The 57,671-nt window shown below is 36.5% G+C and carries 46 protein-coding genes and 3 riboswitches (1 of these 49 only partly in view); of the genes, 12 read left to right on the forward strand and 34 right to left on the reverse strand.

Annotated elements, in window-relative coordinates; all coding sequences use genetic code 11:
• Positions 1 to 9 precede the first annotated feature (9 nt).
• The 5 genes from C1N55_RS17955 to C1N55_RS17975 form a co-directional block, all read right to left on the reverse strand.
• On the reverse strand, positions 10 to 1,311 hold the full coding sequence (locus C1N55_RS17955) for an NCS2 family permease (protein ID WP_137730068.1): 1,302 nt from the start codon (positions 1,309 to 1,311) through the stop codon (positions 10 to 12).
• Positions 1,312 to 1,415: 104 nt separating this feature from the next.
• Positions 1,416 to 1,517, reverse strand: a riboswitch (purine riboswitch).
• A gap of 230 nt (positions 1,518 to 1,747) precedes the next feature.
• Entirely contained in the window at positions 1,748 to 1,945 is a 198-nt protein-coding gene (locus C1N55_RS17960; protein ID WP_137730069.1) for a hypothetical protein, read from the reverse strand.
• On the reverse strand, positions 1,946 to 2,350 hold the full coding sequence (locus tag C1N55_RS17965) for a YflT domain-containing protein (RefSeq protein ID WP_137730070.1): 405 nt from the start codon (positions 2,348 to 2,350) through the stop codon (positions 1,946 to 1,948). It lies immediately after the preceding gene.
• A gap of 301 nt (positions 2,351 to 2,651) precedes the next feature.
• Positions 2,652 to 3,581, reverse strand: a complete 930-nt coding sequence (locus tag C1N55_RS17970; protein ID WP_137730071.1) for a TIGR03943 family putative permease subunit — start codon at positions 3,579 to 3,581, stop codon at positions 2,652 to 2,654.
• Between the two features lie 10 nt (positions 3,582 to 3,591).
• Complete coding sequence (locus C1N55_RS17975) at positions 3,592 to 4,587, reverse strand: permease (RefSeq protein ID WP_137730072.1); 996 nt, start codon at positions 4,585 to 4,587, stop codon at positions 3,592 to 3,594.
• 384 nt (positions 4,588 to 4,971) lie between these two features.
• On the opposite strand from C1N55_RS17975, the gene C1N55_RS17980 reads away from it, so the two are divergent.
• Positions 4,972 to 6,423 carry an MBOAT family O-acyltransferase gene (locus C1N55_RS17980; RefSeq protein WP_137730073.1) on the forward strand — a complete coding sequence of 484 codons (1,452 nt, stop codon included), beginning with the start codon at positions 4,972 to 4,974 and terminating at the stop codon, positions 6,421 to 6,423.
• A 13-nt stretch (positions 6,424 to 6,436) separates the two neighbouring features.
• Positions 6,437 to 7,483, forward strand: a complete 1,047-nt coding sequence (locus tag C1N55_RS17985) for a hypothetical protein (protein WP_137730074.1) — start codon at positions 6,437 to 6,439, stop codon at positions 7,481 to 7,483.
• Positions 7,484 to 7,697: 214 nt separating this feature from the next.
• Here the strand turns inward: C1N55_RS17985 and C1N55_RS20645 are convergent, their stop codons facing one another.
• From C1N55_RS20645 to C1N55_RS18020, 8 genes are all read right to left on the reverse strand, one after another.
• The gene (locus C1N55_RS20645) at positions 7,698 to 7,847 is read right to left on the reverse strand and encodes a hypothetical protein (protein WP_168193896.1); all 150 of its coding nucleotides are present in this window, start codon (positions 7,845 to 7,847) and stop codon (positions 7,698 to 7,700) included.
• A 402-nt stretch (positions 7,848 to 8,249) separates the two neighbouring features.
• On the reverse strand, positions 8,250 to 9,800 hold the full coding sequence (gene guaA, locus C1N55_RS17990; RefSeq protein ID WP_305036257.1) for a glutamine-hydrolyzing GMP synthase: 1,551 nt from the start codon (positions 9,798 to 9,800) through the stop codon (positions 8,250 to 8,252).
• 126 nt (positions 9,801 to 9,926) lie between these two features.
• Positions 9,927 to 10,028: riboswitch (purine riboswitch) on the reverse strand.
• 31 nt (positions 10,029 to 10,059) lie between these two features.
• Positions 10,060 to 12,261: a transglutaminase-like domain-containing protein gene (locus tag C1N55_RS17995; protein ID WP_137730075.1), complete on the reverse strand. Its 2,202-nt coding sequence runs from the start codon at positions 12,259 to 12,261 to the stop codon at positions 10,060 to 10,062.
• A complete protein-coding gene (locus C1N55_RS18000; RefSeq protein ID WP_137730076.1) occupies positions 12,258 to 13,442 on the reverse strand; it encodes a DUF58 domain-containing protein in 1,185 nt (394 codons plus the stop codon). The genes C1N55_RS17995 and C1N55_RS18000 overlap by 4 nt, the downstream gene beginning before the upstream one ends.
• A complete protein-coding gene (locus tag C1N55_RS18005) occupies positions 13,439 to 14,383 on the reverse strand; it encodes an AAA family ATPase (RefSeq protein WP_137730077.1) in 945 nt (314 codons plus the stop codon). Before C1N55_RS18005 ends, C1N55_RS18000 begins: the two co-directional genes overlap by 4 nt.
• Before the next feature lie 202 nt (positions 14,384 to 14,585).
• Complete coding sequence (locus C1N55_RS18010) at positions 14,586 to 14,927, reverse strand: hypothetical protein (protein WP_137730078.1); 342 nt, start codon at positions 14,925 to 14,927, stop codon at positions 14,586 to 14,588.
• A 51-nt stretch (positions 14,928 to 14,978) separates the two neighbouring features.
• Positions 14,979 to 15,806 carry an NAD(+) synthase gene (nadE, locus tag C1N55_RS18015; RefSeq protein ID WP_137730079.1) on the reverse strand — a complete coding sequence of 276 codons (828 nt, stop codon included), beginning with the start codon at positions 15,804 to 15,806 and terminating at the stop codon, positions 14,979 to 14,981.
• A gap of 14 nt (positions 15,807 to 15,820) precedes the next feature.
• Entirely contained in the window at positions 15,821 to 17,290 is a 1,470-nt protein-coding gene (locus C1N55_RS18020; protein ID WP_137730080.1) for a nicotinate phosphoribosyltransferase, read from the reverse strand.
• Between the two features lie 588 nt (positions 17,291 to 17,878).
• Here C1N55_RS18020 and C1N55_RS18025 point away from each other — a divergent pair.
• The 3 genes from C1N55_RS18025 to C1N55_RS18035 all read left to right on the forward strand — a co-directional run bounded on the left by C1N55_RS18025 (position 17,879) and on the right by C1N55_RS18035 (position 20,433).
• Positions 17,879 to 18,613 carry an ABC transporter ATP-binding protein gene (locus tag C1N55_RS18025; RefSeq protein ID WP_137730081.1) on the forward strand — a complete coding sequence of 245 codons (735 nt, stop codon included), beginning with the start codon at positions 17,879 to 17,881 and terminating at the stop codon, positions 18,611 to 18,613.
• On the forward strand, positions 18,610 to 19,368 hold the full coding sequence (gene fetB / locus C1N55_RS18030) for an ABC transporter permease (RefSeq protein ID WP_137730082.1): 759 nt from the start codon (positions 18,610 to 18,612) through the stop codon (positions 19,366 to 19,368). The genes C1N55_RS18025 and fetB overlap by 4 nt, the downstream gene beginning before the upstream one ends.
• A gap of 87 nt (positions 19,369 to 19,455) precedes the next feature.
• On the forward strand, positions 19,456 to 20,433 hold the full coding sequence (locus C1N55_RS18035) for a proline dehydrogenase family protein (protein WP_137730083.1): 978 nt from the start codon (positions 19,456 to 19,458) through the stop codon (positions 20,431 to 20,433).
• Between the two features lie 97 nt (positions 20,434 to 20,530).
• Here the strand turns inward: C1N55_RS18035 and C1N55_RS18040 are convergent, their stop codons facing one another.
• The 8 genes from C1N55_RS18040 to C1N55_RS18075 form a co-directional block, all read right to left on the reverse strand.
• Positions 20,531 to 21,139, reverse strand: coding sequence for a response regulator transcription factor (locus tag C1N55_RS18040; RefSeq protein ID WP_137730084.1), 609 nt, complete (start codon positions 21,137 to 21,139; stop codon positions 20,531 to 20,533).
• Position 21,140: 1 nt separating this feature from the next.
• Entirely contained in the window at positions 21,141 to 22,268 is a 1,128-nt protein-coding gene (locus tag C1N55_RS18045) for a sensor histidine kinase (protein ID WP_205758488.1), read from the reverse strand.
• Between the two features lie 158 nt (positions 22,269 to 22,426).
• Positions 22,427 to 23,452 (reverse strand): Delta(5) desaturase DesA, encoded by a 1,026-nt coding sequence (locus C1N55_RS18050; RefSeq protein ID WP_205758558.1) that lies wholly within the window; start codon positions 23,450 to 23,452, stop codon positions 22,427 to 22,429.
• Between the two features lie 277 nt (positions 23,453 to 23,729).
• Positions 23,730 to 27,161, reverse strand: a complete 3,432-nt coding sequence (metH, locus tag C1N55_RS18055) for a methionine synthase (RefSeq protein WP_137730086.1) — start codon at positions 27,159 to 27,161, stop codon at positions 23,730 to 23,732.
• Positions 27,154 to 29,001: a bifunctional homocysteine S-methyltransferase/methylenetetrahydrofolate reductase gene (locus C1N55_RS18060; protein ID WP_137730087.1), complete on the reverse strand. Its 1,848-nt coding sequence runs from the start codon at positions 28,999 to 29,001 to the stop codon at positions 27,154 to 27,156. The genes metH and C1N55_RS18060 overlap by 8 nt, the downstream gene beginning before the upstream one ends.
• Before the next feature lie 122 nt (positions 29,002 to 29,123).
• A riboswitch (SAM riboswitch) is annotated at positions 29,124 to 29,223 on the reverse strand.
• 87 nt (positions 29,224 to 29,310) lie between these two features.
• The gene (gene hemG, locus C1N55_RS18065) at positions 29,311 to 30,708 is read right to left on the reverse strand and encodes a protoporphyrinogen oxidase (RefSeq protein WP_137730088.1); all 1,398 of its coding nucleotides are present in this window, start codon (positions 30,706 to 30,708) and stop codon (positions 29,311 to 29,313) included.
• 159 nt (positions 30,709 to 30,867) lie between these two features.
• Positions 30,868 to 31,740: a tetratricopeptide repeat protein gene (locus C1N55_RS18070; protein WP_137730089.1), complete on the reverse strand. Its 873-nt coding sequence runs from the start codon at positions 31,738 to 31,740 to the stop codon at positions 30,868 to 30,870.
• Positions 31,741 to 31,785: 45 nt separating this feature from the next.
• On the reverse strand, positions 31,786 to 32,670 hold the full coding sequence (locus C1N55_RS18075; RefSeq protein WP_137730090.1) for a LysR family transcriptional regulator: 885 nt from the start codon (positions 32,668 to 32,670) through the stop codon (positions 31,786 to 31,788).
• A gap of 191 nt (positions 32,671 to 32,861) precedes the next feature.
• Here C1N55_RS18075 and C1N55_RS18080 point away from each other — a divergent pair, with 191 nt between their 5' ends.
• On the forward strand, positions 32,862 to 33,635 hold the full coding sequence (locus C1N55_RS18080; protein WP_137730091.1) for an alpha/beta hydrolase: 774 nt from the start codon (positions 32,862 to 32,864) through the stop codon (positions 33,633 to 33,635).
• 241 nt (positions 33,636 to 33,876) lie between these two features.
• Here C1N55_RS18080 and C1N55_RS18085 read toward each other — a convergent pair whose 3' ends face one another.
• Positions 33,877 to 35,055: an endonuclease Q family protein gene (locus C1N55_RS18085; protein ID WP_240758329.1), complete on the reverse strand. Its 1,179-nt coding sequence runs from the start codon at positions 35,053 to 35,055 to the stop codon at positions 33,877 to 33,879.
• Between the two features lie 256 nt (positions 35,056 to 35,311).
• Here C1N55_RS18085 and C1N55_RS18090 point away from each other — a divergent pair, with 256 nt between their 5' ends.
• The gene (locus tag C1N55_RS18090; RefSeq protein WP_168193897.1) at positions 35,312 to 37,273 is read left to right on the forward strand and encodes a methyl-accepting chemotaxis protein; all 1,962 of its coding nucleotides are present in this window, start codon (positions 35,312 to 35,314) and stop codon (positions 37,271 to 37,273) included.
• Between the two features lie 149 nt (positions 37,274 to 37,422).
• The gene (gene guaD / locus C1N55_RS18095; RefSeq protein WP_137730093.1) at positions 37,423 to 38,781 is read left to right on the forward strand and encodes a guanine deaminase; all 1,359 of its coding nucleotides are present in this window, start codon (positions 37,423 to 37,425) and stop codon (positions 38,779 to 38,781) included.
• A 57-nt stretch (positions 38,782 to 38,838) separates the two neighbouring features.
• On the opposite strand, the gene C1N55_RS18100 is transcribed toward guaD, so the two are convergent.
• Positions 38,839 to 39,210, reverse strand: a complete 372-nt coding sequence (locus C1N55_RS18100; protein ID WP_137730094.1) for a DUF423 domain-containing protein — start codon at positions 39,208 to 39,210, stop codon at positions 38,839 to 38,841.
• Positions 39,211 to 39,324: 114 nt separating this feature from the next.
• Positions 39,325 to 39,819, reverse strand: coding sequence for a YusW family protein (locus C1N55_RS18105; RefSeq protein ID WP_137730095.1), 495 nt, complete (start codon positions 39,817 to 39,819; stop codon positions 39,325 to 39,327).
• Between the two features lie 250 nt (positions 39,820 to 40,069).
• Here C1N55_RS18105 and C1N55_RS18110 point away from each other — a divergent pair, with 250 nt between their 5' ends.
• On the forward strand, positions 40,070 to 41,107 hold the full coding sequence (locus C1N55_RS18110; RefSeq protein WP_137730096.1) for a PTS sugar transporter subunit IIC: 1,038 nt from the start codon (positions 40,070 to 40,072) through the stop codon (positions 41,105 to 41,107).
• Between the two features lie 121 nt (positions 41,108 to 41,228).
• Here C1N55_RS18110 and C1N55_RS18115 read toward each other — a convergent pair whose 3' ends face one another.
• Positions 41,229 to 42,068: a non-homologous end joining protein Ku gene (locus tag C1N55_RS18115; protein WP_137730097.1), complete on the reverse strand. Its 840-nt coding sequence runs from the start codon at positions 42,066 to 42,068 to the stop codon at positions 41,229 to 41,231.
• Positions 42,069 to 42,169: 101 nt separating this feature from the next.
• On the opposite strand from C1N55_RS18115, the gene C1N55_RS18120 reads away from it, so the two are divergent.
• Positions 42,170 to 44,020 (forward strand): DNA ligase D, encoded by a 1,851-nt coding sequence (locus C1N55_RS18120; protein ID WP_137730098.1) that lies wholly within the window; start codon positions 42,170 to 42,172, stop codon positions 44,018 to 44,020.
• 100 nt (positions 44,021 to 44,120) lie between these two features.
• On the opposite strand, the gene C1N55_RS18125 is transcribed toward C1N55_RS18120, so the two are convergent.
• From C1N55_RS18125 to C1N55_RS18160, 8 genes are all read right to left on the reverse strand, one after another.
• Positions 44,121 to 44,918: a cytochrome c oxidase assembly protein gene (locus C1N55_RS18125; RefSeq protein WP_370452547.1), complete on the reverse strand. Its 798-nt coding sequence runs from the start codon at positions 44,916 to 44,918 to the stop codon at positions 44,121 to 44,123.
• Positions 44,911 to 45,393 carry a DUF2243 domain-containing protein gene (locus tag C1N55_RS18130; RefSeq protein ID WP_137730100.1) on the reverse strand — a complete coding sequence of 161 codons (483 nt, stop codon included), beginning with the start codon at positions 45,391 to 45,393 and terminating at the stop codon, positions 44,911 to 44,913. Before C1N55_RS18130 ends, C1N55_RS18125 begins: the two co-directional genes overlap by 8 nt.
• A 350-nt stretch (positions 45,394 to 45,743) precedes the next feature.
• A complete protein-coding gene (locus tag C1N55_RS18135) occupies positions 45,744 to 46,700 on the reverse strand; it encodes a cation diffusion facilitator family transporter (protein WP_137730101.1) in 957 nt (318 codons plus the stop codon).
• Positions 46,701 to 46,774: 74 nt separating this feature from the next.
• Positions 46,775 to 47,092, reverse strand: a complete 318-nt coding sequence (locus C1N55_RS18140; RefSeq protein WP_305036258.1) for an ArsR/SmtB family transcription factor — start codon at positions 47,090 to 47,092, stop codon at positions 46,775 to 46,777.
• Between the two features lie 171 nt (positions 47,093 to 47,263).
• On the reverse strand, positions 47,264 to 49,495 hold the full coding sequence (locus tag C1N55_RS18145; protein ID WP_168193898.1) for a YcdB/YcdC domain-containing protein: 2,232 nt from the start codon (positions 49,493 to 49,495) through the stop codon (positions 47,264 to 47,266).
• A 187-nt stretch (positions 49,496 to 49,682) separates the two neighbouring features.
• Positions 49,683 to 50,972, reverse strand: coding sequence for a glycoside hydrolase family 18 protein (locus tag C1N55_RS18150; RefSeq protein ID WP_137730103.1), 1,290 nt, complete (start codon positions 50,970 to 50,972; stop codon positions 49,683 to 49,685).
• Between the two features lie 127 nt (positions 50,973 to 51,099).
• Positions 51,100 to 52,311: an EAL-associated domain-containing protein gene (locus C1N55_RS18155; protein WP_137730104.1), complete on the reverse strand. Its 1,212-nt coding sequence runs from the start codon at positions 52,309 to 52,311 to the stop codon at positions 51,100 to 51,102.
• A gap of 274 nt (positions 52,312 to 52,585) precedes the next feature.
• Positions 52,586 to 54,124 carry a DHA2 family efflux MFS transporter permease subunit gene (locus C1N55_RS18160; protein WP_137730105.1) on the reverse strand — a complete coding sequence of 513 codons (1,539 nt, stop codon included), beginning with the start codon at positions 54,122 to 54,124 and terminating at the stop codon, positions 52,586 to 52,588.
• A gap of 174 nt (positions 54,125 to 54,298) precedes the next feature.
• Here C1N55_RS18160 and C1N55_RS18165 point away from each other — a divergent pair, with 174 nt between their 5' ends.
• Complete coding sequence (locus tag C1N55_RS18165; RefSeq protein WP_137730106.1) at positions 54,299 to 55,204, forward strand: TetR/AcrR family transcriptional regulator; 906 nt, start codon at positions 54,299 to 54,301, stop codon at positions 55,202 to 55,204.
• Positions 55,205 to 55,545: 341 nt separating this feature from the next.
• Entirely contained in the window at positions 55,546 to 56,184 is a 639-nt protein-coding gene (locus C1N55_RS18170) for a glycosyltransferase (protein WP_137730107.1), read from the forward strand.
• Between the two features lie 91 nt (positions 56,185 to 56,275).
• On the opposite strand, the gene C1N55_RS18175 is transcribed toward C1N55_RS18170, so the two are convergent.
• Positions 56,276 to 57,671, reverse strand: the 3' portion of a protein-coding gene (locus tag C1N55_RS18175) for a pyridoxal phosphate-dependent decarboxylase family protein (protein WP_137730108.1). Its footprint extends 254 nt past the window's final position; only the last 1,396 of its 1,650 coding nucleotides appear in the window; the start codon falls outside the window, past its right edge; its stop codon occupies positions 56,276 to 56,278.

Consider the following 57,671-nt stretch of genomic DNA (forward strand, 5'->3'; position numbering starts at 1 on the left):
ATAATATTTTTACAAGAAGATAAAGTAGCATAAGAAAATTACAAACAGTCCATACATGATTGGATGTACTTCTTTAGAGCGACCCGCAACAAGCATTGTAATTGGATAGAAGATGAACCCAATCGCGATACCTGTAGCAATTGAATATCCTAGTGGCATACAAATCATTACTAGGAATGCTGGAATAGCAATCTCGATTTTATCCCATTCAATAAGCTTTAACGATGATACCATTAATGCACCCACGATAATTAATGCTGGTGCTGTTACTGCACTTGTTACTACAGCTAAAACTGGTGAGAAGAATAAAGAAATTAAGAATAAAATTCCCGTTACAACTGCAGCAAGACCTGTACGTGCACCTGCAGCGACACCAGCCGTTGACTCAACATATGAAGTCGTTGTTGAAGTACCGAAAATTGCACCAGTTACTGTTGCTAAAGAGTCAGCAAGTAAAGCTTTACCTGCCCGAGGCAATTTATTGTCTTTTACAAGACCAGCTTGCCCCGCTACTGCCATCAGAGTACCTGCAGTATCAAAGAAATCTACAAATAAGAATGTTAGGACTACAATTAAAAAATCTAGATTTAAGATTAAATCTAAGTTTCCAAATGCTTGAAAAGCAGCACCAAAAGTAGGCTCTAAACTAGGAATAGTAGAGACAACCTTTTCAGGAAGTTTAACTAATCCAAAGATCATACCAGCAACTGCAGTAATCACCATTCCATAAAAAATTCCGCCGCTAATTTTTTTAGCCATAAAGATAGCTGTTACGAAAATACCAAATACAGCAAGTAATGTATTACCAGATGTTACATCACCTAATACTGTTAGAGTTGAATCATCATTTACGATAATTCCAGCACCTTGGAACCCTACAAAAGTAATAAATAAACCAATCCCTGCACCAACTGCATATTTTAATTGAGCTGGAATAGCATTAATAATCGTTTCACGAATACCAGAAAGCGATAAAACAATGAATACTACCCCAGAGAACATTACTCCTGTCAAAGCCGTTTCCCAAGCCATACCCATTCCCATTACTACAGAGAAGGTAAAGAATGCATTAAGCCCCATACCTGGAGCTAGTGCTATTGGGTATTTAGCAATTAACCCCATAAATAAACAACCAACCGCAGCAGCTAATGCTGTCGCTACAAATACTGCATTATAATCCATTCCAGCAGCTTCTAGCATTCCTGGATTTACCGCAAGAATATAAGCCATTGAAAGAAATGTAGTTAAACCACCAAGAATCTCTCGACGATAGTTCGTCCCTAACTCTTCAAATTGGAAATACTTTTTCATTTTTTCCTCCGAATTGTTCGTCCACAATGTCAATAAAAAAAGACACACACCTAACAAGAGTTGCATGTCTACGATTATTAGAATAACTATATAAAAATAGCATTTACTAATAGATTCTAAATCGTAGTCAAGCTATTTAAGGTAGCTTGGTAGAAACTCACGAGCCATATTCTCGACATTATACGACGAAATATTTAATTTACTTCTGTAATATATCATCTCACATTCTGAATTTCAACCACTTTTACGAACATTTTTTAAAATTTTAAAATTAAAGTTCGTGAATTGGGCATTTTTTTCACATAATGTTTTAATAATTAAATCACAATAATGCTGACACCGGATATATATACTACAATAGAAGTTGATTCGTACATAAGTTGGTTCCACAAAATGAAAAGAGCAAATCCCCGTCTATGGATTTGCTCTTTAATACTTAATTTTCGTCTACTCTTTCTTCCTCACTAGAAGAGGTGTCTTTTGTCTTTTCTTTATTTTTCTCATCTTTTACTTTTTCGTTTAATTCTTCGTTCGGCACATCATCAAACGTCGCGCTATCTTCCAGTCGGTCAATTTTTTCTTTTCCTTTATGAGCCATGTTTTTTTCACTCCTTTTCTTAACTCCGATTTTCACTTAAATACCGCCTTGCCGGTGATTGGTTGTATCCTCATTAATGTCAGTGGCAAGAGTAGTCCCGTTGTAATAAATGTCATAGTCTGAATCGACATACAATAGATATTTGCCATTGCGCATTTCCTTGTAATATAGTTCTCTTTCCGCATCGTCAATCCCCAGGCGACGGAAATTATCTTTCACTAAATCTTCACCTGTCAAGAAGGCTTTAAATTTATCCCACCAACTCGCTCCATCCATTTCTTCAGCGGATCCGGCATATCCACGGTGCAGTGTATATTGGTCATCTCGGTTTGATACGATAAACATATCTTCCTCTTTATATCCTTGCAATCGTAACCGATCCATCTCCGCTTCCAATTGTGCTTCGGTATCATAAATTCCATATAACTCGCGTTTTTCCATGGTATGTCTCCTCCTAAAATTGAAGCTAATTTGTATAGTTGTATCTATTCTTTCTATTACCAAATATCCTCCCTATGAAACTTACATATTTTTAGTGTTTATTTTTTAGAAACATTTAAATAAATGAGCATTAACCAACAAAAAGACCCCCTTCATACAGGGAAACCCTGTAACCGAAGAGAGTTTTTCATCTAGTGTATTTCTATTCTCGTTCAACGTATGGCAGTCTAAAAGCAAAACCGCACTATATTATCCCACTATTCAAAAGAGCCTCAAATCGAGACTCTCATAAAGTACAACATCAATTACCCAACAACTTTAAAACTGGATAAATATATGGTTCACTAGGTTCATCAACTACATTTAAACTCGTTACCTTTACAACAGGCATTTCATAACCTCCATAGGAACCCACTTCTAATACACCATCAATTTCAACCCAAGTATCTTCCTTAATGGTGGCAGCTCCATCAAATTCCGTTAGAAAACCAATGATACTCGCATCAGCAATACAATGTGTAATGAGAAATCTTGAAATGACCAGCTGATTACTTTCAAAGCCCTCTTCCTTAAAGACAAAGCCGCTCATTTTAATCTTTTTCCCCGCATAGACATTTGGATTATCATTAATTTCTCCATAATAGGTACTGAACATATCTTCTGTCATTTGGATTGTTTCTGACTCTTGCAGCAATCGGAACTTTTCATCATATTCTTCTTCCGACACATAGTTATTATTAGGTAGTGCCACATCATCGATTGCCTCACTTGAATAGATATCAATATTCTCCTTCTCCACCAAAGACTCGGCACCTTCCATCAAAGACTCCCGGGCAGAACCATCATTACTTTCTTTATTCCCTTGAGATATTAGAAAGCCCTTATTTGCTGCAATCGAGGAATCCAATGTAGCAGGCGGTATCATAAATCCAGTTATGATTGGAAAAGCAACCATACTATAACCGACGATTCGCTTTAAACTCCAATGATTATTTCCATGATCATGATCACAATTATGGGAACAAGCATGATGCGAATGTTTTTCCTGCCATATACGTGTAAGTTGGATAAGTAATAGAACAAAAAAGAGGATTGCAGCCATTTTACTCATATAATCATATTTCGGGTTAATGTACTTAGTGATATCACCAGTAAGATGAAGATTTGCAAAAAATAAAGTAAATAATCCGAGTAAGAGAGCTTTTAAAAAATGTTGAAAATGGAACTTCATGTCGCACCTCCTAAAGTAAGCTTGATAGGGTTACAAACAAGAAAACGATACTTGTAATCAGAATGAATAAAACAACTACAAACTTCGCCTTAAATACACTTAATAACATGATTGTATTTTTGAAATCAATCATTGGTCCGTAAACTAAAAAGGCTAATATTGAGGTAGTTGGAAATACATTTCTAAAGGAAGCACCAATAAATGCATCCGCTTCCGAGCATAGAGATAGTACAAAAGCTAACGCCATCATGACGATGGTTGATTGAAATTGAGTTTCCCCCAGCTGCAAGAGCGATTGTGTCGAAACATAGGTTTGAAGAAATGCAGCAACAAAAGCACCAGCAATTAAGTGCTTGCTCATATCAAAAAACTCATCGATAGAATGTTTAAACATCTCACTGATCTTCGGCACAAGCGGTTGTTTTTTCTTAACACGTGTATGTGAGTGACTGTGCTCCTTCGCATTTTTTAATTGGTTGGTTCTAAATAAAAAACTAACTACCAGAGCAATGGCCAATGCGGCAACAAACCCTACCCCCATTCGGAGTAATGCCATCTCCATATCATTACCAAATGCCATATAAGTCGATAAAATAACAATAGGATTAATAAGCGGTCCCGTTAATAGGAATCCTACTCCTGCATATAAAGGCACACCTTTTCCTATCAATCTGCGAACAATGGGAACAATCCCACATTCACAGGCAGGAAATGCCGCCCCTACTATACAGCTCATTAAAACAGCCAAGAATTTATTTTTCGGTATCCACGCACGTATATGATCCTCCGTTATGAAAATTTGAATAAAACCTGCTATCAGCACCCCAATTAAGACAAATGGAATTGCCTCAATTAAGATACTGAGAAAAATCGTATTTAATTGGAGAAAAGAGTTTGATAGATTAAATGAATCCATTTTAAGAAATAGTGGAACTAAAGAAAATACTAAAATTCCTAATACAAATACTGTTGAAATATTTACTGACTTCTTCTGCCTAGCTTGCATCGAATCTCCTCTTTCTTCTTTGCTGGATTTTTTTGCGACTAATCATAGCGTTCTAGCGTTCTACCCAACACCACGATGGTTGAATGCTTGTCCAAAATTCAAAACTAAATATCAACACCTCATAACATAGTATTTATTTTAAATCGTAATAATTCCTATTTATTGCATTTTGTTCATAAAAAAATCTCTCTTCCATTTGCCAACAAGCACAAATAAAAGAAAGCTACCCCCAAGACCATCTCTTAATGGTTATCTAAGTTCTCACATGAATAACAAATGATTTATTAATCAAGACTTATGCATCCTTAATACATACTCTTATTTCAATTAAACCCAATATCTAGTAAGATTATAAATAAAAATCAAAAAGGAAATGTAAATTATATGTTATTCAACTCATTTGAATTTATCTTTATCTTTTTCCCCATTGTTTTTATCGTTTACTTTATCTTAAATAAGTATCGATTGATAAAGCTCGGGAAGCTCTGGATTGTTTTAAGTTCATTGTTTTTCTATAGCTGGTGGAATATAGCTTATTTACCTTTATTATTAGCCTCGCTATTCTTCAACTTCTATTTAGGAAAATTGCTTGCAAGAAAAGAGAATACAAAATCAAAGGCTTTATTAACTTTTGGAATCATCGCCAATGTGGGATTGCTTGGGTATTTTAAATACACAGATTTCTTTCTCACAAACGTTAATTTCTTATTCAAAACAACCTTTGACTTATTCAACCTGGCATTGCCATTAGCAATTAGCTTCTTTACTTTCCAGCAAATCGCTTATCTAGTCGATGCCTATCGAAAAGAAACAAAAGATTATTCATTTTTTGATTATGCATTGTTTGTTACCTTCTTCCCTCAACTGATTGCAGGGCCAATCGTTTATCACGCTGAATTGATCCCTCAGTTAGAGGGTTTAAAGGGAAAAATACTTAATTATAAAAATGTCGCAATCGGCTTTTTCATTTTTATCGTTGGATTATTTAAGAAAGTAGCAATTGCCGATACTTTTGCAGCATGGGCAAATAAGGGATTCGCCAACTCGGCTTCTCTTTCAGTTGCGGAAGGATGGATTACTTCTTTATCCTATACAATGCAGCTGTATTTTGATTTTAGCGGTTATTCTGATATGGCCATCGGATTAGCATTAATGTTTAACATTAGATTGCCCTTGAACTTCAATTCACCATATAAATCGCTAAGTATTCAAGAATTTTGGCGCAGATGGCATATGACATTAAATACTTTTTTAACGAAGTATCTGTATATCCCACTCGGAGGCAGTCGCAAGGGTGTATTACGCACTTACATCAATATCATGATTATCTTCACAGTTAGTGGAATATGGCACGGTGCTGGATGGACATTCATTATTTGGGGAGTGATGCATGGAATTGCTTCTTGCATTAACCGTTTATGGAGCCGAAAGCAATTGAAATTACCGCCATTACTAGCCTGGTTTATTACTTTTAACTTCGTAAATATTGCATGGGTATTTTTCCGTGCGACATCGGTAAATCAAGCATTAGAAGTGTTAAGCAGTATGTTTAACATCCGAAATTTACGATTAGAACCAACACTTGATGCTCAAACCGCTTTATTTAATACACCTGTAGAATTCTCAATAAACTTTTCGGTAATTCAAATAATTTATGTCCTTATGATCGCTGGACTATTAATTGCTTTTTTTGCAAAAAACACATACGAATTGAGCAAAACTCGACTTACCAATTCAATTGTTGGCTCTGTTTATATAACTGCATTAATAGCGGTGGTCGTCTATCTTGCATTTTCAAGTTTTAGCAACAGTGAATTTATTTATTTCAACTTTTAGGAGTGCATATTGAATGAAATATAAACATTGGTTTTGGTTAACTATCCTTTTAACCTGTCTATTCATGATTCCATTCATTCGGATTGCCGCATTTAACTTTTACGTGGATCCACTATGGAATTTCAGTCATCAAAATGAACATAACGAACATCAAATAGGTTTTGATGAACGACAATTAAAAGTAAACTATCTATCACAAAAACAACATCATTACGATACTTTAGTGGTCGGAACAAGTAGAACAACGTATATTAATCAAAACCATTTTACTGATATGAACGCTTATAATTTTTCTGCCAGTTCTCTTGATATTAGCGAATATGAAGGTTATATCACATATGCTTCAGAGAAGAATAACGGTTTTGAAACAATCATTTTAGAAGTCTATCCACGGCAATTTCCAGGTTTGATGGAATTCCCTGAACCGTCAGTATATATAGCCAATAACGAAGAAAAGTTATACAGCATAAAGTCCTTATTTTCTTTTGATACATATGAAAAGGCAAAAAGGAACTATACGCAAGAAGGGCACCCTACACCTGCCGGTTACCGTATATACAATCGAGAAAACGTCGTTTCAACAGAGTTTGTTTCGCCGGGAGTACGCGATGCAAATATCGAAAAGGGTATAAATAAACTCAATACACTGAAAACCTTTAAAGATGAAAAAGGCTATGTAGAACTACTTTCTCAAATAAAGAAAAACAATCCTGACTCGACATTCCTTGTCTATTCACCGCCCTATTATATTGATCGAACAAAGAAAGTTTTTAATAGCGAGGCCGGAATTGCTTATTACCGTGATTGGTTAGAAGATCTAATCGAAGTGTTTGGCGGGGTCATAAACTTTACAACGTTTAATGACATTACGGTAGATCGTGATTATTACATAGATACCCATCACTTTTATCCTTCAACAGGCAAATTAGTTGCTAATGATATCGCTGCCTTCCATAAAGGTGATGACTTACGGTATGCAACTTATATAACCGAAGAAAATCTTAGTCAGTTTATGGAACAATTTGAAGAACAGATTTTTGATGGGGCTGTTCAGCCATAACTTGCAGGAAATCCAATGCTTGTTCTATAATTTCATTTCAAAAGCTCTCCTTCATTTGCTAGATAGTGCAAATAAAAGAGAGCTTTTTAATTATGGCTATAAGCTGATGGCTTAGATGTAATAACATACATCAAGTTCACCAACCATTGATATAAGAACTTCGAATAAGAAAAAAACATAGGGAAAGTTTAAACTTCCTATGTTTTCATTCATATTATTTATCTGTTTGTTTTTTTCTTTTTTCCAAATACTCCTCACGTATTTTTTCAAGTTGTTGCTTTTTATCAAATTGGGCAGGCTTGCGTTTTTCATGATACTTCGCCACAGCTACCTGACCTTTGGTATCCAATTGATATTTCCCCACTTAATTCACCTACTTGTCTCTAAAGAGAATCTATTCAACAAATATAATATACCTTATTTTACTGAAGTAAACCTTTTTACTTTATTAGTGTACCGCTTAACCTTGCATATATCAGTAAAACATTAAAAACTTAGTAATAATTCATCATCAAATGATTTTCACTATCTTTATCTTTGCGACCTTGACTTTACTGAATCATTTTAAAGTCATCCATCAACTCGCTAAATTTGTCCAAAATAAAAAACCCCCTTCCAGTTATTTGTTATAAATAACTAAAAGAGGGTTTAAGTTTTGAATAGAAATCGTTGCACTTAACTCACGATGAAGTTCTTAACAAACTAAACTAGACACATTTATATAACTACGTTTATAACCTATTCAGATTAATATTACTGAACAGCCCTATTCCCACTCAATCGTCGCTGGTGGCTTAGATGTAATATCATACAGCACGCGGTTGATGCCGTTTACTTCGTTGACGATACGTACAGAGATTTTTTCTAGTACATCCCAAGGGATACGTGCCCAGTCGGAAGTCATGCCGTCGATGGATGTTACAGCACGGATACCTACTGCATAATCGTAAGTACGCGCATCACCCATTACACCTACAGAACGGATGTCTGGAAGTACACAGAAGTATTGCCAGATATCACGGTCAAGACCAGCATTCTTGATTTCTTCGCGTAAGATATAGTCCGCTTCACGAAGGATATCTAGTTTTGCTTCAGTGATTTCACCAAGAACACGGATACCTAAACCTGGCCCCGGGAATGGTTGACGCCAAACGATTTCTTCAGGTAAGCCAAGTTCTAAACCTAAAGCACGTACTTCATCTTTGAATAAAGTATTTAATGGCTCGATTAACTCAAATTTCATATCTTCTGGAAGACCACCAACATTATGGTGTGATTTGATTGTTTGAGCTGTTGCTGTACCTGATTCAATAATATCTGTATAAAGAGTTCCTTGTGCAAGGAAATCCATATCTTTTAATTTTGCTGATTCTTCATCAAACACGTAAATAAATTCGTTTCCGATAATTTTACGTTTTTGTTCCGGATCTGAAACGCCTTCTAATTTGCTCATGAAACGTTCGCGAGCGTCGATTTTAATCACTTTCATATCAAAATCTTCCGTGAAGGTTTTCATTACCTGTTCAACTTCACCTTTACGGTTTAAGTTGTGGTCCACGAACATACAAGTTAATTGATCCCCGATCGCTTTATGTATTAACACAGCTACGACAGAAGAGTCTACCCCACCGGATAATGCACAAAGAACTTGTTTGTCACCGACTTGTTCACGGATTTTATTCATTTCAATCTCGATGAAGTTTGCCATTGACCAGTCGCCTTTTGCCTGGCAAATATCAAATACGAATTGGCGTAAAATTTCATTACCATATACAGAGTGACGTACTTCCGGATGGAATTGAACAGCATAGAAGCCGCGTTCTACATTTTGCATTGCTGAAATTGGACAAGATGCGCTTGTTGCAATAACCTCAAATCCAGCTGGCACTTCTGTTACAAGGTCACCATGACTCATCCATACTACCTGTTCTTTTGGAAGGTCACCAAACAATCGATTCTCAGTCGTAATATTGATTTCTGCTTTACCGTACTCACGGTGATCAGCACCCTCAACTTTACCACCTAAAGCATAAGACATTAATTGCATCCCGTAGCAAATCCCTAAGATCGGTAAGCCTAAATCAAAAATGGCCTCATCTACTTTGAATGCTTTCTCATCGTATACAGAATTCGGACCACCAGAGAAAATAATTCCTGTAGCGTTCATTTCTTTAATTTCTTCAGCCGTAATTGTGTGTGGATGTAATTCTGAGAAAACACCGAATTCACGAATTCGACGTGTAATTAATTGATTAAATTGGCTACCAAAATCGAGTACAACGATTTTTTCTTGTTCTTTTAACAATGGAGTCGTCACGCTATTTACACCTCTTCTGAATTTTAAAGGCACCTCGCTTCATTTGTAAAAAAACGCGTTCAAAAAGATATCTTTCTGACGCGTTCATTGGTTGAAGACAAGGCGGATATAGCTCATGGCCTAAGACATAGCAATACCCGCCTTCATAGATAAGTTATTTAAGGTAACTTAGTAGATACATCCGAACCCTATTATCGGACTTATATGAAGGCAGCCTAATTATATTTTTTCTAAATTCTACCCTTAGTAGAAGCTAAAATCAACTAGTTACCCGATTGATTAAATATTCCCAACTTTCTTTCATTTGATGCATATTCACTCCAGCAGCATCTTTTGAATAGATAGTTTGCTCATACGCATTAGTTAACATTGACATGTGACCCGTTCCAAAGTAAGAGTCAATTTCTTTTGCAAAAATCTGCAATGTTTGTCCTTCTTTTCGCTTAAACCCTTTCATCTCTAATAACTTTAACAATTTCAAGAATGAAGATTCAAACGTAGATTCATTTAATTCTTTTTTCCTGTATAGCTGTCTGTATACTTTCGGCAGCCACTTTCTGCGTATTTTATATAGAACAAACGCGCCTACAAGTACTAACAACAAAGTGATTATTAGAATCAACTTATTTTGTTCAAAGAAATTTGAGATATTCTTGAAGAACTGACCTTCTTGAGCAGTTGTTTGTTGAGGCTCGTTGTCCTTTTCTATTTTCTCATCAGGTTCCGTTTCCTCTTCTACACTTAAGACTTCTTCTTCCTCATCCTCTGTAGTTAAGTCATATTCGATATTTCGTGAATTGTTAAACCCAATGGTAGGTTCAAAATTCATCCATCCCACATTTGGAATATAGGCTTCAACCCAAGAGTGAGCATCATTATTTGTAATTTGATAGGTACTTGATGAGCCATGGTTATCAATCACATCCCCACCAGCAAATCCTTTCACCCATCTTGCCGGAATTCCTATCGATCGCAATAATACGACCATTGACGTTGAGAAATTATCACAATAGCCAATTTTCGTATCAAATAAAAATTGATCTACATAGTCTTGTTCTTCCGAAGGGACAGCCACTTTATCCGTGTCGTATCGGAACCCATTTTGTTTAAAAAACATTTCAATCGCTCTTGCCTGATCGTAAGGAGTATCTCTGCCTTCCACAATATCCGCAGCTAACTCTCTAACTCTAGCAGGCAAGGTTTCCGGTAATTGTAAATACCGCTCAGCTAACGTCGGATCAATTTCTTCTGTCGGGTTCTTCAGAGTGCTGTATAGATAAACCGGCTTACTGTATTCCACTGTATAGCCCGGTAAAGCTGTAGGAGCACGGTCTACAAAAGACATAATCTTTTCCGTATCCAATGACATCATGAATTCAAGATTTGGAAGTACAGAAATCATCGCAGAGGTAACAGACTTCAATCCATAAGGCTGTATAACAAATTCATAAGGATTCATCACTTCAATCGTGGCCGTTTTTGTATCCTCTTCAGGACCTACCGGCAAGGAATACTGCACCTGTTCCCCATGTGCGAAAGCTCTCAATTCTCCTTGGAAGTAACTTGAGTCCTCCCATCCCTTCGATGTATAAACATCCTTTGTTTCCACACGCCAATACTGCTTCGTTTCCGCTTCCGCTAAGAATACTACAGTATCATCTGCCACAAAGGAGCCACCTAATCTACTATCATTTTCACCATACCCTACCTTCCTAATACCTCCCCCATTTACTTCAGCTCCACCTTTACCAGCTGCTGCTTTAATAAACGGTACTGGATCTGGCCATTGAGGAGAAAATTTTGGCAGGAAAATGGCAATACTACTCACAACCATCACCAGCAAAACAACCGGTACGGATAATTTTATATATCTCATTAAATCCACTTTTATATCCGCTTGTTTTAATAAACGCTTTAATAATAAGAAGACGGTCATAGCTAAACCAAGCACCATTATTCTGACGATTGCAAAATCCCCATCGTACTTGGTGAAAGTATCAAGTGTCCCTATGAAAAACACTGTTAACAACAAGAAATAAAAAACACTCATCCTTACCACTATCCAATGATGAATCAGATAAATTAACATCCAAATTAAGATAAAGAACAAGAACGTTCGGAAAGGATCGGTAATATGGAGCCAATCTGCACTTAGTATGGCTGTAAGATTTGTTTGAAAATCATTAAACAGAAAATCTATCCCTTCAGCAGAAAGGACAAAAACTTGTCCATACACAAAGACAATAAACCATATGATATAACTAAATTTAATGAGCGCTGAAATAACAAAGTGAATTTGAAATAAGCTGATTACAAGCGCCAGGGCTATAAATAACATGATCAATTGCAAAAAGCCGGTGTTCGTCAGCTCCATTACCGGCACAAGCCATTCTCGCAAAAGAAAGAATATCACAATATAGTAAATTGCCAATTCTATCAAACTAAACGTATTTTTCTTCACGGCTTCATCACCTCCGTGAATGCATTTTCAAATTGATCATCTGTAATATGAATTACTTTTACATTCCCCACACTCAATCGTTTTTCTATAACTTTTTCTTTCTGATCAGAAACAACAAAACAAACAATACCCCTTGCAAATTTGGAACTATTCACAAAAAAGTCCTTCAATTCTTTGGAAAGCTCTCCGGTGACAAGTACTAAAGTAGCAGAATTGATTAACCCCATTTCATTCCCAAGAATGGAATCAATCGACTGTTTTGAATCTGGTTCGATGACAGCTAAATGTTGCATTACTTTTTCTAGCCGACTTTGGGACTTTAGTTTTGGAAATATCTCCTTTTTTTCACCTGTTGATAAAAAAGAAATGTCACCATGATTTTTGATGACACTTTGCAGGATAGAAGCCGTTAAATCCACAGCATGTTCAAAATTCTTAGTTGAAGACTGTTCAATTGCAAGAAAGATATCCTGGGTTTGACGATCTTCAAATTCCTTCGTACGCAAGGTTTCATTTTTGGCAAAGGATTTCCAGTGTATCCATGAATACTTATCCCCAGATTGGTAATCTCTTATTCCCGTTACTAGTGATGTATCTTTTACCATCGAAAAAGGTGCGGCTACTCCACCATGTTCAAATTGCATTTGTAATGGTTTATATTTAATTGTTGATATTTTGGGCAAGATAACTAGCGATTTATTTTCTTCAACAACTTTTGTACGGATAGTCCATCCAAAAAAGTCTGTAAAGATAAATCGAATACCTTCGAATTGCATTTTACCTCGCTTCAAGTCGTCCAATTCATAGGACCATTCAAATTTGCGTTTCCATCCAACAAAGTAGATTTGATTGAAGCTTCCTTTAAATTTACTATCAATCCCAATTTCTTGAACAGTCATAAATATAAGCGGAATCCAAGTTGTATTCCGAAAGCTAACCGTTACTTTTGCAGAATCACCGCGATGAAGCTTAGAAGGCGTTATTTCTCGATGCACCTCTTCAATCTTAATGGGCGCAAAGGAAAAGAGAAGCGAGTAAAGTAAAAATGGTGTTAAAGAATAGAAAACAAACCAACTGACAAAACCGCCTTGAAACATCGCATAACTAAATGTGATAACTGCCAGCAAAAGAGTGGCTGTAAACCTTCCTCCACTGCGCAGGTAAGTTTTCAGCTTTTTCATTGCTCAGCATACCTTTTAATCGGAATAACAGATTTCTCTATGATTCGATTGACTATTCCTTCTGCAGTGATACCTTCATATCTCGCTTCAGGCTTTAAGATAATACGATGTCCAAATACAAATGGCGCTAAATACTGGACGTCATCCGGATTCACATAATCACGGTCCTGCATTTTTGCATAGGCTTTAGCCGCTCTCATTAAGGCAATAGAGGCACGTGGACTTACACCTAGATACACTTCACTTACATTCCTTGTTGCTCTTGCAAGTTGCACAATATAGCTCTTAACCGAATCTTCAATATATACATTCCTCACTTCCTCTTGAAGTTCTAAAAGCTCGTCTATAGAGATGACCGGCGATAAATGAACAATTGGTTCAGAATTGGAAGCACGACGTAATACTTCAACCTCTTCTTGTGCGGAAGGATAGCCCATTTTAATTTTTAGCAAAAAACGATCTAATTGTGCTTCAGGCAATGGATATGTACCTTCATATTCAATTGGATTTTGTGTTGCCATTACAAAAAACGGCTTTTTAATTTGCAATGTCTCTCCCTCTATCGTTACAGAAGCTTCTTCCATACTTTCTAGAAGAGCAGATTGTGTTTTAGGAGAGGTACGGTTAATTTCATCTGCCAAAATAATATTTCCGATAATCGGCCCTGGACGAAACTCAAACTGGAGCGTTTTCGGATTATATATGGAAACACCGATTACATCAGATGGAAGTAAATCCGGTGTAAATTGTATACGTTTAAATTCTGCGCTTACTGATTTTGCTAAAGCTTTTACCATCATTGTCTTTCCGACCCCTGGCACATCCTCAAGCAGAACATGTCCTCCTGATAGAAGTGCAACAACACTTAATTCTGCTACTTCACGCTTTCCTATCATTACTTTTTCTATATTTTTTATGATCGCTTCAACTTGTCTATGCATTATTAACATTCCTCCAAAATCTCCAACAATAGTCAGAATTTACACACATTATATATTAAGCATAAACGAAAAGTAGGTACGAATCCAATAATAGAACCGAATTATTTACCTAAATTTTTACAGGTTATCCATTATCTATTACCCACATCATTACATGCACAAAAAAAATGCCTCAATTATAAATTGAAGCATTTTTTTGCTATTAGATTGACGAACGGTAAGCATGAATACCGGTTACTTGTTTTCGTGCCGTTTCTATTTTCTCAGAATGCTTCAACAAGTGATTTTGCAACGATGCAATCGACATTGCATCAAACCGCAAACCATTAATGGCCATTCTTTTCAAATTTGTTTTCAGCACAACCTTTTTTGAAGAAGGACTCTTTTCTTTTTGTTTTTTTCTTTTCTGATTTCCATCTCCACCAGTATACTGATTCTGCTCCCCCTCTTGCATAACACGAAAAACCTGTTCATTCGAATGTAAATATTGCCTTGAATTTCGAAATATACTGCTTTGACTTGGTATCACTCGAGTAGTTCGCATTTGCTCTTACCTCTTTTCTCAAAGATTACAGCATTTAATAAACGTTAATTATTATTTCCAAAAATCATCGAAAATTGTAATCGGCAAGTGACGTTTATGTTGAGTTTTTAAATAGTGACCCTCGATAATTGCTCTAACTTCCTCTGTCACTTCTTTACCTTCCAAATAATCATCAACCGCTTCATATGTCACACCCAATGCCGTTTCATCAGGCAACGCTGGTCGATCTTCTTCTAAATCGGCTGTTGGTGTTTTCAAGTATAAGTGATCTGGACAGCCCAAGTGGACTAGAATTTGTTTGCCTTGTCTTTTATTCAAACGGAAAATAGGAGTTAAATCTACACCACCATCACCGTATTTCGTATAAAATCCCGATATTGCTTCTGCAGCATGGTCAGTCCCAACTACTACCCCATTTTTCATGGCCGCAATGGAATACTGAACCTTCATGCGTTCACGAGCTTTTTCATTCCCTTTTGCAAAATCACTTAAGCGAATGCCAGCTTCCTCTAAAGCAGCAACACTTGCATCTACCGCTTTTTTAATATTTACCTCAATTACTTCCGTTGGTTGAATAAAGGCAAGAGCATCTTGGCAATCCGCCTCATCCGCCTGCACTCCATAAGGTAAGCGAACGGCAATGGTTGAGTATTTTTCTTCTCCAAGCTCTTCGTTCAACTCATTTACAGCAATTTGAATCAGCTTTCCGGTTAAAGTAGAGTCTTGCCCACCACTTACTGCAATAACAAAACTTTTCATAAAGGAATGCTTGCTTGCGTATTCCTTTAAAAAGTTGACGGATTTGCGAACTTCTTCTTCGGGATTAATTTCAGGCAGAACCTTTAACTCTTCGATAATTTGTTTTTGCAAATCTTGCATGAACAGTCACTCCTTTACTGATTTTCAATATCATGAATCATATTGCGAACCTCTTCAATATTTCGCATTTTGTTATCCCAGCATTTTTTGCTTAGGTCAACCGGATACTCTTCAGGATTAAGTGAACGCTTATATTCATCCCATAATAGCTCTAAATTTTCAAATGCATATCGTTTCATTTCTTCAACCGAAGGACTTTCATAAATAACCTTTCCTCCATCTACTACTTTGACATGCAATTCCTTTGCATCAAAATTCGTTACAAATTTCGAGATAAAGGTATGCACAGGGTGGAACATTTTTATCCGTTCTTCATTTTGCGGATTCTCATCAGCCATCGCAATATAATCGCCTTCCGCTTTTCCATTTTCCCTATTAATAATCCGATATACCTTCTTTAACCCTGGTGTAGATACCTTCTCTGCATTCGCAGTAATTTTAATCGTATCTTCCATTTCACCGGATTCATTTTCAATGGAGACTAATTTATATACAGCACCTAACGCCGGTTGATCGTATGCAGTAATTAATTTTGTTCCAATTCCCCAAGAATCGACCTTTGCATCCTGAGCTTTTAAATTTAATATTGTGTACTCATCTAAATCATTCGATACAATGATTTTTGCATCTGTAAAACCTGCTTCATCTAGCATTCGTCTTGCTTCCTTAGATAGAAAAGAAATGTCTCCGCTATCCAATCGAATGCCGACAAAATTAATTTTATCTCCCAATTCTTTTGCTACACGAATCGCATTGGGTACACCAGATTTTAATGTATTATAAGTATCTACTAAAAATACGCAATCTTTATGTCGCTTTGCATAAGAATGGAATGCCTCATACTCATTTCGATACGCTTGCACCATAGCATGTGCATGTGTACCAGAAACAGGAATATTAAACAGCTTACCAGCACGAACATTTGAAGTAGAATCAAAACCGCCAATTATAGCAGCTCTCGATCCCCATATTGCCGCATCCATTTCCTGAGCTCTACGGGAACCAAATTCGGCTGCTACTTCATTTTTGATAATTTGTTTAATACGACTTGCTTTTGTAGCAATTAAAGTTTGGTAATTTACAATATTTAAAAGGGCCGTTTCTATTAACTGTGCTTCCACCAGAGGTGCTTCGATTCTTAAAAGCGGCTCATTTGCAAATACAAGTTCCCCTTCTTTCACAGAATAAACCGATCCGGTGAAATTAAGATCTTTTAAGTAATGAATAAAATCCTCTTTGTAACCCAGTTCTTTTGATAAGAATGCAATGTCACTTTCCGAAAAACGAAAATCTTTCAAGTATTGTAGAATTCTTTCCAATCCCGCAAATACAGCATATCCGTTCCCAAAAGGTAGCTTTCTAAAATATAATTCAAAAACAGCTTTTCGATTGTGGACGCCATCCGCCCAGTAGCTCTCCGCCATATTGATTTGATATAAATCCGTGTGTAAAGTTAAGCTATCGTCAGCAAAATTTGATTTCATATGATGCCCCTTCTTCCAGTTTCATAATTAGTCATAGTATACACTATTTAACAATAAACTAGATATTGATTTAACCCCCTTTCCTTAGCACCATATTAATTAATGTTAAATTTCATAACATTCCCATCTTAAAAGTTACCATTCTAGTATGCTATGCTACTCGAAAATTTTAGAATGTAACGCTTTTATATATTAATCCTCCTCCTTTTTGAAATCAAACCATTATAAATGTTACATTTCCTTACGTAAAATTTTAAAAAACTATTGAATTTTTGAAAAAATCATATTATTATGTTAGATATAGTGACACGAGGTAATTGAACTAAGAAGCCAATCAAGTAATTTTTTTAAAATTTCCATAGGATTCTTTTTTAACAATTACCTTTAAGGAAAGTCTTTCTTTTCTCCTATTGTCGATTCCTAGACTTGTTCCCCTTAGCAAGCTAGTGATCAATACCTTTTTGCTAACTCGTGCCCCCAAATCTTACGAGTTAGCTTTTTTTGTTTTTCGTTCTGGATAAACCCTATTTCATTCCAGCTCAATCCAGCGTTATAATATACTTAATTTTTACATATTAGGAGAAAAACATGAAAGAAACTTTCACTTCTGCTATTCACTTTGAAAATGTCAGTTATCAAGTGAATCAAATGTCCATTTTGGATAATATTAGCGGCACTTTTTATAAAGGGAAAATTACTACTCTTGTTGGACCATCCGGAGCCGGAAAAACAACACTTTTAAAAATGTGCAACGCCCTTATTTCTCCTACTTCTGGAGAGATTTTTATTGATTCAACTTCAATTCTTTCGATGGAACCTACAGCTCTTCGAAAAAATATCGGTATTGTTCTACAAAATGCACCGATTATTCGAGGTACAGTATTTGAAAACATTGCATTACCTTTTACATTACAGCAGAAAAAATTAACTGAAAATGAAGCAATTTTATTTTTAGAAGTTGCAGGAATTGACCATACTTTTTTATATCGTCAGGCAGAAGATTTATCGGGAGGCCAAAAGCAAAAACTATCAATCGCTCGGTCACTTGTAAATAAACCTAAAATTCTCCTTCTCGATGAAATTACGTCAGCTCTGGACCCTACTTCTGCAAGCGAAATCGAACAGCTCATTTTTAGAATCAACAAAGAATCACAAGTAACGATTATTTGGATTACACATAATATCGAACAAGCAAAAAGAATTGGCGACTTTACGTGGATTATGATGGAAGGTCAATTGTTAGAAAGTGGTAAAAGCAATATACTAAGTACTTCAAGGAACGAACAGGTTCAGCATTTTTTGAATGGAGTACATGCAAAATGACCTATACATCACTCTCCCTAACATTAATTTTCGTCCTGGTTCCATTCGCCTTATCAAAAGCATTAAAGCTCGAACTCGAAAAAGATACAATCATCGCCACTCTACGTTCCATTATTCAATTATTGGCTGTCGGTTATGTATTAAAGTTCGTTTTTGATGCCGAAAGCTTTGTCTATATGTTGTTAATGATTTCATTAATGATACTAGCTGCTACGTTAAATGCCCGAAAAAAAGGGAAAGCTATTAAGGGGATCACATGGAAAATTTCGATAACTCTTATTATCGTGGAGGCTATCACACAAGGGATTCTTTTAGGATTTGAAATTGTACCAGCTACAGCACAATACATCATTCCAATAAGCGGTATGTTAATCGGAAACTCAATGGTATTATCCATCCTTTTCTTAAACCGCTTTTCTGCAGAGATTGAATCTAGCCGCGATCAGATTGAACTAATTTTATCCCTTGGAGGAACACCAAAACAAGCCATCCACGGCCAACTAAAAAACGCAATTCGCGCGAGTATGATTCCTACAATAGAAAGCCAAAAAACAATCGGACTGGTACAATTGCCCGGAATGATGAGCGGTCAAATAATCGGTGGAGCAGATCCTGTACAAGCCGTACAATTCCAATTGCTAATTATTTTCGCATTACTGACTACTGCCGCTTTATCCAGTATTTTAATCGGATTATTAAGCTACCCAAGTTTATTTAATGAACGTATGCAATTGATAAAAAACACAACTTCTTAAATTAGAAAATTTGTACTTTTCCCAATTCAATATTATTATTTTTTTCTGTGATATAATAATTGCAAAAATAGAAATGAGGTACCAATTATGCCAGTATTACGTGATTTTTTTATTACTTTATCTGAGAACCAATTCTTAAATAGTGCCGCTCAAAAATATGGTTTAAAAATGGGTGCACAAAATGTAGTAGCAGGAACTAATATCCCAGAAGTAATCCAAAGCATGAAAGAATTGAATGCTCAAGGTATTTCTTGTACTGTTGATAACCTGGGTGAATTCGTTTACGAAAAATCAGAAGCGACAAAAGCAAAGGATAGAATCCTTGAAGTCATTGAAGCTATCCATGAAAACGATGTGGATGCTCACATCTCTCTTAAACCATCTCAACTTGGTTTAGATATCGACTACGATTTTTGTTACGATAATTTAATGGAAATCGTAGGAAAAGCGCACGAATATAAAATCCATGTCAACTTTGATATGGAAAATTATGATCGTCTTCAGCCGTCATTCGATTTGTTAGACCAAATTTCACAAGTGTACGACAATGTCGGTACAGTAATTCAAGCTTATTTCTTCAATGCTCAGGAAAATACTGAGAAGTATAAAAACTATCGTTTACGTATTGTAAAAGGTGCTTATAAAGAGCCGGCAGAAGTTGCTTACCAAGATAAAAACGATATCGATCTAAACTTCATCGAGTTAATTGAATATCATTTATTACATGGAAAATTCACATCAATCGCAACACATGACCACAATGTCATTAACCATGTAAAACAATTTGTAAAAGATAACAATATTCCTAATGATAAATTTGAATTCCAAATGCTTTACGGCTTCCGTAAAGAAATGCAATTAGATCTGGCTAAAGAAGGCTATAACTTCTGTACGTATGTCCCATTTGGGAATGACTGGTACGGCTACTTTATGCGCCGTTTAGCAGAACGCCCGCAAAACATTAACCTTGTAACAAAACAAGTTTTCACTAAGAAAACAAATACTGTTCTTGGGGTAGCTGCTGCTGCATTCGTTCTAGGTCGCCTTACAAAAAAATCAAAATAAAATTGCAACGAGGATGAGCCATTTTTGCAGCCATCCTAAAAGCACATAAAAAAGAGGCTGTTACGACAGCCTCTTTTTTTAATACACGAAATTCTCTTTATTTATTCCATCCTTTTTCTTTAAATCTTGATATGGCTTCAATTCGATTGCCCACACCCAGCTTATCTAAAATAGTGGATATATAATTCCGCACAGTACCTGCGGACAAAAAGAGCTCCGCTGCTATTTCTTTAGTCGTTTTTCCTTCAGCAACCAGCTCTAATACTTGGCTTTCTCTCTCTGTTAATGGGTTTTCACTATCGTCCTCATAAACAAAGTCCACAAGCTCCGGTGCATAAATCCGTCGCCCATCTTTGATCACTCTGATGGAATTCACCAATTCTTCAATCGGGCTATCCTTTAACAAGTAACCACGCACACCTGCTTTTCTTGCTCTTTCAAAGTAGCCAGGTCTAGCAAAAGTAGTCAAAATAATGATTTTACAAGATGAATTTTCCTGCAAGCTTTCCGCTGCATCAAGTCCTGTTTTCACAGGCATTTCTATATCCATAATACATATATCCGGCTTTAGTTCATTAACCAGTTCGACTGCCTCTTCACCGTTTTTAGCAATGCCGACTACTTCCATATCATCTTCCATATTAAGTAGTGATTTCATCGCACCAAGTAACATTCCTTGATCTTCAGCTATCACAATTCGAATCATGTCACACACTTCCTTTCTGATGTGTAATGGCAAGCGGAACACTGATTAACAGTTCAGTACCATTTTTACTTTCAATCTGAACAGAGCCGTTAATAAATTCTAAACGTTCTCTCATTCCTTTCAAACCGTTCCCAGCGATATTTAACTTTTCGTTAAACCCTCTACCATCATCGCAAACTGTAAGAAATACTTCATTTTCATTTTTTTCTATTCGTATGGCACATTTTTTTGCTTCGCTATGCTTTACGACATTTGTGATTGCTTCTTTTAAGCTCATACTTAATACACTTTCCACTAATACTGGCAGTTGTAAATCTACCTTTTCTCCTTGAATTTCAAATTCAATCTCAGCAGCTTGCAGTATTTGTTTTACTCTAGCTAACTCTTCTTGAATCTTCACCGCACGCATATCCGAAACCAGTTCTCGTACTTCCTTTAACGCGATACTCGCAGTATGACGAATATCCTTGATTTCTTGAATGGCTGCTTCTGGATTTTTTGTAACAAGTCGACTAGCTAAATCACTTTTCAAACCAATCATTGAAAGCTTTTGTCCTAATGTATCGTGTAAATCTCGGGCAATTCTTTGACGCTCTTCGTGAATGATTAATTCCGCGATACGTTCATTCGCCGTTTCAAGCTGTCCTTGCAACTTCTCTCTTTTATTTTTACTATATAATGTGAATGGTAAAAGTACGACACCTACAACCGTAACAATAATAAACGGCGTTTGGGAGAGAAATAATTCTAGATCAAGGAAATACCCTGCAACGAGTGAAATGATTGTAAAACCAATATGTAAGCCATACATTATGAAGAATCCTACTGTGTTTCTGAAATTCCCTATAAAGAAAGCCGTAAATAGAGATAAATAAACATAACCATACATCAAGGTCATCGCTATATTTAATACCATTTCAAAGCTAATCCACATGTACAACAAAGCACTTTTTGAATTAAAAGAAAAATAATGAGATAAAAAGAAAAGTAAAATTAATACAACACCTATCGTAATTTCAAGTAAAGATAATGAGCGGATAATGAAATAGAACGGCATAATACAAAAAATTACCCATACATAAATACTTATCCACGGATTTTTCGGTAAAATTGTATACCAGCTTTGCATAACCTTCCTCACACTTCTTGTATTTTCCGTTTTCATTAGACTGATTTTACATTAATGAAAACCACTTATTTATTAGTATAACAAAATCACGGTGTACCACTAAAGGCAACACCGTGATTTCTATTAAAAACATCCCAATGTACTTCTCGAAAAATCCCTTAAGCTTGAACAGATTTATTTTTAACTCGTAAAGATTGCTCTACATCTTTAAAAGAAATAAATTTTTTATTCTTCGCATCATAAAGCTTATAACGAATAGACTCGACACTAGTTTTTAATGTAATCGTTGTTGCTTGTTGCAGAGGAGGAATGGATTCATGTGCCGCTTCTAAGTTATAATTCGGTACACGTGGCGCTAAATGATGCACATGGTGGAAGCCTATGTTTCCTGTCACCCATTGCAGGATTTTCGGCAGCTTATAATAAGAGCTTCCTTCAACAGCCGCTTTTACATAATCCCATTCTGTTTCATATTCAAAATACGAATCTTCGTAAGTATGTTGAATATAAAATAACCAAATCCCTAATGCCCCAGACATAAACATCGTGATTCCATGTACAAGTAAAAAGGTTTGCCAGCCGGTTACAACAATTAAAGTGATACAAATTATCAGTAATGCTGCATTTGTAAAATACGTATTCATTCGTTCTTTATTTTTTGCATCACTACGATTCAGGCGATTTGCTACCAACACCAAATATAAAGGACCTAATCCAAACATCACAATTGGATTACGATATAAACGATAGCCAAATCGACCAAGTTTAGACTTTTTCAAATACTCATCAACCGTTAACATATCGATATCACCAATACCGCGTTTATCTAAATTAGAGCTAGAGGCATGGTGAATCATATGCTCTCTTTTCCATTTTTCATAAGGAAATGAAGTCAAGATTCCCGTAATATTCCCTATAATGGCATTTGCTTTTTTATTTTTAAAAAACGAGCCATGCGTACAATCATGGAAGATAATAAATGTCCGTACTACAAAACCCGAAGCAAGAATACTGCAGGCTACCGTATACCACGGAGAAAACTGTAATAGGTAATATCCAGCTCCCCAAATCACAAGAAGCGGAACGATCGTATTTATTATTTGTAAGATACTAATTTTCAACTGTGATTTTGCGAAAGGTGCTACGTCTTTCCGTAATTGTTTCGTCTTTTCAGCATCAGTCATAGCCAATTCCTATACCCTCTTTCTTCGTTTTGTTTCTAACTACATTATAAAAAAAGAAGGTTTGGCTTAGTAGGAGCAAACATCATGTTTATTTTATTACAAATGTCATATGACCAGCTACCAAATTTGGGCAACACTCTTAAAATTATTCTAAAATAATATCAAGCAGTTATGAAATACACCTTTTTACATAATTATTCTTCAAACTCTTCGGCTACTATTATTATTCATAAAAAAATGTGGAGAAAAAACATACCGTTTTTTCTCCACACTAATTCTACACATTAAAATATCTTGCATCTGGATGGGCAAAAACGATGGCTGATACACTTGCTTCTGGTTCCATCATAAAGCCTTCTGTTAGTTGAACACCGATTTGTTCTGGTTTAAGGAGTTTAAATAATTTTTCTTGATCCTCTAAGTTCGGACAAGCTGGGTAGCCGAATGAGAATCGTTGACCTTGGTACTTAGCTGCAAAACGCTCTCTCATGGAAAAGTCTGTAGCATCGGGGAAGCCCCACACATCACGAATCTCTTGATGAAGCCTTTCCGCAAAGCCTTCTGCAAGCTCCAAGGCAGTTGCTAATAAGGCATGGCTCTCCAAAAACTTACCATCATTTTTTAGTTGATCGGCAACACTTTTCACACCATGCCCTGCCGTAACAACCATTAGTGCAACATAATCCATTTCACCGCTTTCTACTGTTTTTAAGAAATCAGATAAGCATAGAAATGGTGCCTCTTTCTGCCTTGGGAAATGGAACCTTTCAATCTCTTGCTTAGTATCCAACGGGCTATAAATTACTACATCATCCCCATCAGCTTGTGCTGGGAAGAATTGATACATTCCAGAAGGTGACAATAAATCAGATCTCAAATATTCATTTACTAATTCATGTAACTCCGTAGCTCTTTTATCCTTTTCAGCCAAGAGCTTTTCGACGTTTCCTTTTAGTCCTAGATGGTGTCCAATGAGCGTTCTCATATTTACATAAGGATGCAAGTGGGCAACTGAATAATTTCGTTTAATATGCTGAACTAAATCTTTCGGAACAAGAACTGGAGCATCATTTACTGTTCTTACCGGTTTTTCAACAACTGGTTTTTGTGGTCGTGCAGCACGCTTTTCATCTGCTAAGAGCCTTTTTTCCTGAGAATCACGCAGCTCTTGGATTAGCACATCGCGCTCCGTTGGGTTCATTAAACGATTCGCATGATCCAGTCCTTGCATTGCATCCTTCGAATAAATAACAGGACCATCATATTGTGCAGCGATTTTCGTTTCAGTAAAACGTTTAGATAATGCAGCCCCACCAACTAGAATTGGTACGTCAATTCCCACTTCTTTAAAATCCTGTGCTGTAATGACCATCTGCTGTGCGGATTTCACAAGCAGTCCTGATAAACCTACAAAATCTGGTTGTTCCTTTCGAATCGCTTCAATTAAGTCTGCAGGCGTTACTTTGATACCCAGGTCCACTACTTTAAATCCGTTGTTACTCAAGATAATGTCCACAAGGTTTTTCCCAATATCATGAACATCCCCTTTAACGGTAGCTAGAACCACTTTCCCTTTCCCTGAACTTTCTTCATTTTTTTCCATATATTGTTCAAGATGGGCAACAGCTGCTTTCATAACCCCCGCACTTTGCAATACTTCTGCCACGATTAATTGATTGTCGTTAAACAAGCGTCCTACCTCAGCCATCCCAGCCATTAACGGTCCATTAATAATATCCAAAGGTGAATCAAAGATTTTTCTCGCTTCTTCTAAATCAGGGATTAAACCCTCTTTAGTACCTTCAATGATATAATAAGCTAGTCTTTCTTCTACTGTGTCCGGAATATTCTCGACAGACTTTTCTTTCTTTTTATCTCTATAAAAATCAGTAAACACAGCTAGTGTTTCATCATTCGTTTTAAATATTAAATCATTTGCCAATTTAATTTCCTCTTCAGGAATGGATGCATAACGCTCTAGCTTTTCTGTATTCACAATCGCATAGTCCAGTCCAGCCTGTGTACAATGATATAAATACACGGCATTTAACACTTCACGCCCGACTGGAGGTAAACCGAAGGAAACATTACTTACACCTAGTACAGTTAATGTATCGGGGTATTTTTCTTTAATCAAACGGATTCCTTCAATTGTTTCCTCCGCCGCACCAATATATTGTTCGTCACCAGTACCAACCGGGAAAACTAGCGGATCAAAAATAATATCTTCGGGAGCAAGTCCCCATTTCTCTGTTAACAACTGATATGACCTACTTGCAACCTCTAACTTTCTCTTACGGTCTACAGCCATCCCTTTTTCATCAATTGTACCGACCACAACAGATGCCCCAAATTTTTTCACGATTGGCATTACTGCATCAAATCGCTCTTCTCCATCTTCAAGGTTAATGGAATTAATAATCGCTTTACCTTGCGAATATTTTAGCGCTTCTTCAATTACTTTTTCATCGGTTGAATCGATAACTAGAGGCACTTTTACCTTCTTCACAACCTCTTGCATAAAATTCGTCATATCTTCTAATTCATCGCGATCCGGATTGGCTAAGCAAATATCAATTACATGTGCCCCATTTTTTACTTGAGCCCGTGCAATTTCTGCTGCTTCTTCAAATTTACCGTCAATGATTAGCTGCTTAAACTTACGAGAACCTATTACATTCGTGCGTTCTCCTATAAATAATGGACGCATGGAATCATCATATTGCAATGGTTCAATTCCAGACACGACATGCCCATGAGTGTTTGTCGGAATCGGTCTCGGTTCATAGCCTTCTACCGCCTCACGTATCGCCTTGATATGGGCTGGTGTTGTACCACAGCATCCGCCTACAATATTTAACCAGCCTTTTTCTGCAAAACCACGCAATTTGATGGACAAGGAATCAGGCGTTTCATGGTAATGTCCTTCTTCGTCAGGCAGACCAGCATTTGGGTAACAGCTTATGTAACTTGTAGATAATTCCGACAGAGACCGAATATGATCCGTCATAAATTCTGGCCCAGTTGCACAGTTTAAACCAATTGATATCGGTTTAATATGTTCAATCGAAATATAGAACGCATCAATTGTTTGACCTGCTAGAGTTGTTCCCATTGGCTCAATCGTGGCAGAAAGCATGATTGGAAGTTGCTTTCCCGTTTCTTGGAAGGCACGATTTACAGCTAGGGACGCAGCTTTTACATTCAACATATCCTGACTCGTCTCAAGTAAAAGAAGATGTGCCCCCGCTTCTATTAATGCTTTTGCTTGCACATAGAAGTTTTCAGAAAGCTCATCAAATGTTATGCCTCCCGTAACAGATAAGGTTTTTGTCGTAGGCCCAATTGCTCCTGCAACGAACCTTGGCCACTCATCCGTGGAGTATTCTTGTACTGCAGCTAACGCTAGCTCCACTGCACGTTTATTAATTTCTTCGGCTTTTGACCCTAGTCCATATTCATTTAATACTAACGGCGTTGCCCCGAATGTATTGGTACAAATAATATCTGCTCCAGCTTCCAGATAGGCACGATGAATTTTGGATAAAACATCTGGACGGGTTAATAATAAATTTTCATTGCACCCCTCTAACTCTTCTCCACCAAAATCCTCAGCCGTTAGATTTTCCTGCTGCAGCATCGTCCCCATTGCACCATCGATAATTAATATCCTCTTTTGTAATTGTTCTTCTATCCGATGGTTATACATTCGCTTTGACCCCTTTGTTTTGCTCATCAAGTTGATTGATATATTGCATTAATTGTATTGTCATTTCGTATCTAATAAATGGTGTGATTAAATAAATTCCGTTAAAATACTTTGCCGCTGTATCAAGTAGCTCTTTTGCAATTGCAATCCCTTCAGCTGCCTCTTTTACTTTGTCTCCATCACAAGCCTTCATTCTTTCTAATACTTCCTCAGAAAGTTTAATACCCGGCACTTCATGATGTAAGAACTCCGCACTACGGTAGCTCGTTAAAGGCATAATCCCTATATAGATCGGTGCTGAAAGGTGTTTCGTCGCTTCATAAATTTCTTCGATTTTTTCTATTGTATAAACCGGTTGAGAAATAAAATAATCTGCTCCATGCTCAATTTTCTTTTCTAGTCGTGCAACTGCTCGATCAAGTACCCGAACATTTGGATTGAAGGCAGCAGCGACAGAGAAGTTTGCTTTTTTGCGCAACGGTTTACCAGAGAAAGAGATTCCTTCATTTAATTGTTTAATTAACGAGATCAGCTCCATGGAAGACACATCATAAACACTTGTCGCACCCGGAAAATCCCCTACTTTTGTTGGGTCTCCAGTGACAGCTAAAATATCGTGAAAACCAAGTGCGTTTAACCCCATTAAGTGTGATTGTAAACCGATTAGATTCCGATCACGGCATGTTATATGCGGCATTACACGGATTCCATGCTGCAGCTTCAAAATAGAGCCCATCGCGATATTACTGATCCGAGGAGATGCTAATGAATTATCCGCCATCATAATAATGTCGGCACCTTCGCTATAAAGTAATTTTGCACCTTCCACGAAAGCTTCAATCTCTAAATGTCTTGGTGTATCCAGCTCAACAATGACAGAACGTTCCCGTTTTACCTTCTCATGAAGTGGCTCCAAAATACTCGGTTCCGCCTCTTGGATGAAGATTTCTTTTTGTACTACTGCATCCTTCACTTTAATAGGATCTAAACTCTTCAGAAGCTTTTTTGCTGCTTCAATATGCTTTGGAGTTGTACCACAGCATCCACCAATTAGTCGAACACCTTGATTTCTAAGCCTTACAGCTGCTCTTGCAAAATAATCTATTTCTGATTCATAAATAACTCGCCCCTCTTCGATATCTAGCAAAGACGCATTCGGGTAAGCAGATAAAAATGCTTTGTCCGGTAGTTCTACCCCTTCAAAAGCTTGAATGGTATGATGAGGGCCTAAGCGACAATTGACTCCAACAATATCTGCCCCAAGGTCTTGCAGCACTTTAAGAGCATCATTTAGATTCATCCCATTTACCAAAATTCCAGGTTCATGCATCGATACTTGTGCAATGATTGGTAACGATGTTTCCTTACGAAGCAATTTAATCGTTTCTGATAATTCTTCAAAATCATAATAGGTTTCAAGCAACAGTCCATCTACCTTGCCCTCAATTAAGATTTTCGCTTGTTCTTTGATTGCTGCTAGTATTTCTTCAAGTGTTACATCACTTTTACGAACACCACGTATTGCCCCAATCGACCCAAGGATAAATTGGTTCCCTGTCCCTACTGCATTTTTGGCAATGGAAAGTGCTGCCTCATTAATTTCTATCACTTTATCTTCCAAACCATAGCGTGCAAGTTTAATAGCATTTGCTCCGTATGTATTTGTTTGAATAACATCCGCTCCAGCCGTGATATATTCATGATGGATTTTTTCAATCAAATCCGGTCTTATTATATTCATTTCTTCATGGCAATTATCTAAGCCATATGCATACAACAAAGTCCCCATCGCTCCATCAGCTGTTAATACCTTTGACTTTAACGCTTCCAGTAGTCCCATACCGCACACCCCTTATAAATTCAAAAATTTCAGTTTCTTTCATCTGTGAAAATCTAAATTTTTCTCCAATATAAAAAGCCTTCTTACGAGAAGAAGGCTTGAGTCATCATTTTTTGATATCCTTCTCATCTTCCGACTTACGCCAGCTGGATTTAGCACCTTACTTTTAAGTTGGTTGCTGAAGCTTCATCGGGCCAGTCCCTCTGCTTCTCTTGATAAGAGTCTTATTTAGTTTTTAATATGTTAAATCGTATCATATCTTTAAATAACCTTTTCGTCAATATGTTTTCTGATTTTTGAGAAATTACTTCACTTTTGTATTGAGGCTAAACTACCGAGAACTTTATCAGCTGTATGTTTGCCATTTTCAATACAAGCCCCGATTCCTACACCAAAATAAGAGCATCCTGCAATATAGAGATTTGGATAATTTGAATCCAGGTCGACTAATAAAGAGTCCAAAGCTTCCTTATGAGCTAAATCATATTTCGGCATCTTCTCTATCCATTTCGCTAAATTCACTACTATCGGTATCTCTTCTATATTTAGACTTAGCTTCACATCCTCCAATGCAACCCTCGTCAATTCCTCATCTGACATAGCCGCTAGCTCTTCATATCTCGGATTCGTATTCTTGTAGAATAATCTTACAAGCAAATTACCATCTTCAGAAGTGTGCTTCCATTTCCGGCTTGTCCAAGTAGATGCATTACAAACTAGATCACTATTATGCGAAACGATAAACCCTGTCCCGTCCGCAGGTAAAATAGAATCAGGAAGGTCGAAGCCTAAATATATTGTCAAAGCTGATGCATTCGTAAACTTACTTAAGTTCGCATCCATTTCTTCATCATTTAAAACACTTCGAACAACGTTATTCGGAACTGCTAGTACAACCACATCCGCTTGAACAATCTCTCCATTGGAGAAGCTCACTTCGTAAAGAGTACCCGTTTTCTTCACACTCGTTGTCTCGGTATTTTTATAGTATTCGACTTCTGGAAGAAGCTCCTCTAAACGATTGATTAGAGACGAGAGTCCGTTTTTGAAGGAAATAAATTTTTTATTTGCTGCCTTTTCGAATTGTTCTTTATTCGCTTCAAAGCCCTTCATGATGCTACCGTACTTATTTTTATAATCCACTAAATAAGGTAAAGTCGAAGCTAAAGATAACTGATATAAATCACCAGAATAAACACCAGCAAGGACTGGTGCAATTTGTTTTTCAACAATCTCTTTTCCTAAGAAGAACTCTAAAAAGTCACCAATCGAACTTTCTTTTGTAAATCGATCATTAGGGATTTCAGCATCCATTAGTACACGCTGCTTACCTTCATGTGAAATCAAAGTGCTAGCTAGTAATGATTCCATACTCATTGGAATGCCAAAAGTAGACCCTGCAGGAATTGCATGTAATTCATTATTTGTGTGAATATACGAAATTCCTGTTTCGTTATAAACTAATTCCGATTCAAACTTGAGTTCTTTGACTAGTTCAAGAACATTTGGGTGTCGTGCCACAATCGAATCTGCACCAGTCTCCATGATGAAGCCTGATTCATGCATAGTATGCATTTTGCCACCTAAATACTCATTCTTTTCTGCTAGTATGAAACGAATGGGCTCGTCACTTGGTGCTTGACGCTTTAAATAATGTAATGTGCATAGCCCAGTTATTCCTCCACCAACAACTACTACTGTTTTCATAATGACACTCCTAACCGTACATTCTCTCTGCCTCTCTAGTATAAACGTTTTTTTATTAAAGTACTGTGCGTTCTATTACAAAATTAGTACATCCGTAAAATAGAAAGAGGACATTCCTTTTAAAGGAATCTCCATGTTTAATTCTTATTTATATAGTAATTAATCAAATGGCTGCATCTGATGCATCGCTGCGTTACGCCACTTAGCTGCTTCTTTTCGATTTTTTGGAACGTCAATTCCTAATTCATAGATGCTGGCAATGTTAAGTTTTGCTTGGTAATCACCCAATAACGCCGCTCTTTTATAATAATAGAGCGCTTTTTTCCCATTTCGGGGTACCCCTAAAGCATTTTCATATAAAAAACCTAAATTATAAATCGAATCAATGTGGTGCGTTTCAGCTGCTTTTTCAAACCATTTTAAGGCGAACTCGATATTCTTCTCCTGTCCTAGCAGACCATCTAAATAAACCGTACCAACCCGATACTGTGCATCTTCATAGCCCCCGTTTGCTGATTTTAAGTAATGGTGAAAGGCTCTTACTTCTTCCGGTTCCATGCCAATTCCTTGTTCATACATAATACCTAGGGTAAACATTGCTTCCACAACATCTTGTGAAGCAGCAATTTCAAACCAATTTAAAGCTTCCTTTGCATTAACCTCTACACCTTCACCATTTAGGTACATATCTGCTAAATTATTGGCACTATCAGCATGCCCCATTTCAGCTGCCCTTTTATAATACGAAAAGGCCTTTTCATAGCTTTCTTCAATACCTAGCCCTTCAAAATAACAATTTCCAAGTTCATACATAGCTTTTTTATTTTCTAAAAGTGCTGCTTCCTTCAACCAATGCACCGAATCACTGTATTTATCCATCATTCGATAAATAAAGGCAATTTCAAGCATCGCATTGCTGTCACCATCTAAAGAACGGTTAAATAAATTTAATGCTTCTTCAATTTGTTCAGGATGAAATATTTCTATATGGTCATGTAATAATTTTTCGAATAATTCACGGTCATAAAGCATTGGTCTCTTCACCTTTTACAATGTTTTTTGTAAGATTGCAATTGATTATTTTTCTTTAAAATACTCTACTAAATATTCTTTAAATTGAATTGCAGCAGGGGACAAGTAACGGCCACCCGCCCACGAAACTCCAATCTTCCGCTCACAAATTGGTTCGCTTACTCGAATTTTACAAACGTTATATTCATTTAACCCTTTAATATTTGGAATGAGAGAAACACCTAAACCTGCCCCAACGAATCCGGCAACTGTATGCATTTCTTCTCCTGAGAAAGTAATATTAGTAGTAATTCCAGCCTCTTCAAATAATTTATCTACAATTTGACGCAGCGCATTTCCTCGTTTTATTGAAATAAAAGGTTCATCCTTTATTTCCTCTAATTTGATTGTTTCTCGATTGGCAAAACGATGATTTTTCGGAACAATAACAAATAGTTCCTCGCTCCATAAGTCAATCCATTCAATGTTTATTGTTTTTGACTTAATACGCTGAGATAAACATAGATCAACCTGTCCTTCTTCTAGCCATTTTAAGAGGTTATAAGACGCTGCTTGAGTTAAGGTAAATTTCATATTTGGATATTTATCAGGAACATGGGCCATCAATTCAGGGACTACTTCCATCCCAAGAGTATGAATGAAACCAAAAGCCACATCTCCGTATCCAGGCATTACAAGACTGCTAATCTCAACTTTTGCTTTTTCATATTCATGTAAAATTGTATCCACACTTGTTAAAAAGAGTTTGCCGTATCGGTTTAAACTAATTGAACGACCTTGCCTATCAAATAAAGGGACACCAATCTCTTGTTCAATATTGGAAATCGATTTACTTAGGGCTGGTTGTGAAATATTTAATTGCTCTGCTGCATGTGTCATATGCTGCATTTCTGCAACGATTTTAAAATACTCAAGCTGCTGAAGTTCCATTTTATACCTCTCTTCAATTGATAACTATTTGGAATGATAATGATAAAAACAATAAATTGTACTTATGTATTGTTAACACTATAATAAGCTTAGACATTAAGTTTGCATATCAAATTTAAATAAAAAAAACAATAGTTTATATAAAAAGTTCGAATGTTTGTCACAACTAAAATAAAAGGAGCCAATTTAAAATGAAGATCATTCCTCCAAAACCATTTATGATTGAGAAAGGTAATCGTGCCGTTCTTTTACTTCATGGTTTTACTGGAAATACAAACGATGTTAAACGTTTAGGTAGATATTTAGCAGAACGTAACTATACAGTACATGCACCATTATATAAAGGTCATGGTGGTGACCCAGTGACACTTATTCAAACGAATCCTATTGAATGGTGGAACAGTGTACTCGAAGGTTATGATGAGCTAAAAAATAAAGGTTATGATGAAATCGCAGTTGCAGGTGTGTCACTTGGTGGTATTTTTTCTTTAAAGCTTGGTGAAGAACGTCCTACAAAAGCAATTGTTGCAATGTCCGCTCCTGCATTAGCAAAAAGTATCGATAGCTTGCAAGAACGTATCACCGACTATACGATTAAGTATAAAAAATTAGCCGGTACATTTGATGAACAATCTGATCAGCCTCAAGAAATAGCTGAAAAATACCGTATGCCTACTCTAGAATTTTTACAAGGCATGATCAATGAAACGAGCGAAAAGCTAGAAACAATTCAAACACCTGTTCACATTTTACGTGGACTACGTGACGATGAGTATTACTGCGAAAGTGCAGATTTAATATATAATTCCGTAAAATCTCGCATCAAGTCTGTTAAAAGCTTTATCAACTCTGGTCATATTTTAACATTAGATCAGGAAAAAGAGCTTGTTTTTGAAGAAATCTATCGTTTCTTCGAAGGACTTAAATGGAATGACGAGAATATGAAAATTTCTCAAATATCTTGATATAAAATTTGAGAAACCTGGTTATATTAATAACGTATCCCCTAGCAAATTTTTGTGGTAACCCAAAACCGCAAATTCCCCAATTTGCTATAAAATTTATGTCCAAGTGACATACATCCCTTTAAAACAAGCTACGTTTAAGATTCCCCGTCTTAAACAATGTAGCTTGTTTTTTTATTCCTATATACATAGGTATTCTTCTTTTAAAAAGCACCTAAATTCAATGATTGTATTACTTAGCTTATGTTCCATCTACATCGATTTTCCCATAAACACCTCCCCCTCCAACTGTAATCCCTAATTTACCCGTTCTTGCTAAATGAATCATATTTGCTAATTTTTCAGGAATCACTGCTGCTAACTCATTAATGGAGGCTTCGTGCAATATATTCATTTCCGTCCCGAAGTTATCCAACAGTTTCGATATTGTTTTCGGACCAATTCCTGGTATAAAGTCGAGCGGAACTTGATGGATATAGGGCGGTCTTTCTACTTCTGCTAAAGGGGCACTTGATAATTCAGCAATTCTCTTGGAAACACCTTTTATCAAATGGTTTTTACCGCAAAAAGGACATCTGGTGTGCCCTTCTTCAGTTATTCGTTCTCCACAATCAGCACAGACTGATTCATGATATTTTCCGAGAAGTGGATTTAAGCCGTAATTTGTGACAATTGATCGCCCATCCTTTTGATGGAGCGCTTTTTTTAATTCTTCAAAACTGGCATCCGCTAATCGAATTTTTTGATATTCACGAGCAAGCTTTCCCAGTGAATGGGCGTCTGAATTCGTTACAAAGGTATAAGGGGCTAGCTCACTCATCCTCTCCACCATATACGTATCCGAACTCAAGCCGAGCTCTATAGCATCAATTAAGTTTGCATCAAATACTTCATTTAAGCTTTTCTTTACACCCTTCCCGTAAAGACTTTTAAATGGTGTGAACACATGTGCAGGGATGAATAGTCCACCTAATTCATATACCTTTCGCTGCAACGTCCGCCCATCGCAATAGATTCGCTGAGAGCTCAAATGAATATTTTTTTGCAGTGTACTCATCCACATGGAAAACGCCCGCATCTTCTCTATGGATGGAAAGTAAGCAAGAATATGAATGGGGCCATGGCAATTCTCATCATAGATTTCGATTTCTGCACCGGGAATCAACGTTGTTTTATCGTATCGCACACCGCCTTTTGATAGTTCTTTTGCTTTTCCTTCTCCTATGAGTTGCTCCAACTCTTCAATTACTTCTGGCGAATGACAGTCTATGATACCGACTAAATCTAACCCCTTTCTAGAGGTTGCTGTTTCCAATATATTCTTTAATGTCATATTTTTGCTTCCTGTAATCTTAACCGCTCTTCCCTTTTCAGTTCGGCCAATATGTATATGTAAATCGGCGTAAAATTCCTTTAGCACTATGAACACATCCTTACAATTCTTTATACAAAGAGAATACCCTAATCCAAACACTTTGTTTCAAACATTGCACATTATTTACCTTTAAAGGATGATCATGAAAAGCATCAACTTAAGGTTTATGTCTTTTTTGTAAATTTTAAATCGCACCTAACATTTCGTAGCATAATTGTGTTAATTTAAATTTTGTATGCAAATTTTCACTTATCGTAAGCATTATAAAATTTTGTCTATTTTACAACAACGGAGGCATCCAGTGAAAACCATCAAAGCTAAACTAATTACAATATTACTTTCTTTATCTATCATTCCCTTAATCTTAATAACTACAATTATTTTCTTCGTGACTAATCAGGGTTTTTCTAACTTAACAGAAAGTCAGCAAAATAAGATGATCCATAATGTTCAAAGTGAATTAGATCATGTCTCTAGAGATTTGTTAAAAATCACAAATTCTTACTCACGAAACGAACAAATTATCTCGAGTTTTCAATCTGGAAGTCGAGATAATTTGTTAAGCACTGTAGATGAAATTTTTCCACGTTTACAGGAAGAACATCAATTATCAGTATTCGAATTTGGTGATACTAATGGGATTGTACTTTTGAGAGGACATAATCCCGAAAAATACGGTGATGACAAAAGCGATATACAAGCTATACAAGAAGCCTTAAATGGAGAATCAATTGCCGGCTTTGAAGTAGGTCAAAGCGGTCTTTCCGTTAGAGCATTTGCCCCCTTATCGGTAGGTGAAAAAGTAGTTGGTACTCTACAAACAAGTGTTGAAAGTACATTCCTAGAAGAATTAAGTGAACAACTGGAAGGCGTGACTATTAATTTATACGACAAGGAAGGGACTACAATTTATTCTTCCAGCCCAGCAAATCCTGATTCACCACTTTCAAAAGACACGCTTGCTCAAATAATGAACGGTGAGATGCCTACTATAGAAGTGAAGGAAACAATGGAAACTATTCTTCCTATGAACGATCCAACTGGAAACCAAATCATCGGTGGCATTGGCGTAAAGCAAGACGTTTCAATCATACAGCAAATTCAAAACAAACTTTTACTCATTGCTAGCATCATATTGTTAGGAACCGTCATCATTGTTCTGATTATCGCTATCTCCTTTAGTCGTTCGTTTTCTAAACCAATTGTTCACCTTTCAAAGTCATTAGAAGAGCTTTCAAATGGTAATTTAAATATCGAAACGGCAGAAAGTCCTAGAAAAGACGAGCTTGGTCACTTATTAAATGCAATGCATGTCATGAAAAGTAAACTCTATGAAACAATGCAAAAGGTATCTCAGTCCGCCCTTCATGTTGCGACACAAAGTGCTGACCTTAAAGAAGCTACAGACGAAATACAAGCGGGTTCACTACAGATTTCATCTACAATGACTGAAATCTCATTTGGTTCAGAAAGCCAGGCGAGTAATATAACTGACTTAGCTTCAAATACAACAGATTTCTCTGTGGGCATTCAAGATACACGCCAGAAAGGTTATGAAGTAAATGATTCTTCAAAAGAAGTTCTTCAATTAACTATTGATGGGAAAGAAAAGATGCAGCTTTCAGATGAGCAAATGATAAAAATTGATCAGGTGATGAAAGAAGCCGTTCTTAAAATGAATAGTCTGGAGATCCAGACAAAGGAAATTTCAAAGTTAGTCTTAATAATAGAAGAAATCGCTAGTCAAACAAATCTCTTAGCATTGAATGCAGCAATAGAAGCTGCTCGAGCTGGTGAACAAGGTAAAGGCTTTGCAGTAGTTGCAGAGGAGGTAAGAAAACTGGCTGAACAGGTTTCAAATTCGGTTACAGACATTACGAAGATTGTCGCTACTATTCAGGATGAAACACATCTTGTTGAATTATCACTTAAGAATGGCTATAAAGAAGTTCAACAAGGCTCTTCACTAATCCAGTCTACCGGGGAAACATTTAATCACATCTATGTGTCAATCTCTACTATGGCAGAGAATATAAACAATATCACGAATCATTTAGATGACAATGTAAATCGTACAAACCAAATGCACGATTTCATTGAACAAATCGCCTCTGTTTCTGAGGAAACCGCTGCCGCAGTAGAACAAACGGCTGCAACAACACAAGAATTTAATAGCTCCATTGAAGGGATTTCTAAAAATACTGAACAGCTTTCCTCACTTGCAGATGATTTAAAAGTTTTAGTTCAACACTTTAAACTATAAAACCTTACACCTTTAAGTTAGCTTCATAGCTAGTTTAAAGGTGTTTTTTTGTTCAATAGCAGCAATATATATTAGACGCATGGTTTTTTTTCTACTATAATATCAACATATTAAATTTTCTAAATATTCAATTTTATAGGAGGTTACCTATGCCAAAATTTGCACATGTATTTCAAGGAACTGCATTTTCTAGCAAGAGTTTTTCAGAGGTTACTATATTAAAAGATTATTTATATTGTATTAATCAAAATGGTATTATTGAGAAATTGATATCTCCCGAAGATAAGCAGTATGAAGCTTTACTCAATGAATATGAAGGTAAAGAGAATTTTCACCGATTATCAGAAGGCGAATATGTATTGCCTGGATTTATAGATCTCCATGTACATGCCGCACAATGGGCTCAATCTGGTACTGCCCTCGACCTTCCGCTAGAAGAATGGTTAAATGCATATACCTTCCCTGTCGAAGCTAAGTTTTCAAATCTCGATTTTGCACAATCCGTCTATGAAGATTTAGTTAAAACACTACTCGCTAACGGAACTACGACCGTACTTTATTTCGCCACTGTACATAAAGAAGCCAGTCTATTATTAGCTAAAATCTGCGCCGACCTCGGACAACGTGGTCTTGTAGGAAAAGTAGTCATGGATAACGTCGAACAGTGCCCGGACTATTACCGTGACGCCAATACTGAAATAGCCCTTAAAGAAACAGAGGAATTTATTATCGAGGTACAACAATTAAACAAGCAAACAAAGCAAGGGATTTTTCCGGTTGTTACACCTCGCTTTATACCAAGCTGTACGGACGAGGCTTTAAAAGGGTTAGGTGAACTAGCAGCTAAATATAATACGCATATTCAGTCCCATTGTAGTGAAAGTGATTGGCAGCATGACTATGTGAAAGATCGTTTTAAGAAACATGATGCTTTTGCTTTAAATGATTTTGGATTACTGCAAGAAAAATCCATCATGGCCCACTGTAACTTTATAGCCGATGAGGACGCAAAACTTTTTGCAGCGACAGGCACAGCAGCTGCCCATTGTCCCATTTCAAATGTCTTTTTCTCAAATGGTGTGTTTCCTGCCAAGCATATCCATGAACAAGGGGTGGATATCGGCTTAGGTACAGATGTCTCTGGAGGCTTCTCTCCTAGTCTTTTTGATAACCTCAGACAAGCTGTAATCGCTTCAAGAATGCTAGAGGAAGGTGTAGATACAACGGTGTCTGGCGACAAAAGAGGTGTCTCTTCTTCCCGTCTAACTACAAGTGAAGCATTCTACTTTGCTACAGCTGGCGGCGGAGAATCCTTAAGCCTACCCATCGGTAAAATTGAAGAAAATTACGCTTGGGACATACAAATCATAAATACAACTCTTCCCACAGCAAAACTCCCTATATTTAACGATCCATTAGAAGATGTATTTCAAAAAATCCTGTATCTTGCCCGACCAGAAAACATTCAAGAAGTGTGGGTTCAAGGGGAACAAGTACATCGGAGATAGAGTTGGAGCGAATTTAAAAGGAGCAGTCTCAATTACAGAGACCACTCCTTTCAACTTTTAAATAACCTCAATAAATAGTAGAACCCAACCCGCTAAGAATAACAGACCACCGATGGGTGTAATGGCTCCTAATTTTTTTACGCCTGTTACAGATAAGACATATAAACTACCAGAAAAGAACACAACACCTGCAAACATTAAATACCCAGCCCAAGATAATAAGCTTGAAGTTCCTAATAACACATCATTTGAAAGAATACCTAGAAGAATTAATCCTAATGCATGGTACATTTGATATTGAACTGCTGTATTCCAAATTTGTTCAAAGCGTGGCTCAGGAAACTTATCCTTTAAAGCATGTGCCCCGAAAGCACCAAGTACTACACCTAAAAAGGCTAATATTGCTCCAATTACTAATAAGACGTTCATATATAAACGCTCCTTTTATGTATTTATCAATTTTACTATATAGTTTTCTATGCTCCGATGACAATAAAAAACCATATATACTCTATTTTATATTAGAATATATACGGCAATTTCTTATTTTGTGAATCTGTATGTTTTAGTATCACCATTTTCGAACTTCACTTCTAGTTCAAATTCTGTGTAGTTCTCGTCTAAACCAAAGGCTGTCATCACTTGATTTAAAACCTCTTGATCCTCGGTATTCTCATCAAAAGTTAACTGTTCCAGATATTGGGCAAAATGATTGTAAGCCTCATCACCAGAAGTATCGATACGATTAACTTCGTCTTCAAATTCTGCCGCTATACCATTTTGGTTACTCGTATATTCAGCATTGTAGGAAACATCATTTGCATATTCCACATCTAAATCAAAATGAGTGAAATTGTAAGCTGTATCCTCTTGTTGATTTCCCTCACTTTGACCATTTGTTTGTTCTTCATTTTCGGTAGTCATTTCATTAGTTGGTTCAGGATTTGTCACTAATTCATCTTGATCTACATCATCATCGCCACAACCAACTAGAACTCCTAATAACAATGAACTTGTTAATATTAATTTTAATTTCATGTACACATTTCCCCCTTTTTTTATATGTATATTTTCCCCTTAAAATAAATAATTTATCCATTTCCTAACCAAAATATAAAAATGTACTATAATCTAAATCCAATTATGCTATTTACAACCTTAATAGTTTAAGTTAAACTAATTTCAATTCAATAATTCAACGCGTTGAAGCGCTAAATCTTTTTATCTATTCATAATTTTTATACATACACAGTAGAAAACTATAATTATTAGAAAGAGGCTCATGCATATGAAAGACTTCTTCAGTAAACTCCTAAATGGGATGAGTATCGCCATCGTTTGCGCTCTTATTCCCAATGCTTTGCTTGGTGAAATATTAAAGTTGATTATTCCTTCTGTTCCATCACTTCAGCATCTATTCGATGCCACTGTTATTGTTATGAGTATGCTACCTCTCTTAACGGGTATTTTGGTAGGAATGCAATTTAAATTAACTCAGATTCAAACAGCAAGTGTCGGCATTGCCACTGTCATTGGAAGTGGAGCCATTATAAAAACTGCTGAAGGATTATTTACCTTAAACGGTATTGGTGTAACCCTTAACTCGGGTTTAACCGCTGCTCTTGCGGTACTTTTCGTAAAGCTTGTTGGCGAAAGGTTAAAAGAGTACTCCATTCTTTTGATTCCGATGTTATCAGTAGTGATTCCAGGCATGATTGGGTACATGATCTTACCTTATGTGAAAACAAGTGCTGGATTGATTGGTGAAGGAGTTGCTTACTTAACAGGTTTACAGCCTGTCTTAATGGGGGCACTACTTGCCGTGATTTTTGGTGTTGTTATCATTTCGCCGATTTCTACAGTTGGTATCGCAACTGTCATTATGCTTTCGGGTATTGGATCTGGAGCTGCAAATTTAGGTATTGTTGCAGTTGGTATGGGATTATTCTTAGCTAGCCTAAAAGCAAATTCATTAGGTACAGCCTTAGCTCATGTATTAGGGTCACCTAAAATTCAAATGCGAAACTTCTTTATGAAGCCAACTATCGCTATTCCAATGTTAATATCTGCTGCTATACTCGGCGGACTTGCTGGCGTATTCAATGTTCAAGGAACACCTTATAGTGCAGGATTTGGTTTATCCGGCTTAGTGGGCCCATTAAATTATATCAATTTGGCTGAAGGTGGCTGGACTAGCTCGAACATCGCCATCATGTTGAGCATGTTCTTTGTCCTCCCACTCATCCTAAACCTATTCTTTATTTATATATTTAAAAAGAAACTGAAGCTAGTGAAGGATGAAGATTATAAGTTAGATTTTGAATGATATGAAAAACACAACTTGAGCCTAATAATGGTCGAGTTGTGTTTTTTTCTACATATTTATTTTATTAACAGAAAGTGCTTAGATGGCTCACTTAAGTGCGTTTTTATTTACCGCTTAGAACTTAAGCTTCTTTTTTCTCTGCTGTTGTCTTTCTCTTTCTTGTAGTAGTTTTCTTTTTAGTAGTTGATGTTTTATCAAGAGACGCTTGTAGGGCTGCCATCAAATCAGTCATATCAGATGGAACAACCGTCTCTTTTTCACTTACTGTAACTGTTAGCTCCCCATTTTTCTTCTGCTCAATTAGTTCAAGCAGTGCTGTTCGATAATCGTCCTGATACTTATCGGGCTCAAATTTTGCCGATAATTGGTCAATAAGCATCAATGCCGTATCAAGCTCTTTTTCAGTAATTTTTTCATCACTCGGAATGTTAGGAACCTCTTCTGTACTACGCACCTCATCAGGAAAATGAATGGTTTCCATTACTAAAGTTTCTCCATAGACACGTACAATAGCTAGCTGCTCCTTTGAACGAATTGTAATTTTGGCGACACCAATTTTCCCTGAATCGCTTAACGCCTTCCGTAAAAGTGCGTATGCCTTCCCTCCTCCAGTATCTGGAGCAAGAAAATAACTGCGCTCAAAATAGATTGGATCAATTTCTTCCAGCTTTACAAACTCGATGATTTCTACTGCTTTGTCTTCATTTTCCTTGCGCAGTTTTTCGAGCTCTTCATCATCTAACACAACAAATTTATTTTTCGAGTATTCATAGGCTTTTACTATATCTTCACTTTTTACTTCCTGCGCACATACCGGGCATACCTTTTGATAATTAATTGGGCTATTACACTCTTTATGGAGCTGACGCAGCTTGATATCTTTATTTTCAGTAGCTGTATGTAGCTTCACTGGTATATTGACCAGTCCAAAGCTAATACTGCCTTTCCAAACTGTATGCAAATTTATTCACCTACTTTTTTCTTATTATGCTGATTCTAGCTGTTAACTATGTATAACCATCTAATTATGTTAAAAACTAAATGAAAAAAGAGGTTTTCCAAATGAAACCGATGCTCTTAACATCAGCAGAAACTGCACCAACTGGTGATGATTGGATATACGAAGTAAAATATGATGGTTTTCGATGTATTTTAAAATGGGATTCAGATGGCATAACTTTAATTAGTCGAAATGATAAAGAATTGACCGATTACTTCCCTGAAATCATTCATTACTGCGAAAACATAGTAGATAGAATTTCTCCCCATTTCCCCCTCATTTTAGATGGTGAGATTGTTTATTTACAGAATGACTACAAAAGTGATTTTTCAACTGTGCAATCCAGAGGAAGAATGCGTACTAAAAAAACGATTGTTGAATCCAGCGAAAAGTACCCTTGTAACTTTATAGCCTTTGATTTACTTCAAATAAATGGTGAAGATATTACACAAGCAGCACTTGAGAAGCGAAAACAAAAACTTCTCACATTATTTAAAAACGTTCAGTTACCCCTTTCTCCCTTCTACAAGAATAGAGGAAATCTCCAATTAGTGGCGGTGTTTCATGATAGTAATCGACTATGGGATAAAATAAAAGAATGGAACGGCGAAGGGCTAATCGCCAAAAAAAGTAGCAGTCTGTGGGAGAGTGGCAAAAGGTCAAGTCTGTGGTTAAAGGTGAAAAATTGGCGCATCGTGACAATTATTCTGACTGTTTTCGATCAAACAAATGGTTATTTTAATGGTGCAGTTTTTTCTGGAGAAGAATTGGTAGAAATCACTACGTTCCGTCACGGGCTTACGGATGAAGAGATGCAAACCCTTGCAAAGTTTTTTCAAACGAACGGTACGAAAACCTCCCCTACAACCTGGACACTTCCTCCATCCATTTGTGTTGATGTAGCTTGTATTGATTTCGATGGAAAAAAGCTTCGCGAACCGCGCTTTGAAGCATTCCGGTTTGACGTTCCCTCATCTAGCGCTACCTGGAAAAGGATGTTAAGAGGGCTAACGCCAATACCTGAGAAAGTAGAAATTACTCACCCTGATAAGCCTGTTTGGCCAGCAGTCGGCTTGGAGAAGGATGATTATATTTACTATCTTCAGGAAGTGGCACCTTTCTTTTTATCATTTTTGAAAAATCGTCTACTTACATCCATCAGGTTTCCTCATGGTGTGCCGGGTGAAAGTTTTTATCAGAAAAATGCACCTGATTATACGCCTAGCTTTATCAACACAAGTATGGAGGAAGATATTGAATATATCGTATGCAATGATATGAGGACCTTATTGTGGTTAGGAAATCAACTGGTAATCGAATTTCATATCCCCTTTAAAACAATCGATACAACATGTCCTACAGAAATTGTATTTGACTTGGATCCACCTTCAGTGGATGAATTTTCATTAGCTATTGAAGCTGCGCTATATATGAAAGCGATATTTGATAAATTCAATCTACAATCCTTTATCAAAACCTCCGGGGGTAAAGGTTTGCAAATTTATATCCCACTTCCAAGAGATCGGTTTACGTTTGATGAAACAAGAATTTTTACAGAGTTTGTGTGCCGCTTTTTAGTAGAACAAAATCCAAAATGGTTTACCATAGAACGCATGAAAAAAAATCGAGGAAACCGTTTATATTTAGATTACATTCAGCATGCTGAAGGAAAAACGATTGTTAGTCCCTATTCCCCAAGAGGAAATGAGACTGGCTTAATAGCAACCCCTTTGGAATGGCATGAAGTAACAAGTACTCTGACTCCCAAAAAATTCACTATCCCAGCTGTTTTGGATCGCATTAAAAAGAAGGGCGATTTATTCAATGATTTCTATAAAGTCGGAGAAAACCAACCCTTTGAAGCTGTACTTACTACGTTAAAGGAACTCATGAAAAAAAATAAGGAGAGCTAAGGATTTTAACAGATGAAGGACTTTGGTGGCGTATGTTCATTTTTGTCCTTCATCATTTTTATGAAGGACACTTTTATGGAACTCCTCATCCTTTTTACTTTCATCCTTCAGACGTTTTAACAGCAGTAAACGCCCTTCCTTTTGTTGCTCGATTCTTCCCTCTAAAATACTGGGAACATAGAATAATTACAATCATCAAATCAATTGCGTCTCCACCGTAATACATCAGCATTCCACCTAGCTGTGCATCTGCAGTTTCAACTCCAACAGGTGGATTTGCATAGATCCATTTTGACAATATACTATGGGCTGCCATCGCAATAATTAGAACAATTGCCCTTAACTGAAAGCTTGTCCGATGAGACGTCACTTCTATATAAATCATAGAAAGAGTAAAAACATAACCTGCCAAAAATACATGGACATGAACTAGGATATGAAGCAAACTGGATGAATGCATTGCAGTATATAAATCCGTTGAATATAGAATCCACAGTCCGCCTGCATTGAGTATACTCGCAATAATCGGATGGGTAATCCATTGAACATACCCACTTTTTAACACTTTGCTCAAAAATCTACCCCACACAACTGGAACACTTCTTAATAGGAGTGTCATGGGTGCTGAGAGAACGATTAATAGCGGACCAAACATGCCTAATAAAAGATGGGTAATCATGTGGGCTGCAAAACTCACATGGGCTTTCTCAGCAATTGGCCCGATGATACTTAAAGAAACTGAAATAGTGCCCATTATCCAAAAGACAATACGGGCTATGGGCCATTTTTTATGTGTTTTATTTGTCATGAAAACAAAGACAATATAGCTGATTATAAATAACAGCAACCAAACATAAACCAATGAATTCAGGATACTAACACCTTCATGATTATGCATGATGCTTCTCCGCATTCTTCTTTAACTCAGGAGATTTTTTCTGCATCAATAGAATCAATCCGACAACAATCATACAGCAAGCAATCACGTTCCATACAATATCGTAGTAAATGACCTCTACATCGTAACGAATCTGGTGTAGGCGCATTAGTTTATGCTGAATGATCCCGTCATAAAGTTGAAATAGTCCCGCACCTAAAATTGCCGCCCCAACCCATCGTTTTATATTCCATACTTTTCTTTTACGTATATCCGCTAACATAAAGAGTCCAACTACTGTAGCAAACCAACTGAATGCATGAAAAAGCCCATCCGAAATCAGACCAATACTTGTTGTAGATTTATCATAAAAATGATGCCAATGTAACAGTTGATGGAAGACTGCTTCGTCTATAAAAGCAACTAACCCCAATCCAAATAAAACACCTGACCAAAAATTGAAAGGCTCATCTTGACTATTTTTTCTCTTTTCCATTCCATTCACCCTTAAGTTTAGTTATACCTATCTTTCCCATTCTACCCATGTATGAAGAAAGCTAAAAGTTACGAACTTATATTAAAAAGTAGAGGCTGAGACATAAGTAGCAATCTCAAGAAAGTTAGCGCAAATCTATACTAAGAATTTGATACTTTCATCATTGATTGAAGTGTAGGGTCGACTCCTGCGGGAATAGCACGAAGCCCGAGACTACAGGATCTGGCCGCGCCCGTGAAAAAGCGTACCCGGAACGGAAAATCAATTTCCACCACACCGAAAAAACACCATTTTTCTACTTGAGAAAAATGGTGTTTTTGGGTTTTGTCCCAGCCTCTTCAAAAAAACGATTAATGGTGATGGTGGTGATGATTACTATCATGGTCATTTTTGCATAGAATGGAATTTTCATGAGCATGCTCAGAATCCTCCATTTGGACAGTTATATGACCGATTCCAAGATGGAGTAAATCATGCTCGATTGATTTCAACAGCTTTTGACATTGTTGTATTGTCATGTCTTCAGTAACCACTGCGTGACAAGAAAGTGCATTTTGACCACTCGTAATGCTCCATACATGTAAATCATGAATATTAAGTATGCCTGGTTTATTTTCAAACACATTAATAATTTCATCGATCTGAATATTGCTCGGTGCACCTTCCATTAATACATGTATAGAATCCTTTGTAACCCGAATTCCACTTACAATAACAATTAGAGCAACGATTACACTAGCAAGTGGATCTGCAAAGCTCCAGCCAAAGAACATAATAAGAAGTGCTGCAATAATTGCTCCAACTGATCCCAGCATATCCCCGATAACATGTAAAAAAGCTGCTCGTAAGTTTAAGTTTTCTTTAGTATCTGCACCGCGCATTAAAATCCATGCCACAAGTATATTAACCAGTAACCCAACAATGGCAATGACTAGCATACCTGAGGACGTAATTTCTGGCGGATTTGTAAAGCGTTCAATCGCTTCATAGAAAATAAAAATAGCTACTAGAATTAAAGTTACACCATTAAATACTGCAGCTAAAATTTCAAAACGTTTGTACCCGAAGGTTTTACTGTAGCTTGCAGTCTTTTCACCAAATTTAAAAGCAAGAACCCCTACCCCTAAAGAAATTGCATCACTTAACATATGTCCTGCATCTGACAATAGGGCCAGACTATTGGTTAAGAACCCACCTATTACTTCTACAATCATAAAGGAAGCTATAATAAAAAATGCAATTGTTAATGTTTTTTTGTTTGCTCCATGGGTATGATTATGATGTGCGTGATCATGTCCGTGTCCCATTTAAGTACCCCCTTTCGTTATATATTAGTATATGTGCATATAGTAATATTGGTTATCTTTGAAAATTAAACCGTTTAACTGTGCTTAGCATGCTCAATTGTTTGTTTAAGCATATGGATAACGTGCTCATCATCATAAGAATAAAACAGGGATGTACCCTCTCGTCTATATTTTACCAATCGCAAATTTTTCAAAAATCTAAGCTGATGTGAAACCGTTGATTGTCTTAAATCAAGAGATTCTGCTATATCATTGACCGAATGTTCTTTATGGAATAATAAATTTAATATACGTATTCGAGTTGGATCGCTTAATGCCTTAAAAGTTTGAGAAACAAGAAATAATGTCTCCTCATCTAAGTCGTAAGGATGTTCATTTATTTGCTCTTCCAATTTAGCTCCTCCTTATATATATGATTATATATTCATATATGAATATTGTAAGCAAAATAGTCCTCTTTGTCTAGAAATATATGTAAGATAATTTGACGAACAGCAACTTCGATTCTATGTCTCCAGTAAAAAAAGAGCCGGCAATTCTAAAATGCCAGCTCTTTTATTTAATCAATAGTATCTATAACTATTACCACTTTCATAAATATTATGTGCTAATTGAATTGTGGATACAGCCAGTTCAGCATAAGTAACTGATTTTTTCGGATAAAATAATCCTTTTTCTGATGGAAGAATTTCAAGTGCATCCGCTAATGCAACATACCCAGGGTAGGCTACATCTTTTGCATCTTTGATTCCCTTAAGCTGATAAATACCACTATGTTTTGCAGCTTGATCTAAACCTAGTGCTTTTATATACCATAGTGCCAGTTCTTCACGAGTAATATGATCAGAAGACTTAAACTCCTTTTTCTCAGCATCCAAAATACCCAGCGAAACAGCACGTTCAACTACCTGATAATATTGATTATCCGGGGAAATATCTTCGAAAGTTTGATGAGCCTCTTCGTCTTGTGGATACTCTCCCCCATAGAATGAAGAAATTGATCTAATAAGAACCTTTAAGGCCTCTCCTCTTGTCACAGACTTCTCTGCATTGAACTTGCTATCTTCAACCTCTAAAATATTGTTTTGAATTAGGTAATTTAACTCTTCTCCTGCTGTGTCATGAGTTACAATCGGGTACTCTTTTACACCAAATGGGCTTGTCCACTCGCCACTTTTCGCGTCTAGAGAAGTGGAGGATTTATCGTTAAAGATAGGGCTATATACTAGCGAATAGTGCTTTGTTTCGTCTTGGTGGTTTTCTTTTACATACTGTAACTTCAGACTAAGTGCTTCATCGAAGATCTTTTCCACTTTTTCTTTCGATAAAATGTCTTCAGTTGTTGGCCATTCTTCAACTTCCAGCTCATTCACATATAGATTATTCAATGACCCATCAGAATCAATACCAATACTTATATCATTTCCTGCTACAACAATATTATTAATGATTCTAGGGAATGAGAAATTATAGACACCATATTCTTCGTCGATATATGGTTCAGCAATAGGTTTGATGTATTCATGCAAAGAAGAAGGTACCCATTCTTTTAGGTAGCTAATCGCTTGAGACAATGCTTCACTACTAGTTAACTTCTTGTCATTATTTGGTTTTTCACCAATCTCACTTAAAACATCATTTTTAACGCTAAAATAATGGATGATCTCACCTGTTTGTTTATCTAATTCTATGCTTGTCCCATATCCACCATTTCGATATTCATAGGAGTAACTAATACTGATTATTTCTTTACCATCTCGAGTTATTCTTTCTTCAATACTATCCAATCTTAACTTAATCTTATCCGAATCAATCGTTAACAATTTTTTAGCGATTTCTTTTGCATCTTCAACTGTTATTGCCTCTTGTCTTGGCTTTAAAGGTTGCTGCACTAGTTTTTCCACCTTTGGGTTTTGTGGAAGATTCTCTGCAAAGCCATTATTCGTTAACCATTGGCCAGTTAAAGCATTAATACCTGAATACTGAGTTACCGGTGCATATACCAGCTGTACATTATTTTTATCTGTTCTGTAGTCATAGTTTACTTGGTATTGTAATTGAAGATTCAAATTTTCTTTGAATTTACTTAAGACGTCTTTTTCACTTACTAGCTTCTCTGCTTTCTCAAAGGTATTTTTGCCATTGCTCGGTGAGTATTGATAATACTGTACAATATCTCCATTTCCTAGAACGACCACATCTATTCTTTGATCAGCAATTTCAATTTTATTTTCGGTATTGATAAATGAGAAATAATAATGAATCGGCTCTGTTAATACTTGATTTGAATAGTAGTAATAATATTCACTATTATTCTTATCCAGCTGATACTGCTTGCCGTTAGAAAACTTCTTAACAAAGTTCTGTGCTAGATCTTGCGCTTCTTCCTTCGTTATTTTTGCTGGAAAAAGTGCTTCTTTTTTGTCAGTTGGTTCAAAATGGAAACTCTCTAATTCTAGGTTGTCTCCTATAAAAGTGGCATTTCCGAATAATTCCTTACCTTGAATTAACTTTGAAAAGCTTAAATCATATCTAACGGTTTCATCTTCCGGATAATAGTGACCAGAGCTAAGATGAAAATCACTTGTTGATAAAGAATCAAATTTTTTCGGAAATAGCTCTTTAAACTTTTTAATTACTTGGTTTTTCGATACATTATTATCCGTAGAAGCAACTTGAATTTGTAAATTTTTAGCGGATGGTTGTTCCAGAGTTTCAGCATTTCCTACAGACATCATTCCAAAAGACATTGCTAACGTTAAAACGGGAATTCCAACTTTATTTAACTTTACCAAAATATTCCTCCTCATCTGTTATACCAAATATTGTAATACAAAAGATATAGATTAAAAATAGGAATTTCTATTTATCTTATTTTTTCTCCATTGTAATAATATTTTTTTTCGCATAAAAAAAGGGCAGTTTTACTTTTACTGCCCTTTTACATATTCAATAATTATTTATGATTACAGTAAATCCATCTTAACGCTTCACAACGTTGAAATTCTCACCAATTAATAACCAATTCTGAGGAAATGAGAATCCAAGCTTCCAGTAGCTAATCCCTCGTAAGTTTAATCGTTTCATAAGATTAAACTTCGCCTGGATAGATCGTGCATCTTCAAACCATACTTTATGAGCTTTTCCCTCATTATCCACATAGTTAAAGTGTGGGGCTTGTGCAGTATAATCATATTCGATTACAGCGTTATTTGTTCTTGCCAACTCAATCGCTCTTTGGGGACTTACAGCTCTGGCATACTGGCCACCCTGAACAAAAGGGAGTGTCCAATTATAGCCATATAAATTCTGGCCCATCATAATCTTATTTGCTGGCATTTCTGTTAAAGCATACTGGAGAACCTCTTCTACCTGCGGAATAGGTGAAACCGGCATTGGCGGTCCACCCGAGTAGCCCCACTCATAAGTCATGAGTACCGAGAAGTCCACTATTTCTCCGTGCGCTCGATAATCATGGGCCTCGTACCATTGTCCAGCCTGCTCGGCACTTGTTTTTGGCGCTAATGCAGTCGAAACTAAGAACCCTTCCCCGTGTAAGTAATCTACAGCTTTTCTTAAAAAATTATTATAGGCTTGGCGTTGATCACCTGGAAGAAATTCAAAATCAAAGTGAATATCTGATACACTACCTATTCTTCGAGCTTCCTCAACGATGTTCTCTAGCAATACTTCTTGTACAGCTGTGCTTTGCAAAATAGCTCTACCCAGCTCACCACTGAACTGACCATTCTCTAAATTGGAAACTACCATCATTAATGAAGCTCCAGCTTCTCTCGCTGTTTCCGGTATCCCTTCAATTGGAAGAGGGTCAAGGCTTCCATCTCTTCTCGCCTCATAACTAAACGGTGCTAAATACGTTAAAAATGGCCCCACTTCTCTTGCTTCATTTAATAATTCCTGACTAACTGTATCACCGATCGGTTCAATATAAATATTGACTTCTGCACTTCTTTTTTGCATTGGTGGGATATACAACCGTGTCCCTACTCTTAAAGGTGTGTTTACATTAATGCCATTGATTTGGGCTAGATTGCTCGCACTTGTACCAAAGCGTTGAGCTATTGAGTAGAGCGTATCCCCTTGTTGCACCCAATAAAAACTACCGGTAATTGGAATAACAATTGCTTGCCCTACGACCAAGTTTCCGGGTTCGTCTAATTGATTAGCTTGTATGATCCTTTCTGCTGTAGTGTTATATGCTTGTGCGATTCCAAAAAGCGACTGGCCAGGCTGGATCACATGAATTTGAATTTCGTTTCCTCCCTTTTATCGTTCATGGTAATTACACCTAGTATTTTATGTTTCTATTACTTCTTACATAACAGGACTTCACAAAAAAATCCCTATTTATAGTCAGAGCTACAAATAGGGATCGTGATTAGTTCACAATATTATGTTCGTATAAATAATCGTAGGTGATGTCGACGAATAAATACTCGCGGTCGTTTAGCGCCATTGAGAAAGTTCGGGTAAGCTCTCCAGTTTCGATATCACTGTAAATGCCCGATAGATTACCTTTTTCCGTGTTACGGATTTTGATAATGTTGAATAAGAAATATGGACGCCAGCTCCAATTTTTTCCTACTGCACATTCTTCAACATCCCATTTTCCGTTATGGCGAACAATATTGGGGGAAATTTGAAACCCCTCATCATTACAAATATAAAAACGGAATGCATAATCCTCTAATTGGTTAGCTAATTGTAGGAGTTTTTCAACATTTTCGCCATCTGGTTTAGTAACCTCTACAATTGATGTAATCTTTTTCCCAAGATTCTTCATTTCCTCAAATTTACCCTCAAGCAATCTTTTTTCAGCTGAGATAAATTGCTTACATTCGTTTCGGAAACGATCCTTTAGTGTATCTTTCGGAATGAATTGATTGGACGGTTTTTGTAAATAAACCCCTTTAAAAAATCTTGCGCCACTTTTCCATGCGTGATGTAACTGATAATCTGTATGAATGTTATCAAACATCAAGGCGGCACCTATTTTCACAGCTAATGACTGAATCGTTGTAAACACATGGTTTTGTGCTCCCCAAGCATTATAATTTAACTGGCTTACATTAATTTTTAATGTAGCTGGTTCAAACATTAAAATCTGATCCAGGTTACTCTCAGAACCTATATTATCTAACGCAACTTTTACTCCATATGTCTTAATATAGCGAATTGGATGCTGCAGCTGTTCACTTTCCCCTTTGAACTTGTGCTCAGGTATTACAAGATAGATATAAGATAATAGTTCTTCACCTAATGCCTCTTTTAGCAATTGGAAATATCCATCTCCAAAATCCTCCATCAATAAATTTGGATTGCATGGAATATAAAGTCTGACATGGTTTTGAGCAATCTCATCTTTTGCCAATTCGATTGTTTTTTTAACGAGTGCCTGCTCTACTTCAGTACGAATTTCTACTGGTATTGCTTCATCGTATGTAAAATCAATTACATTAATCGTTTCCCCATCATTTGTATATTGACCGATTACTTCGTATGCAACAATGACATGCTCATCTGCACTATAAATCGGTTCAAATAAAATAACCATCTCATCTAGTTTTTCTAGAAAATCAAGCACATCCATCCACAAAACCCCCATGTCTTACTTCTTTTCTTATCCCCATTATACACCAATTCCTATGTTAGGAAATATTACACAATATGACGATTTGGAAAAAAGATTATACTATAATTATATTCTTTAAAGGCTTATTTCAAAACCTTTGTCAAAATTATACAAAAAAATCCCTATTTATTAGTTAGTCACCTAATCAAGGGCGTAAAAAAAGCCATTCCATCTCTGGAATGACTCTTTTTCTATATAAAGTACACAGTGATAGGTGTAATATATAACGAATTTATTTATTTAATGTTGCAGTTGCCGGCTTTTCTGAAACACTTTTTTCTGAAACGCTAGGTGCAACTTTATTATCTGGACTTGTTGCACGTTTTAAGAATAATGAAAGAACTAATGCAACGACTGTAATGCCTGTTGCGATTAAGAACGAATACTGGATACCATCAAGTAATGCTTGTTGAGTAATTTGTGCTTTCATAGTTGCAATTTGCTCTTCCGTCATTGGACCAGTTGCATTCGCTTGTGCTTGCGCAGCTAAATCTTCACCAGTTGCTGTTGTTCTCTTATTCATAATCGCAATCAACAAAGCAGTACCAATTGATCCGGCAACTTGTTGAATTGTGTTATTAGAAGCTGTACCATGCGGGTTTAAACGTGCTGGTAAAGAGTTTAAACCATTTGTCATAATTGGCATCATAACCATAGAGATACCAACCATACGAAGTGTATAAATCATAATAATGTATAGATATGTTGAATCTAAATCCAGTTCATGTAAGTAATATGTTGAAATTGCCGTAATCGTTAAACCAGTGATTGCTAAAATTTTCGGTCCAACTTTATCAAATAAACGACCTGTAATTGGTGACATAATTGCCATTACAATGGCACCTGGCAACATCATTAACCCTGATTCGAATGGTTCAATTCCACGTACATTTTGAACATAAGCAGGTGTTAAGATCATTCCGCCCATCATTGCCATCGAAAGAACTGCACTTATGATAGCTGATAGTGCATATAATGGTGATTTAAAAATCTCCATGCTTAAAACTGGCGTTTCTAATTTAAGTTGACGCAGAACGAATAGTGTAACACCAATAACCCCGACGATAATTGTTGTTAATACGATTGGATCGGTCCAACCATCGTTTCCGGCATTACTAAATCCATAGAGTATTCCACCAAAACCAATAGTTGAAAGAACTAGTGAGAAGTAATCCAATGTAACTTTTCTATTTGGAAGTACATTTTCTAACTTCCAGATACTAAATAATAAGCTTAATACAGCAATTGGTAGAATCATTTCAAAAAGAACTCGCCAATCGTAATGTTCAACGATCCAACCAGATAATGTTGGACCAATTGCTGGCGCTGCAATCATTACTAATCCGAACATCCCCATTGCTGCTCCACGCTTTTCAACAGGGAAACTAATTAACATCACGTTCATTAAAATTGGGGCCATCACAGATGAACCTACTGCCTGAATCATACGACCAGCTAATAATACGCCAAAACTTGGGGCAATGGCTGCAACTAAAGTACCCACAACAAAAATGGACATTGCAAAAATAAATAATGGTCTCGTTTTAAAACGAGTAATTAAAAATGCTGAAGCAGGTATTAGAACCCCACTAACTAGCATATAACCTGTCGCCAACCACTGTACAGTTGAATAAGTAACACCTAAATCCACCATGATGGTTGGAAGTGCAACATTTAATAAGGTATTATTCAAAAACGCAACAAAAGCTCCCACAAAAAGGACTGCGATCATTAAATATGGAGGCTTTTCCAGAGTTTGATAATTGTTCATATTTATATTTTCACTCTCTCTCTTTATCATTTCATCCCTCGAAATACATTCTATACCGGGAGTCTATTTTTTTCAACAAAAAAATAATTATTGTTCAAAACATTGAAATGAAAGTGTTTTCAAATTATACTAACGGTATAAAATAAGTAAAACAACGAATGATTAGGTGAGGATATGAACAAAAGAAAACGACAAATCATACACGCGGCACGACAACTTTTTTTAGAAAAAGGTTTTAATGATACCTCTATTATTGACATTATCTCTTCTGCCAATGTATCTAAAGGAACTTTTTATAACCATTTCACTTCTAAAGTTCAATGTTTAATAGCAATTTTAGAGGAAGCTAGAGAAGAGATAATAACTGCAAGAATTGAGGTTGCTTTAAATACGAAGCCGGACGACAAAAATGTGTTGCTTAAGCAAATTGCTTTAGTAGCATATGTACATAGACGGCAAAACTTAATTCAAATTTTTGAAGCTATATTTAAAAATAATGAGCCTGAATTAAAGCAAGTAATTGAAACACAATTGATTCGTGAAATCGAATGGCTTGCTTCTCGATTTGTTGACGTATATGGGGAACAAATCCGTGTATATTCATATGAATGCGCTGCACAGGCATTGGCTATGATTCAACACTCTTTCCGTATTATTGCAATGGTCACAAAACAATTAGCAACCCCTGAAGATGTAGTGAACAATGTACTAAACCATATCGAAGGAATGCTCGCTCATTTACAGAAAACAAAGAGTGTATTAATCACATCCGATATATTCCATGCACTTCATGAAAAAGCGGAAGAAACCAGAGTAACAAGCAATATGCTGGTACAACAATTAGAAGGCTTTACAGAAAAGTTAACCTCTGACGACTCAGAGAACGGTGTAGAATATGCAAACTATCTCCTTAACGAGATGCGAGCACACTCTATGAATTTTTATGTAATGGAAGCCATTTTGCCAGTTTTCAACAATACATTTAAGGATACTCCGCATGAAGCAGAGGCAAACGAAATATCCGTATCTCTATGGCGCTATCTTCAAATAAAAAAACAAGAAAAAAAATCTACTATGTAAAATTATTCGAGTAACTGGGCTCCTTTGTTATCCTCGCTTAACCGTGAGCATATTGATAACTTCTACAATAGGGCAATATATGTATTAAAATAAATCATTAGAAAGCAAAATGAATCATTTTGCTTTCTAGATTTATTATTATTCATTTATTCTTCTACGATCTTCAAACAGTCGTCATTATCCTCCAATTAATAATTTAGAAAAAATACCAGCAAATTTTCCTAAATTATTTTAACTTCATTTCTTATAAACCACTATAAGCAGTATTTTAAGGAATAAAAATTTCTCTATTTCAAATAATAAAAAGCGTATTTTTTTTTAACTTTGAAAGGAGAAAGTTTATGAAAAAGTTAATGTTGTTGGGGTTTATTTTTTTATTTGCTCTAAACATGGTTGCTGGAACAAGCAGTGCCTATGCTAAACCGCAAGAGCAATTCATTAGCCAATCTGAAGTAAAGTTTAAGAATGAATTCAGGAAGCTTTGGATGGATCATGTAATGTGGACAAGTAATTATATTACGAGTGCAACAACAGCGGGAGCGGAGGATCAAAAACAAGTTTTGACTAGGCTTCTTAAAAATCAGGAAGACATTGGTGATGCTATTAAGCCCCTTTACGGAGAGAAAGCTGGAAACGAATTAACGAATTTGCTTAAGGAGCATATTGTTATTGCTGGAAAGATTGTAGATGAGGCTAAAAGCGAAAATGAAGACTCTGTCAATGAGCTAAATAAGGAGTGGGATAGAAATGCTGATGAAATAGCAGTTTTTCTGAGCGAAGCCAACCCTAATTTGAAGAAAGAGGATTTAAAAAGTATGCTGGATATGCATCTAAAATTAGTGACAAATGATTTAACTGCAAGTTTAGCAAAAGATTGGGCTGCAAGGATTGACTCAATAGATGAAGGAATCACGCATATTATCCTAATGGCAGATACAATCTCTTCCGGAGTTGTAAAACAGTTCCCAGATAAGTTTTAAAATCGTTGCAAATATTTTCATTCAAAAGAGAAGCTTCTCAAAAGTTCGCAAAACCAATGAGAAGCTTCTAAATTATCATCCATTAACCTCTTTAGTTTCTTATTAAAATTTGATGATTACTTCTTGTTTTCAGAAAGAAATCTAGGTGTCCTTTTAGAAATCCAACATACCGTTCGACCTCTTCCACTATCGAGTACGGAGAGATTGCAAAAAATTTATGCGCATATACGGAGATTCGCTTGTTTGAGTTTGCGACATCCACGAGACGTTGCTTTGTTGTATTTCCAAAGAAGACGGTATCTCGTTCTGCACCAATTATCTCTGCAAACTCGTCATTAAATTGATTAATTTCCGTCAATTCTTCTAAAGATAAATGTCCGTTCAGTTCCTCCTTCCATTTTTTCGTTTCAGGATAAAAACGGAATGTTGTAATCGGAGAAACCTCATTCGTGACCGCCACATTCGGTATTTCTTTTGTTAACGTCTCTCTAAATGCAATATTGACACGAATATAGTTGGCTAAAAGCTCCTGATAACCTTCGATTCCAAATGCTAATAAAGACGCATAAATTGTTAAAGCACTTCCCATTCGTGAACATTCAAGTGTATAGCCTGTATGATAACTACCATAACCTCGATTCCCAACATACGGCGTTTCTGATGCATCTAAGTCAACATATTTAAGATTTTCCCTATTTTTAATTAAAAATAAGCTCGTTATATATGGCGTTTGTCCCAGCTTATGGAAATCAAAGACCATACTATCTGCAAGCTTGATTTGTTGAAACTTCTGTTGATAGGATTTCAATACCCCATGAACATTGTCTTCAAATTGCAGAGGATTTCTTTCAAAATCGTAATTATTAAAGAAAGTATACATCCCCCCCATTGCAGAGTCTGCATGGATATAGATTGGATATATGCCATATGCACGTTCCAAATCTTCTGCTATGCACTTAATGCCCTCAATGTCATCAATCCCAAATGTATCAGTCGTTCCCATGGTTGCAAGGACATAAAGTGGAACACCACCTTTTGCAATAACAACCTCCATTTTTTCTTTTAAGTCTTTTAGATTCATAGAATGATCAGCATTAACTTTCACACGAATCATGTTTTCTACGCCAATCCCCGTTGCCTCTACAGACTTATATAGACTATAGTGTGATAGCTCCGAACAGAAGCAATAGAGATTTTGCGGTATACCTTTTTGGTTAGAGTATGGCGCGAATCGGGCAATGGCCAACCGTAAAGAGTTAAAGACAGCCCCTTGTCCTCCCCAGGTTGTATATCCTGCACTGATGCTTTCATCATATCCGATAAGTTTGGATAGCATAGCAGTTACCTCAACTTCTGCCGTAGCTGCTGCTGGTCCTTCCACATCCCAAAGATTATTCCCATTAACTAGTACCATCACTAAATTCCCAATGATACTAGCGATATTCGGAAGTGGCGCTGCATTAGCTACATAATTCCGATTGACGAAC

It is taken from the genome of Lysinibacillus sp. SGAir0095 (assembly GCF_005491425.1).
Classification (GTDB): Bacteria; Bacillota; Bacilli; order Bacillales_A; family Planococcaceae; genus Ureibacillus.

Coding starts and splice junctions, on each gene's coding strand:
- C1N55_RS17955 (WP_137730068.1), bottom strand. CDS start 1,311: ATGAAAAAGTATTTCCAATTTGAAGAGTTAGGGACGAACTATCGTCGA.
- C1N55_RS17965 (WP_137730070.1), bottom strand. CDS start 2,350: ATGGAAAAACGCGAGTTATATGGAATTTATGATACCGAAGCACAATTG.
- C1N55_RS17970 (WP_137730071.1), bottom strand. CDS start 3,581: ATGAAGTTCCATTTTCAACATTTTTTAAAAGCTCTCTTACTCGGATTA.
- C1N55_RS17975 (WP_137730072.1), bottom strand. CDS start 4,587: ATGCAAGCTAGGCAGAAGAAGTCAGTAAATATTTCAACAGTATTTGTA.
- C1N55_RS17980 (WP_137730073.1), top strand. CDS start 4,972: ATGTTATTCAACTCATTTGAATTTATCTTTATCTTTTTCCCCATTGTT.
- C1N55_RS17985 (WP_137730074.1), top strand. CDS start 6,437: ATGAAATATAAACATTGGTTTTGGTTAACTATCCTTTTAACCTGTCTA.
- C1N55_RS18000 (WP_137730076.1), bottom strand. CDS start 13,442: ATGAAAAAGCTGAAAACTTACCTGCGCAGTGGAGGAAGGTTTACAGCC.
- C1N55_RS18005 (WP_137730077.1), bottom strand. CDS start 14,383: ATGCATAGACAAGTTGAAGCGATCATAAAAAATATAGAAAAAGTAATG.
- C1N55_RS18010 (WP_137730078.1), bottom strand. CDS start 14,927: ATGCGAACTACTCGAGTGATACCAAGTCAAAGCAGTATATTTCGAAAT.
- nadE (WP_137730079.1), bottom strand. CDS start 15,806: ATGCAAGATTTGCAAAAACAAATTATCGAAGAGTTAAAGGTTCTGCCT.
- C1N55_RS18020 (WP_137730080.1), bottom strand. CDS start 17,290: ATGAAATCAAATTTTGCTGACGATAGCTTAACTTTACACACGGATTTA.
- C1N55_RS18025 (WP_137730081.1), top strand. CDS start 17,879: ATGAAAGAAACTTTCACTTCTGCTATTCACTTTGAAAATGTCAGTTAT.
- fetB (WP_137730082.1), top strand. CDS start 18,610: ATGACCTATACATCACTCTCCCTAACATTAATTTTCGTCCTGGTTCCA.
- C1N55_RS18035 (WP_137730083.1), top strand. CDS start 19,456: ATGCCAGTATTACGTGATTTTTTTATTACTTTATCTGAGAACCAATTC.
- C1N55_RS18040 (WP_137730084.1), bottom strand. CDS start 21,139: ATGATTCGAATTGTGATAGCTGAAGATCAAGGAATGTTACTTGGTGCG.
- C1N55_RS18045 (WP_205758488.1), bottom strand. CDS start 22,268: ATGCAAAGCTGGTATACAATTTTACCGAAAAATCCGTGGATAAGTATT.
- C1N55_RS18050 (WP_205758558.1), bottom strand. CDS start 23,452: ATGACTGATGCTGAAAAGACGAAACAATTACGGAAAGACGTAGCACCT.
- metH (WP_137730086.1), bottom strand. CDS start 27,161: ATGTATAACCATCGGATAGAAGAACAATTACAAAAGAGGATATTAATT.
- C1N55_RS18060 (WP_137730087.1), bottom strand. CDS start 29,001: ATGGGACTACTGGAAGCGTTAAAGTCAAAGGTATTAACAGCTGATGGA.
- hemG (WP_137730088.1), bottom strand. CDS start 30,708: ATGAAAACAGTAGTAGTTGTTGGTGGAGGAATAACTGGGCTATGCACA.
- C1N55_RS18070 (WP_137730089.1), bottom strand. CDS start 31,740: ATGCTTTATGACCGTGAATTATTCGAAAAATTATTACATGACCATATA.
- C1N55_RS18075 (WP_137730090.1), bottom strand. CDS start 32,670: ATGGAACTTCAGCAGCTTGAGTATTTTAAAATCGTTGCAGAAATGCAG.
- C1N55_RS18080 (WP_137730091.1), top strand. CDS start 32,862: ATGAAGATCATTCCTCCAAAACCATTTATGATTGAGAAAGGTAATCGT.
- guaD (WP_137730093.1), top strand. CDS start 37,423: ATGCCAAAATTTGCACATGTATTTCAAGGAACTGCATTTTCTAGCAAG.
- C1N55_RS18100 (WP_137730094.1), bottom strand. CDS start 39,210: ATGAACGTCTTATTAGTAATTGGAGCAATATTAGCCTTTTTAGGTGTA.
- C1N55_RS18105 (WP_137730095.1), bottom strand. CDS start 39,819: ATGAAATTAAAATTAATATTAACAAGTTCATTGTTATTAGGAGTTCTA.
- C1N55_RS18110 (WP_137730096.1), top strand. CDS start 40,070: ATGAAAGACTTCTTCAGTAAACTCCTAAATGGGATGAGTATCGCCATC.
- C1N55_RS18120 (WP_137730098.1), top strand. CDS start 42,170: ATGAAACCGATGCTCTTAACATCAGCAGAAACTGCACCAACTGGTGAT.
- C1N55_RS18125 (WP_370452547.1), bottom strand. CDS start 44,918: ATGCATAATCATGAAGGTGTTAGTATCCTGAATTCATTGGTTTATGTT.
- C1N55_RS18130 (WP_137730100.1), bottom strand. CDS start 45,393: ATGGAAAAGAGAAAAAATAGTCAAGATGAGCCTTTCAATTTTTGGTCA.
- C1N55_RS18135 (WP_137730101.1), bottom strand. CDS start 46,700: ATGGGACACGGACATGATCACGCACATCATAATCATACCCATGGAGCA.
- C1N55_RS18155 (WP_137730104.1), bottom strand. CDS start 52,311: ATGGATGTGCTTGATTTTCTAGAAAAACTAGATGAGATGGTTATTTTA.
- C1N55_RS18160 (WP_137730105.1), bottom strand. CDS start 54,124: ATGAACAATTATCAAACTCTGGAAAAGCCTCCATATTTAATGATCGCA.
- C1N55_RS18165 (WP_137730106.1), top strand. CDS start 54,299: ATGAACAAAAGAAAACGACAAATCATACACGCGGCACGACAACTTTTT.
- C1N55_RS18170 (WP_137730107.1), top strand. CDS start 55,546: ATGAAAAAGTTAATGTTGTTGGGGTTTATTTTTTTATTTGCTCTAAAC.